46 protein-coding genes, 1 pseudogene and 1 CRISPR repeat array (1 of these 48 running past the window's edge) are annotated in these 57,671 nt (G+C 61.7%); of the genes and pseudogenes, 24 read left to right on the top strand and 23 right to left on the bottom strand.

What is annotated here, in order from left to right; all coding sequences use genetic code 11:
* On the bottom strand, positions 1–198 hold the start of the coding sequence (locus B7L68_RS01485) for an MFS transporter (protein ID WP_081245923.1). The gene continues 963 nt to the left of window position 1, outside the view; 198 of the gene's 1,161 nt are visible here — the first part of the coding sequence; it begins with the start codon at positions 196–198; the stop codon falls past the left edge of the window.
* Positions 199–665: 467 nt separating this feature from the next.
* Here B7L68_RS01485 and B7L68_RS01480 point away from each other — a divergent pair, with 467 nt between their 5' ends.
* Genes B7L68_RS01480 through B7L68_RS01435 form a run of 10 tightly spaced genes read left to right on the top strand, consistent with a single transcriptional unit; the run spans position 666 to position 9,845 of the window.
* The gene (locus tag B7L68_RS01480; RefSeq protein ID WP_081245922.1) at positions 666–2,228 is read left to right on the top strand and encodes a glycogen/starch synthase; all 1,563 of its coding nucleotides are present in this window, start codon (positions 666–668) and stop codon (positions 2,226–2,228) included.
* A gap of 27 nt (positions 2,229–2,255) precedes the next feature.
* Positions 2,256–3,479, top strand: coding sequence for a sugar phosphate nucleotidyltransferase (locus B7L68_RS01475; RefSeq protein WP_081245921.1), 1,224 nt, complete (start codon positions 2,256–2,258; stop codon positions 3,477–3,479).
* A 35-nt stretch (positions 3,480–3,514) separates the two neighbouring features.
* Positions 3,515–4,240 (top strand): tryptophan synthase subunit alpha, encoded by a 726-nt coding sequence (gene trpA, locus B7L68_RS01470; protein ID WP_081245920.1) that lies wholly within the window; start codon positions 3,515–3,517, stop codon positions 4,238–4,240.
* On the top strand, positions 4,237–5,061 hold the full coding sequence (locus tag B7L68_RS01465; protein ID WP_081245919.1) for a DMT family transporter: 825 nt from the start codon (positions 4,237–4,239) through the stop codon (positions 5,059–5,061). The genes trpA and B7L68_RS01465 overlap by 4 nt, the downstream gene beginning before the upstream one ends.
* Positions 5,062–5,090: 29 nt before the next feature.
* Positions 5,091–6,323 (top strand): TrpB-like pyridoxal phosphate-dependent enzyme, encoded by a 1,233-nt coding sequence (locus B7L68_RS01460; protein WP_081245918.1) that lies wholly within the window; start codon positions 5,091–5,093, stop codon positions 6,321–6,323.
* Entirely contained in the window at positions 6,313–7,305 is a 993-nt protein-coding gene (gene trpD / locus B7L68_RS01455) for an anthranilate phosphoribosyltransferase (protein ID WP_081245917.1), read from the top strand. The genes B7L68_RS01460 and trpD overlap by 11 nt, the downstream gene beginning before the upstream one ends.
* Complete coding sequence (locus B7L68_RS01450) at positions 7,302–7,937, top strand: phosphoribosylanthranilate isomerase (protein ID WP_081245916.1); 636 nt, start codon at positions 7,302–7,304, stop codon at positions 7,935–7,937. Before trpD ends, B7L68_RS01450 begins: the two co-directional genes overlap by 4 nt.
* A 22-nt stretch (positions 7,938–7,959) precedes the next feature.
* On the top strand, positions 7,960–8,445 hold the full coding sequence (locus B7L68_RS01445) for a hypothetical protein (protein ID WP_081245915.1): 486 nt from the start codon (positions 7,960–7,962) through the stop codon (positions 8,443–8,445).
* A gap of 10 nt (positions 8,446–8,455) precedes the next feature.
* Entirely contained in the window at positions 8,456–9,013 is a 558-nt protein-coding gene (locus B7L68_RS01440; RefSeq protein ID WP_081245914.1) for a cysteine hydrolase family protein, read from the top strand.
* Between the two features lie 31 nt (positions 9,014–9,044).
* Entirely contained in the window at positions 9,045–9,845 is an 801-nt protein-coding gene (locus B7L68_RS01435; RefSeq protein ID WP_081245936.1) for a KaiC domain-containing protein, read from the top strand.
* Positions 9,846–9,869: 24 nt separating this feature from the next.
* Here B7L68_RS01435 and B7L68_RS01430 read toward each other — a convergent pair whose 3' ends face one another.
* The 3 genes from B7L68_RS01430 to rnhB form a co-directional block, all read right to left on the bottom strand.
* Positions 9,870–10,421: a 50S ribosomal protein L30 gene (locus B7L68_RS01430; protein WP_081245913.1), complete on the bottom strand. Its 552-nt coding sequence runs from the start codon at positions 10,419–10,421 to the stop codon at positions 9,870–9,872.
* Complete coding sequence (locus B7L68_RS01425; RefSeq protein WP_081245912.1) at positions 10,418–11,026, bottom strand: 30S ribosomal protein S5; 609 nt, start codon at positions 11,024–11,026, stop codon at positions 10,418–10,420. The genes B7L68_RS01430 and B7L68_RS01425 overlap by 4 nt, the downstream gene beginning before the upstream one ends.
* Before the next feature lie 415 nt (positions 11,027–11,441).
* Positions 11,442–12,065 (bottom strand): ribonuclease HII, encoded by a 624-nt coding sequence (rnhB, locus tag B7L68_RS01420; RefSeq protein ID WP_081245935.1) that lies wholly within the window; start codon positions 12,063–12,065, stop codon positions 11,442–11,444.
* 18 nt (positions 12,066–12,083) lie between these two features.
* On the opposite strand from rnhB, the gene B7L68_RS08835 reads away from it, so the two are divergent.
* Positions 12,084–12,257 (top strand): hypothetical protein, encoded by a 174-nt coding sequence (locus B7L68_RS08835; RefSeq protein ID WP_193432451.1) that lies wholly within the window; start codon positions 12,084–12,086, stop codon positions 12,255–12,257.
* A 22-nt stretch (positions 12,258–12,279) separates the two neighbouring features.
* Entirely contained in the window at positions 12,280–12,651 is a 372-nt protein-coding gene (locus B7L68_RS01415; RefSeq protein WP_081245911.1) for a HEPN domain-containing protein, read from the top strand.
* Positions 12,652–12,746: 95 nt separating this feature from the next.
* Here B7L68_RS01415 and B7L68_RS09040 read toward each other — a convergent pair whose 3' ends face one another.
* Positions 12,747–12,956 carry a hypothetical protein gene (locus tag B7L68_RS09040; protein WP_081245910.1) on the bottom strand — a complete coding sequence of 70 codons (210 nt, stop codon included), beginning with the start codon at positions 12,954–12,956 and terminating at the stop codon, positions 12,747–12,749.
* A 340-nt stretch (positions 12,957–13,296) separates the two neighbouring features.
* Here B7L68_RS09040 and B7L68_RS01405 point away from each other — a divergent pair, with 340 nt between their 5' ends.
* The 5 genes from B7L68_RS01405 (at position 13,297) to cc1 (ending at position 16,755) form a co-directional block, all read left to right on the top strand.
* Positions 13,297–13,770 (top strand): uL15 family ribosomal protein, encoded by a 474-nt coding sequence (locus tag B7L68_RS01405; RefSeq protein WP_081245909.1) that lies wholly within the window; start codon positions 13,297–13,299, stop codon positions 13,768–13,770.
* Positions 13,770–15,185: a preprotein translocase subunit SecY gene (gene secY / locus B7L68_RS01400; RefSeq protein ID WP_081245908.1), complete on the top strand. Its 1,416-nt coding sequence runs from the start codon at positions 13,770–13,772 to the stop codon at positions 15,183–15,185. The genes B7L68_RS01405 and secY overlap by 1 nt, the downstream gene beginning before the upstream one ends.
* Position 15,186: 1 nt before the next feature.
* Positions 15,187–15,342: a hypothetical protein gene (locus B7L68_RS08830; RefSeq protein WP_193432450.1), complete on the top strand. Its 156-nt coding sequence runs from the start codon at positions 15,187–15,189 to the stop codon at positions 15,340–15,342.
* Positions 15,343–15,369: 27 nt separating this feature from the next.
* The gene (locus tag B7L68_RS01395) at positions 15,370–16,188 is read left to right on the top strand and encodes a putative RNA uridine N3 methyltransferase (RefSeq protein ID WP_081245907.1); all 819 of its coding nucleotides are present in this window, start codon (positions 15,370–15,372) and stop codon (positions 16,186–16,188) included.
* Positions 16,189–16,587: 399 nt separating this feature from the next.
* On the top strand, positions 16,588–16,755 hold the full coding sequence (cc1, locus tag B7L68_RS08825; protein WP_013680911.1) for a DNA-binding protein CC1: 168 nt from the start codon (positions 16,588–16,590) through the stop codon (positions 16,753–16,755).
* Between the two features lie 122 nt (positions 16,756–16,877).
* Here cc1 and B7L68_RS01390 read toward each other — a convergent pair whose 3' ends face one another.
* The 11 genes from B7L68_RS01390 to B7L68_RS01335 form a co-directional block, all read right to left on the bottom strand.
* Positions 16,878–17,285: a vitamin K epoxide reductase family protein gene (locus B7L68_RS01390; protein WP_369907387.1), complete on the bottom strand. Its 408-nt coding sequence runs from the start codon at positions 17,283–17,285 to the stop codon at positions 16,878–16,880.
* A 79-nt stretch (positions 17,286–17,364) separates the two neighbouring features.
* A complete protein-coding gene (locus tag B7L68_RS01385; RefSeq protein ID WP_081245906.1) occupies positions 17,365–29,343 on the bottom strand; it encodes a hypothetical protein in 11,979 nt (3,992 codons plus the stop codon).
* Positions 29,340–30,125, bottom strand: a complete 786-nt coding sequence (locus tag B7L68_RS01380) for a hypothetical protein (RefSeq protein ID WP_081245905.1) — start codon at positions 30,123–30,125, stop codon at positions 29,340–29,342. Before B7L68_RS01380 ends, B7L68_RS01385 begins: the two co-directional genes overlap by 4 nt.
* 49 nt (positions 30,126–30,174) lie before the next feature.
* Entirely contained in the window at positions 30,175–30,705 is a 531-nt protein-coding gene (locus B7L68_RS01375) for a hypothetical protein (protein ID WP_081245904.1), read from the bottom strand.
* Between the two features lie 316 nt (positions 30,706–31,021).
* Positions 31,022–31,429, bottom strand: coding sequence for a hypothetical protein (locus B7L68_RS01370; protein WP_143615277.1), 408 nt, complete (start codon positions 31,427–31,429; stop codon positions 31,022–31,024).
* Between the two features lie 262 nt (positions 31,430–31,691).
* A complete protein-coding gene (locus B7L68_RS01365) occupies positions 31,692–33,701 on the bottom strand; it encodes a helicase HerA domain-containing protein (protein ID WP_081245902.1) in 2,010 nt (669 codons plus the stop codon).
* On the bottom strand, positions 33,698–34,105 hold the full coding sequence (locus tag B7L68_RS01360; protein WP_081245901.1) for a hypothetical protein: 408 nt from the start codon (positions 34,103–34,105) through the stop codon (positions 33,698–33,700). Before B7L68_RS01360 ends, B7L68_RS01365 begins: the two co-directional genes overlap by 4 nt.
* Positions 34,102–34,698 carry a hypothetical protein gene (locus B7L68_RS01355; protein WP_143615276.1) on the bottom strand — a complete coding sequence of 199 codons (597 nt, stop codon included), beginning with the start codon at positions 34,696–34,698 and terminating at the stop codon, positions 34,102–34,104. Before B7L68_RS01355 ends, B7L68_RS01360 begins: the two co-directional genes overlap by 4 nt.
* Before the next feature lie 489 nt (positions 34,699–35,187).
* Entirely contained in the window at positions 35,188–35,538 is a 351-nt protein-coding gene (locus tag B7L68_RS01345; protein ID WP_081245898.1) for a hypothetical protein, read from the bottom strand.
* On the bottom strand, positions 35,519–36,184 hold the full coding sequence (locus B7L68_RS01340) for a hypothetical protein (protein ID WP_081245897.1): 666 nt from the start codon (positions 36,182–36,184) through the stop codon (positions 35,519–35,521). Before B7L68_RS01340 ends, B7L68_RS01345 begins: the two co-directional genes overlap by 20 nt.
* Before the next feature lie 165 nt (positions 36,185–36,349).
* Positions 36,350–36,991, bottom strand: a complete 642-nt coding sequence (locus B7L68_RS01335) for a hypothetical protein (RefSeq protein ID WP_081245896.1) — start codon at positions 36,989–36,991, stop codon at positions 36,350–36,352.
* 159 nt (positions 36,992–37,150) lie between these two features.
* Between B7L68_RS01335 and B7L68_RS01330 the strand changes: the two genes are divergently transcribed.
* Entirely contained in the window at positions 37,151–37,594 is a 444-nt protein-coding gene (locus B7L68_RS01330) for a hypothetical protein (protein ID WP_081245895.1), read from the top strand.
* Positions 37,595–37,638: 44 nt separating this feature from the next.
* Here B7L68_RS01330 and B7L68_RS01325 read toward each other — a convergent pair whose 3' ends face one another.
* The gene (locus tag B7L68_RS01325; protein ID WP_143615275.1) at positions 37,639–42,093 is read right to left on the bottom strand and encodes a hypothetical protein; all 4,455 of its coding nucleotides are present in this window, start codon (positions 42,091–42,093) and stop codon (positions 37,639–37,641) included.
* Between the two features lie 316 nt (positions 42,094–42,409).
* Between B7L68_RS01325 and B7L68_RS01315 the strand changes: the two genes are divergently transcribed.
* A complete protein-coding gene (locus tag B7L68_RS01315; RefSeq protein ID WP_081245892.1) occupies positions 42,410–43,396 on the top strand; it encodes a hypothetical protein in 987 nt (328 codons plus the stop codon).
* Here the strand turns inward: B7L68_RS01315 and B7L68_RS01310 are convergent.
* From B7L68_RS01310 to B7L68_RS01295, 3 genes are read right to left on the bottom strand one after another with little or no spacing between them, the layout of a single operon-like run.
* Positions 43,393–44,136: a phospholipase D-like domain-containing protein gene (locus B7L68_RS01310; protein WP_162008387.1), complete on the bottom strand. Its 744-nt coding sequence runs from the start codon at positions 44,134–44,136 to the stop codon at positions 43,393–43,395. The genes B7L68_RS01315 and B7L68_RS01310 overlap by 4 nt on opposite strands.
* A 47-nt stretch (positions 44,137–44,183) precedes the next feature.
* On the bottom strand, positions 44,184–46,817 hold the full coding sequence (locus tag B7L68_RS08475) for a hypothetical protein (RefSeq protein WP_143615274.1): 2,634 nt from the start codon (positions 46,815–46,817) through the stop codon (positions 44,184–44,186).
* Positions 46,814–49,741, bottom strand: a complete 2,928-nt coding sequence (locus tag B7L68_RS01295; RefSeq protein ID WP_143615273.1) for a DEAD/DEAH box helicase — start codon at positions 49,739–49,741, stop codon at positions 46,814–46,816. The genes B7L68_RS08475 and B7L68_RS01295 overlap by 4 nt, the downstream gene beginning before the upstream one ends.
* Between B7L68_RS01295 and dpdA the strand changes: the two genes are divergently transcribed.
* From dpdA to B7L68_RS01275, 4 genes are read left to right on the top strand one after another with little or no spacing between them, the layout of a single operon-like run.
* Positions 49,729–51,630 carry a tRNA-guanine transglycosylase DpdA gene (gene dpdA, locus B7L68_RS01290; protein WP_081245887.1) on the top strand — a complete coding sequence of 634 codons (1,902 nt, stop codon included), beginning with the start codon at positions 49,729–49,731 and terminating at the stop codon, positions 51,628–51,630. The genes B7L68_RS01295 and dpdA overlap by 13 nt on opposite strands.
* 20 nt (positions 51,631–51,650) lie before the next feature.
* Positions 51,651–52,289, top strand: a complete 639-nt coding sequence (locus tag B7L68_RS01285; RefSeq protein ID WP_081245886.1) for a hypothetical protein — start codon at positions 51,651–51,653, stop codon at positions 52,287–52,289.
* A complete protein-coding gene (locus tag B7L68_RS01280) occupies positions 52,286–53,236 on the top strand; it encodes a BREX system ATP-binding domain-containing protein (RefSeq protein ID WP_081245885.1) in 951 nt (316 codons plus the stop codon). Before B7L68_RS01285 ends, B7L68_RS01280 begins: the two co-directional genes overlap by 4 nt.
* A complete protein-coding gene (locus tag B7L68_RS01275; RefSeq protein WP_081245884.1) occupies positions 53,236–54,144 on the top strand; it encodes a hypothetical protein in 909 nt (302 codons plus the stop codon). Before B7L68_RS01280 ends, B7L68_RS01275 begins: the two co-directional genes overlap by 1 nt.
* A 122-nt stretch (positions 54,145–54,266) precedes the next feature.
* Here the strand turns inward: B7L68_RS01275 and B7L68_RS01270 are convergent, their stop codons facing one another.
* The 3 genes from B7L68_RS01270 to B7L68_RS01260 all read right to left on the bottom strand — a co-directional run bounded on the left by B7L68_RS01270 (position 54,267) and on the right by B7L68_RS01260 (position 55,947).
* A complete protein-coding gene (locus B7L68_RS01270) occupies positions 54,267–54,848 on the bottom strand; it encodes a hypothetical protein (protein ID WP_081245883.1) in 582 nt (193 codons plus the stop codon).
* Positions 54,849–55,130: 282 nt separating this feature from the next.
* On the bottom strand, positions 55,131–55,331 hold the full coding sequence (locus tag B7L68_RS01265) for a hypothetical protein (RefSeq protein WP_081245882.1): 201 nt from the start codon (positions 55,329–55,331) through the stop codon (positions 55,131–55,133).
* 1 nt (position 55,332) lies between these two features.
* Entirely contained in the window at positions 55,333–55,947 is a 615-nt protein-coding gene (locus tag B7L68_RS01260) for a hypothetical protein (protein ID WP_081245881.1), read from the bottom strand.
* A 423-nt stretch (positions 55,948–56,370) separates the two neighbouring features.
* Positions 56,371–56,865: direct repeats of the CRISPR family, unit length 24 nt; unit sequence GTTTCAATTCTCCATTGGAGATGC.
* 333 nt (positions 56,866–57,198) lie between these two features.
* Between B7L68_RS01260 and B7L68_RS01255 the strand changes: the two are divergent.
* Positions 57,199–57,671: pseudogene (locus B7L68_RS01255) on the top strand (CRISPR-associated endoribonuclease Cas6); the annotation flags it as partial.

Raw genomic sequence — 57,671 nt, 5'->3', positions numbered from 1 at the left:
GATGTTGACCACGGAGCTGCCGATGAGCTGGCCGACGGCGCCTACGGCGGCCAACAAGCCTATCGAGGACGGCGTGAAGCCGAGCTCTCTGGCCAGAGGCGGCACGGTGCTCTGCACCATGTAGTTCACGGACCTAGCCGCGATCGTCAACGTCGCGATCAGCGCGATTAGGCCCAAGATATCCCTGCCGGAGCGCACGTACGCCTGACGACCCCTATAAAAATCAGCCCCGACGAGGGCCTGCCTCGAAAAGGGCTCCTCGATAGACGCCTCGGTTAAGGATTTTTATCCCGATAAACAACATGGCCGGGCGCCGAGGGGACGGGGGCGGCTCGGAGACGGCCGCCCTCTGGAACCTCCCGCACCGCCCGCGGAGGGCGCCGGCGGGCCGCCGAAAGGCGGGGGTAAAAACCAGCCGGCGCCGCGGCCCCCAAGCAGGGCCTGTGAGGCCGCGGCGAGGCCCGGGTAGGGGGTCAGATCGATACCCCGACAGAAGCGGGGGTATGCGGCGCCCCTCAGCATCGCGGATTCTGGACAAGGCGCGGCCGTCGACGCGCCGTCGCTCCACGTCTCCTACGTATCATGCCGAAATCTGCTTGAGCTCGCCGCGATCCGTCGAGGCCCCCGGCGGATCTCAATTTTGATATACGAGAAATATGTGCGCCATGAGAGCTCCCGAGGCGGTGAACAAGGTTTTTCTGCTGACGTTCGAATATGCAGGTTTGGTCAAGGTGGGCGGGCTGGGCGAGGCCGTGAGGCAGTACGCAACGGCTTTAGCCAGGCGGGGCATCGATGTGACCGTCCTAATGCCGTCGCACGGAAGGCATCTGGACCCCAACAGGGGATTTCCCCTATCGCCGCTGGACTTCCGGGTCTGTGGGGATAGGCGCGGCCTCGACGGGAGGCCCTACCCCTATTGCCTCGGGGCTGAGGGGACCGAGGTCGCCGGGGTCAAGGTGGTTATGTTCAAAGGCTTGGATACGGCCACCGGCCTCGTCTTCGACAGGTGGTACCCCTACGAGAACGTCGAGGAGAAGGCGGCCCTATTCGCTAGGGCGGTGGTGTCCTACGCCGAGAGGTACGGGCTCCCGGACCTAATACATGCCAACGACTGGCACTCCGGGCTCGCCGGGATAGCCCTGAGGGACTACGCAGAGAGGAAGGGGCTTGCGATACCTCTCGTATACACGATCCACCTGTCGTCGGGCTACTCCTTCCCGTGGCACTACGCCTCCGCCGAATGGGCGGGTCTGCCGGACAGGCCCCATCTGGTCTGGAGGGTCTGCTGCCACAGGCAGGAGCTGTACTCAGCCGTGTGGGACTCCGTGGGGGGCTCTGTCGAGGGCTTCGCCGCCGTGGAGAGCGATGTGGTGTCCAGCGTGAGCTGGGGATACCTGCGCGAGGCGCTTTCGAAGTACGGCGATTGGCTTAGGGGCAAGTCGTGCGTCCTCTACAACTCCACGGACTGGAGGATCGAGGAGGCCGAGTCCCACTTCCGCAGGCTGGCCCCCGACGGCTCCCCCTGGCGCCTGGTTGAGGCGGTGGAGAGGATGGGAGGGGAGGGGCACCTAGATGGAGGAGGCGCCCTCTTCCTGGCCGTGGGGCGGGCGACCAGCCAGAAGGGGCTCGATCTGGCGATAAGGGCGCTCGACCTCTCCCCCTCGGCGCGCCTTCTGGTGCTCGCCGTATCCGTGGGGGACTTCGGATATGAGGAATACCTAAGGCGCCTCGTCCGCGAGAGGTGGGGGAGGGCCTTCCTCTCCTTCGCTAAGATCCCCAGAGACCTCTACATGGCCCTCAACTACGCCGCGACCGCGCTCGTCATGCCCTCCCGTTGGGAGCCCTTCGGCATCTCGGCCATAGAGGCCATGGCGGTGGGGACGCCCGTCATAGCGTCCGCGACCGGCGGGCTGCCCGAGGTGGTCGCCGACTTCCGGAGCGGCGAGGGGGTAGGCCTCCTCGTGCCGCCGGAGGACGTGGCGGCGCTGGGCGCCGCGATGGAGTCTCTGGCCAATTGGCTGTGGCGGTTCAAGCCCGACTCCATACCCGACGGAAGGCTCAGAGAGATCGCGTCTGCCAGAGGTATAGAATATGTAAAAGGCCTGAGGCGCTACATATCGCGCTACGTCGACGAGAGGTTCAGAGAGAAAAACCTCTACGAACAGCTAAAACATTGTTACGAGAAGGCTAGACAGATGGCCTTCTACAAGGCGGTCACGCCGGCTTAAAATTTATGTTCAGGCGTACCGATATGTATGGGCGTCAGAGTTGCCGTTATTCCCGTCGGCGGCGAGGCGGTGCGCCTCCGGCCTCTCACCGTGGAGACCTCCAAGGCCATGGTCCGCATGCTCAACAGGCCCCTCATAGAGTTCACTCTGGTCAATTTGGCTAGGCAGGGCGTCGAGGAGATCATAATGGGGGTCAGGGGCTATTACAACTACAAGGACATCTACGACTACTTCGGCGAGGGCTACTGGCTCGAGAGGGAATACGGCGTGAGGGTCCGCCTGAGGTACATGCCTAGGGCTGAGACCCGGGGAAACGCGGAGGCTGTGAAGATCTCTCTGGAGTACTACGGCGTGAAGGAGCCGGTGCTGGTGGTGCAGGGCGACAACATATTCGAGATGGATCTGGATTCCTTCTACAAATTCCACGAGGCCAACAAGGCGTTTATGACCATAGCCCTGAAGGAGGAGGAGAACGTAGAGGAGTTCGGCGTCGCCGCCGTGGACGAGAGGATGAGGATCTTAAGGTTCGTGGAGAAGCCCAAGAGGAGGGAGGACGCCCCCAGCAATCTGGTCAACACGGGGCTGTACCTCCTTTCTGAGGACTTCCTAAATTTCCTGGAGGGCGAGGTGGGGTCGAGGCTCTACAGAGAGGGGCTAATGGACTTCGGGTCCAACGTGATACCGGCCGCGATAGATGCGGGCCTGCCCGTCTACGGGTTCGTCACGAAGGGCTTTTGGTTCGACGTGGGTAGCCCCGATAGATACCTCGCGGCGACGCGGTATCTGCTGGACAACCTGGGGCCGTCGGACCTCGCCTCGGAGGAGGTCCTGCCCCGGATCTTCGTGCAGGGGACGAGCCCCGAGTCGTTGGCTCTGAAGAGGGAGCTGAAGGAGCGTATAAGCTCGGGCGACGTAAGGGTGGAGGGCGACGTCCTGATAGGGAGACACGTCAAGATAGGGAGGGGCGTCTACCTGAAGAACTCGGTGATAGACAACTACACCATCTTGGGCGAAGGCGCCGAGGTCGTCGACTCGGTGGTCATGGACAGATCGGTGCTGGGGCCAAGGTCCAGGGTCGAGGGATCCATAGTGGGGAGGCACAGCGCCGTGGGCGAGGGGGCGCTCCTGATAGGCTCGGTGTTGGGCAACGACGTGACGGTCGGCAGAGGCGCCGTGTTGATAAACGCCAAGGTCTGGCCGCATAGATCTGTCGGCGACGGGGTCAAGCTAGAGAACTTCGCGCTGACGTAGGCAAAATTTTTTAGGGGGGCCCAAAACCGCCGTCCATGGCAACGTTGCCTCGGCCGGGCCTCGGCGTGTATGTGACAGCCGGCTGGCCCAACGGCGCCGTCTTCGCGGAGTTTCTAGACGCGGCGGCCGGGATAGCCGACTTCGTGGAGGTCGGGATACCCACGGAGAACCCCAAGTACGACGGCCCTTTCATCAGGTCGAGCCATAGGTCGGCGCCGGTTAAGGGCATCGCCGCGTTGCGGGGGCTGGAGCTCCCCGAGAACGCCATCCTCATGGGCTATGCCGAGGATTTCGCGGGCAGGTTCGACGAGCTGGCCAGAGCGGCGGCCGGGGCGGGCGCGGCCTCGGTCCTCCTGCCCGACCTCCTGATAGACATGCCCGAGATGCTGGACGCCTACGTGGCGTCGATGAGGGCGAACGGGCTGGCCCCCGCGTTCTTCCTCCCCGGCAAATTCCCCTACGCCCTCGCCGAGAGGCTCGCGGGCTACGACCCCCTGTTCATATATATAGGCCTGTACGCGGCGACCGGCATAAAGTTGCCGGTATACGTCGAGAGGAACATCAGGCTTGCCAGGGAGCATATAGGCAAGACCTACCTCGTCGCCGGCTTCGCGATAGATGGGCCCGACAAGGCGAGGGCTCTCGTGGAGGCGGGGGCCGACGGGCTGGTGGTGGGAACCGCGGCCATGAAGCGTCTCGCGGATGGCGGCGTGGAGGCCGCGGTCGAGTTCCTCGCCGAGATAAAGAGGGCTATTAGATGAGGGCGTACGCCTATCCGCTCGCCGTCGCCGCCATCTGGGGGCTCGCCTATCCTCTGACAAAGTATTTGGTCGCCTACTTCTCGCCCGGCTTCATAGCGTTTTTCAGGGCGCTGGTAGGATTTCTATTCCTATCGGCGATATCTAGGCCGGTTAAGATCGACGGAAGGACGGCCATCGCGGGCGTGCTGAACATGGGCGCCACCGTGTTGTTGATAAATCTTTCCGTCATGTTGTCGAACAGCCCTGGGCTCGTCTCGTCTCTCATGTACACCCAGCCTCTATTCCTTATAGTCCTTTCAGCCATGGCCCTGAAGACGCGGGTAAGGCCCAACGAGATCCTCGGCGTGGCCCTCGGAGTACTCGGCGTGGCGATCTCGGCGGTTGGAGGCGGCGTAGGCCTCTACGACCTATTGCCCATACTCGGCGGCTTTATCTGGGCGTTGGGCACGGTAGTCTACAGCAAATGGTTGGCCGGGAGGCCGCCGACGTCCACCACGGCCGCCATGAACGGCGCGGCGGCGGCGTTCCTGTTGCCGTTCGCCGCCCTGGCCTATAGATCGTCCTTTACGGTCAAGGCCGCTCTCTTGTTGACGGCGTTGGCCGTGTTGGCCCAAGGCGCGGCTTGGCTTCTGTGGTTCCGCTCCGTGCGCGAGCTGGGCCCGGTGAAGGTGGGCGAGCTGTCGTTGCTGGTCCCCGTCTTCTCCTACCTCTTCTCCTACTTGGCCTTCGGGGCTGTCCCCGCGGCGGATCAAGTGGTCGGATCGGCGCTCATACTGCTCGGCATATTGGCCGTCTATATAGGGACGGCAAAGCTTAAATAGAGCCGGGTACTCGGCCCCATGTCGTCGGGGTGGATAGGTGGTACAACATAGGCGCGGATCTCCCCGCGCCGCTCCCCCCTCCCAAGGATCCGGACGAGGGGGACAGCAGAATTGCGTTGCTTACGAAAATTCTGCCCTCGGCGCTGATAGACCAAGAATTCACCGCAGAGCGGTGGATCCCGATACCGGAGGAGGTCAGGGAGGCCTACGCGAGGATGGGTAGGCCCACCCCCTTCAGGAGGGCCGAGGGGTTCGAGAGGAGGCTCGGGCTCAAGGTCCATATATACTACAAGTACGAGGGCGCCCTGCCCGTCGGAAGCCATAAGCTGAACACGGCGCTCGCCCAGGCGTACTACGCCAAGCTGGACGGGGCCGATGAGGTCGCGACGGAGACGGGGGCCGGGCAGTGGGGCATGGCGGTGTCGCTGGCGGCCGCCCTCTTCGGCCTCAAGGCCGTTGTGTTCATGACCAGGCCCTCCTACAACAGCAAGAGGCAGCGGGTCGCCTTCATGAAGACGTACGGCGCCACGGTCTACCCCAGCCCCAGCGACGTGACCGAGACCGGGAGGAAGTTCAACAGGCCCGACCACCCGGGCTCCCTGGGCATAGCCATATCCGAGGCGGTTGAGTACACGCTGGCGGGCGAAAGGAGGCGGTATCTGCCGGGTAGCGTGCTGGAGTTCGTCTTGATACACCAATCGGTCATAGGGCTCGAGGCGATTAGGCAGATGCCTGAGGAGCCGGACTACGCCGTGGGCTGCGTGGGGGGAGGCTCCAACTTCGGGGGGTTCGCCTACCCCATGATAGGCATGAAGCTGAGGGGCGAGGGCTTCGGGAGGACGAGGTTCCTGGCCGCCGAATCCGCTGCGGCGCCTAAGCTCACCGCGGGCGAGTACAGATACGACTTCCCGGACGCGGTCGGGGTCTTGCCCATGATAAAGATGTACACGTTGGGGCACGACTTCGTCCCGCCGGCTGTACACGCCGCGGGTCTCCGCTACCACGGAGCCGCCCCCAGCCTCTCGATACTGAAGAGGCTGGGCCTGGTGGAGGCCGTGGCCTATAGGCAGGAGGAGGTGTTCGAGGCGGCTGTCGCGTTCGCGAGGTCGGAGGGCATAATACCGGCTCCGGAGAGCTCCCACGCGATAAGGGCCGTGGCGGACCTAGCCAAGAAGCTTCCGCCGGGTTCCGTCATAGCGTTCAACCTATCGGGGCACGGGCTCCTGGACGTGGACGCATACGAGAAGGCCCATGTCGCTTAGAAAGCTCGGCGAGGGGGGGACCTTGAGCTACGAGGAGAGCTACGCGCTCGCCCTCTCTATGCTGAGAGGGGAGCTGAGCGATGTGGAGATAGCGGCCGTGCTGACGGCCATGAGGGTGAGGGGCGAGACGCCGGAGGAGGTGGCGGGCTTCGCCAGAGCCGCGCGCGATACTTGCGTCAAGGTCGAGGTGGACCTCCCGGCGATAGACACGGCGGGCACAGGCGGCGACGGCCAGAGGACGATAAACCTCTCGACGGCCGCCGCGCTCGTGGCGTCTGCCGCCGGCGCCTACGTGCTCAAACACGGCAACAGGTCCGTGACAAGCCCGACGGGCAGCGCCGACTTCCTCGAGGCCCTCGGCTACAACATAAACCTGAAGCCTGCCGAGGCCGTCGAGGCCCTCAAGAGGTCCAGGTTCGCCTTCCTATTCGCGCCGGCCTACCATCCCACGTTCTCCCGGGTCGCCCCCGTGCGCAAGAAGCTGCCGTACAGAACCATTTTCAACATAGTGGGTCCTCTGGCCAATCCCGGACAGGTGCGGAGACAGATAATAGGGGTGGCGGAGAGGCGGCTCATGCCGGTGGTGGCCGAGGCCGCCGCCAGGCTGGGGCTGGAGCACGTCCTGGTGGTGCACGGCGAGCCGGGGATCGACGAGGCCTCCATAGAGGGCGCCACGGCGGTCGCCGAGATGAAGGGCGGCAGGGTGGAGGAGTACGAGCTCGCCCCCGAGGATCTAGGCGTGCCGCGGGGCAGAACGCCCAGGGCCGACACCAGGGAGGAGTCGGTGGCCAAGACGTTGAGAGGCTTGAGGGGGGAGGACCGCGACGCCAAATACGCCATAGCCGTGAACGCCGCGCTCGCCCTATACGTGGCGGGCCTGGCGGGAGACGTCAGAGACGGCCTCGAGCTGGCCCTACGGACTATAGAGTCCGGCCTGGCTGCGCGGCACGTGGAGACGGTCGTGAGGGCGAGCAGGCCGTGACGCTTCTGAAGATCTGCGGATTGACGAGGCGCTCGGACGTCGAGCTCGTGGATAGGGTGGCCGACTACGCCGGCTTTATAGTGGATCCGGAGACCAAATCGCCGAGGAGGACGACGCCCGACTTGGCGAGGGATCTGGCGTCGGTTCTGGGCAGGGCGAAGCCCGTCGCGGTCTTCGACTCGTACGATCCGGCGCGGGCCGTGGACCTCGCCGCGCGTTACGACTTCCCCGTGGCTCAGATGCCGCAGATATTCGGCGCCGATGTGGAGGACCCGGCGCGGAGGAGAGGCGTGGCCCTGGCCCCCGTGGTGCTCTTCGGCAGGGACGACGTTCTGCGGAGGGCGGCTCAACTGGCCGGCGGCCGCTACGAGTACGTCTTGGTGGACGCGGTGAAGGGATCTGGCGCCGTCTACAGCTACGGCCTACGCCTGCCTCTGGAGTTGATTGAGGCCGTCTCGACGTTGGGCAGAGTCGCAGTTGCCGGCGGGATTACGCCCGACAACGTGGAGCACGTGTTGAAGTTCAAGCCCTATATGGTGGACGTGGCCAGCGGGGTGGAGTCCTCGCCCGGCGTCAAGGACGGCTCGAAGGTGTACGCCCTGGCCGTGAAGGTGAAGGGAGTTGGTATATAACCGGGGGCGTTCCCAAGGGCTTGTGTTGCTGGTGCTGGTGCACTCCACAGACGAGCGCCTAGCCGCGAGGATCCTGAGGGACATCCGCCACGTGGAGGTGGCGCCCGGCGTGGCCATCACCTGGGAGCCGGAGGAGAGGGTCGACAGGGCCCTCGGCGCGGCTAAACGCGAGCTGATAGAGCGCTGGGAGTCCAAGGGCACGGGCCCCCTCCTCGAATACGCGGTGTTGAGGCTCACCGACGATCAGTACAACGCGGTCAGGCATATGGTGAGGAGGGCCGTGGACGCGAGGGCCTCCGCGCTGGCCGGAGGGCTGAGGAGACTGGCCGCGGACATGAGGAGGGGGAGGGGCCGCGTCCAGGAGCTGAAGGCGAGGTTTAGGCGGCTCGCAAGCGCCGTCGCCGAGCTGAACGAGGCGGCGGCCAAACTGGATATATACACCTCGGCGTTGGACGAGCTCCGGGAGGCGTATCGCGAGGCCAACGCCGAATATTTAAAACTGGGCTGAGGTATCCTCAATGCAGAACCCCGAGGAGCTGAAGAGGTTCATCAGGCGGAGTAGCTCGGTGCTGGTGGTCTGGGACGTCCAGGAGGCCCTCGTGAACGCCATATTCAACAAGGAGGAGTTTCTGGCCAAGCTTAAGGAGCTCGTGGACGCCGCCAGGCGGCTGGACGTGCCCGTGGTCTACACCAAGATCACCCCGTTCCCCGAGAGGTTCGCGTCGCCGTTTAGGAGGAGCTGGAACCCCGGCGATATACACAAGGAGGTTTATCCGCGCGATGGAGACGTGGTGCTAAACAAGAACACCACCTCCATATTCGTCGGCACCAACTTCGAGCTGTTGTTGAGGAACGCGGGGATAACCACCATAGTCTTCACCGGCATAGCCACCGACATAGGCGTCGAGACGTCGGCCCGCCACGCGCAGGCGCTGGGATATCTGCCGGTGGTGGCCAGAGAGGCCGTGTCCTCAGCCGACAGGGCCGCCCACGAGAGGTCCCTGTCCAATATGGCGCGCCTCTTCCCGGTGCTGTCGAACGCCGAGATAATAGAGCTCTGGACCAGAAACCAATAAAACCATCACGGACCTTTTATCGGTGTCCGAGATCGAGAGGATATCCACAGGCGTGGAGGAGCTCGACAGGGCCCTAGAGGGAGGCATCCCCAAGGGGAGCTGGGTCGTCGTCACGGGCGAGCCGGGCGTCGGCAAGTCGATACTCTGCATGCACTTCGCCTACGCAGGTCTCAAGGCAGGCGACCCGGTGGTCTACGTGACGACGGAGCAGGAATATAAAGACGTGGTGACCCAGGCGAGGCAGCTGGGCATGGACCTCTCCAGGTACAGGATGTACAACATAGCGTGGAGGAGGGAGCCTGAGGAGTTGCCCGAGATCGTGGTGGTGGACATCTTCGGCCTGCTCAAGGTGGCGCGCCAGATGACCGAGAAGGCGAGGGAGGAGAGCCCCGAGAAGGTGAGGCGCTACGCCGCCCTCTCCATGGATACGCTCATAGAGGCCATAAACGAGGCCTACTCGGTCTTGGAGGTGGCCAAGGAGAGGGGGACGCCGGAGCGCCACGTGAGGCTCGTGATAGACTCCATGTCGGCTTTTTGGGTCGACAGACCGGTGATGGCGCGGAAGTATTCGTATCAGCTGAAAATAGCGACGCATAGGGATAACGTTACGGCGTTGCTCACAAGCCAATACGCGCCCACCACGGGCCAGGCCTACGGATTCGGGCTCGAGCACATAGCCGACGGCATCATCCACATCTGGATGGACGACGTCGAAACGGCCAGGGAGGTCAGAAGGCACCTCATAGTCGTCAAGATGAGGATGACGAACCACAGCCGCAAGGCCTTCGACCTTGAGATCGAGACGGGGAAGGGGCTCGTGTTGAGGCAGTAGGGGTTGCGATAGCGCTGTTTTTAGCTAGACCATTCTGGCTATGAGCTCGTTTATCGCTGGCCCTCTGTAGCCTAGGTCGCCGCCCTCGGCGAAGCTCTTCTTGACGTCCCTGAAGCCCCCCACGGGCGGGTGTAGCCTGAAGAACGGCTTCAGGTAGGGCACGCAGAGCGTTCTGCCGTCCCTCCTAGGCCAGGTGCCCCTCCTGGGGCAAGCCACCCTCTCTATCTCGCCCGAGACGTAGGCGAGGGCCAGCTCCTCGAAGCTCTGCCACCCGTATCTCCTCAGATGTTCCTCGGTCAGAGGCTTATCCCCGACGATCCTTCCCCTTTTCGCCAATACCTGGGCCAACGTGTCTGCATCTATCTCGCCCCAGGTGATCCAGCTCTGGGCCCTCTCCAGCATGCCGTTTATATTCGGCTTGGCTACCACAAGCGACATAACGAACTTCCTCCTGAGCCTGAGGTAGCCCAACGCGGCCTCGACCTCCCTAGGCGTGTTGACTACGCCGCGCAGCCTGATTACGGCGTATCGCGGATATACGGCCCTCTCGGCTTGGCTCTCCGCCACCGCGGTCATGTCTTGAACCTATATGTATTCCTCAAGGCGTTGTACGTAGCCAATGCGAAGTTCAGCGTGGTCCTAGTGTCGCCGGACGTCTTGGTCCATACGTCCTTTATCCCGGCGAGCCTGAGCACGGCCTTCGCCACGTCGCCCGCCACGAGCCCTACGCCCTTGGGGGCCGGTATCAGCTTGACGACGATGCTGCCGGACTTGCCCTCGACGACGAAGGGCACCGAGTGGGGCTCGTCGCAGGAGCACCTCCAGGAGCCGCATCCCCTTCTGACAGGCGTTATGTTGAGCTTCGCCTCTCTGACGGCCTTCTCTATGGCTTGCCTGACCTGGCGCGCCTTGCCTATGCCTATGCCCACGTAGCCGTCCTCGTTGCCCAGAGCGACGACGGCCTGGAACTGGCTCACCTCCCCTGCGTCCGTCTGCCTCTGGACTATATTTATGCTGAGCAGCTCCTGCCTCAAGTTGGGAAGAAGCGCGTCGACGATCTCCGGCTCTTTTATCAACATATTGGTAGCGAACACCTCGTCTACAGACCTTATCTTCCCCTCCTTGACCAGCTGGCCGAGGCGCGTCCTCGGTTCCCACATAGAAAGATCTACGGCGCTCATCGCCGTACCGTGTTCCGGCCAATATTTAAACATTTGCCACGGGCTCCGCCTCGATCCCCGTGCCGGCCTCTCGTATTTGTCTACGCCCAGAGGCCCCGCCTCCCCAGGCCTCGTATGCCACCTACTTCTCGGCGGAATCCGTAGCAACCTCGCTCCATAGGCGGATATTAGCATATTATGAGGGCGGTTGAGTCTTCGGTGGGTCGAGGGGCCGTAGGCCGCGCCGGTCCACGCGGTCTAGAGGATTTCGAGGCGGCTTCGAAAAGTTTCCACGCGGCGAGTATGGACGTGCTGCTCAGCGCGATGGAGGCCGGCTTGCGATGACGTCCGAGCGACGATGCGCGTTCGGGAAGCGGCTTCGCGGAACCCGGCGCCCCTAAAGGCCCGACGGTTGGCGCGGCCTTCGGCCGACATCCTACTTCGACATCCAGCCGTCAAGATCGCCGCCCCGTAGTCTCCTAGACGTGCTCCAGCTGTGCCTAACGCATTCGCGGGCTATCTTGCTGGCGCGCAACGCGGCGATGGTCCTGCCGTCTGAGGGATAGCCGGAGCCGAAATCCCCCATCTCGGCCTTCAGCATATCCACCAAGCGGTCTCTGACGACCTTGGCCACTATGCTGGCGGCCGCCACTTGAGGTATGCGCTCCGCCTTGTTCATGGCGACGATCCTGCGCCCGGCCATCCTCGAGAGGAGTTGCGCGAATCGCTCTGGCTTGGGGTCGGGGCTATCCACGTAGTAGACGTCGGCGTCGCATAGCCGTATGAGCTCCGCCGCCTCCTCGACCTCCAGCAAGTTGAGCTTGTGGGAGGCCGTCCATCTGTCTATCACGTACGGCTCTACAACTACATAGTTTACACACTTCGCGGACTTCAGGATAAGCGGGTAGAGCCTCTCCCGGGCGCTCCGCGACAGAGTCTTGGAGTCCCTGACGCCAAGGGCCTTCAAGGCCTCTCCGTCCCCGGCCACTATGGCGAGGACCATGGGCCCCACGACGGGTCCGCGCCCCGCCTCGTCGACGCCTGCGACAACCACAAATATGGACGTGTCAGGGGTTATATGGACGTGCCCAAGGAGCTGTCTGCCTACCTCCAGATCGTGGAGGAGGGAGGGGTTAGGCACATAGCGTGTAGGAAATGCGGCAAGCGGTTCTTCTCCATAAAGGACGCCGCGAGGCACCTCGCGGCCGTGCACGATGTAAAGTTCGCATCTCAATTCTACGAAAAAGTTTAATTGTAGAAAGCGAACTCTCGACATGATGATGCATCCCAAGTGGTACGAACGACACGTGAGGCATCTCAACGACGCCATCTCAGCCTTTGAGGAGGGCGATCATAGATCTGCCTGCTACAACGCGTACGTGTCCGTGGAGGCGCTGGCGAAGGGGATCCTGGGCTACGACCCGTACGGCCATTTCCAGGTCATAAAGAGGTTGCCCGCGCTCGTCAAGGAGATAGCCGGAGTCGAGCCCCCCGAGGACGTGAGCAAATGCGTCGTCTGCCTGGAAAGCCAGGCCTTCGGCGAAAACGGCGAGAGGTGTATAAAATGCGCCGAGCTGATAAGCAACTACCTCTACGTCTTCCTCAAGGCAAGGGAGAGGCAGAGGCAGATCTGGAAGCCCTACTGACGTCGCGCGTAGGTCCTCGCCGCATCGAGAACTGCCCTCGGTCGAGCCCGCCCACGTTTGCACCGCGAGGTGGAGTCCGTGAGAGTCTACGCGTCCTACCACCCGCCGGCAAAGGCGCCGCAGACGAACTCGGGCGGCTTGGAGCCCAACGCCCTAGATACGGCGAGCCCCGTCGCCCCTCCGAGCGCCACGATGGCCCTTGGTCTCGTGATCTCCAACTCCGCCTTCAGCCAAGGCGGGCGGTTAGCGGCCTCCTCTGCGGCCGTCCCGTCGCCCGGCGGCGCGCGCTCGGCCGCCGAGGTTATGTATACGCGCTAATCTCGGTCTCCGCCGTCCCCTCGAGACGCCGTAGAGATGGCTGGAAAGGCCCCGCCGCGTGTAGGGCCTTGAATAGAAACAGGCTGGGAAATCGACCGCGGACACCCCGCCGGTCCCCGCGCACGGCAAGCGCCAGGCCTACCGCCATCGACCCATCCTCGGATCGCCCAGAGAGGGTCCGGCCGCTCCAGTGGGCCTGTCGGCGGATTTAGGCAACGGGCCCCCTCACCCGTAGGCACGAGCCTCGGGCACCTCATGCGCTGGACGAGCGCCCTCGAGAGCTCTTCCATAGAGTCAAGCTTATATAGGGGCTAATAAAGTTCAGCGATGGTCCGCCGTTTTAAGCCAGCCGTTAAGTACAGAAGAGGCACAAGGACCCACGGATGGGGGAGAGTCGGCCAGCACAGGAAGAGCGGCTCGTCGGGCGGCAAGGGCATGGTGGGCTTCCATAAACACAAGTGGTCCTTCGTGATGGTACACGCCGAGGAGACCTCAGGCTGGCCGTTCTACGGCAAACACGGCTTCAAGCAGCCCAAGGCGATATCGGTCGCGTGGAGGCCCATCAACGTGGGCAGGCTGGAGGAGCTCTTGGAGGAGATGGAGAGCCGCGGCGCCGCCGTCAAGGAGGGCGAGCGGTACGTCGTTGATCTGCCCAAGCTGGGCTACAACAAGCTGTTGGGCGGCGGGAGGGTGTCGAGGCCCTTGATAGTCTACACGCCTGTGGCGACCCGCGACGCCGTCGAGAAGATAGCCAAGGCCGGGGGCGAGGTCCGCATAGTCCACGGAGCCGTCCATAGGTAATGGACTTTCTCGATCCAATATTGGAACGGCTTATAACGGTCCAGAGGCCCAAGAAGGCGTTGCCTCTGTCCACCCGCCTGATGTGGACGGCGCTGGCGGCCCTTGTCTACATAATAATGACGATTACCCCCCTCTGGGGGATACACAGAACTACGCCGACGGGCGCCGCCGCGTCCATCTTCTACAACCCGCTGGTGTCGACGATATTCGGCACCACCTTCGGGACGTGGGCACAGCTGGGCATAGGCCCCATAGTCGTGGCCGGGATAATTATGGAGATCCTCCAGTTCTCCGAGCTCCTGCCCTTCGACCTCGAGGACAAGAAGGACAGGCTGAGGTTCTCGGCCTTCCAGAAGCTCCTGGCCTTGGTCATGGCCGCCGGCGAGACCGCGGCCACGATAGCCACGGGCACATTCGGCCAGCTGACGCCGCTCGAGGCCTTCGCCGTGTTCGTCCAGCTGCTCATAGCCACGCAGATAGTGATCTTGCTGGACGACATGATAGCCAAGGGGTGGGGCTTCGGCGGAAGCGCGATAAATCTGATAATACTCCTCTCGATAACCAGGACGTTCTTCGTGGACCTCTTCTCCTGGAGCATGCCGACGTTCCCCAACGTCAATCCCGCCGACTATCCGGCCATGCAGCTCCCGCTGGGCTTCGTGCCGGCTCTGGCCGTCGCCGTGTACAACACGTTGCACGGGGCCTCCCCGGGCCTCCTCGACCTCTTGTTCAGACAGGTGCCGCCCTCGATATCTCTGCCTGACGTGGTGGGCCTCGCCGCCACGCTGGTCCTCGCATATATATTGGTCTACATAGAGCAGATGCACGTCAACATACCGGCTGCCTACACGCAGTATTGGGGCTTCAGGATAAACATACCTCTGAGGTTCATGTACGTATCCGTCATACCCATAATATTCACCGCCTACTCCCTCATCCTGGCCGAGCAGCTGGTGGCGGGCGTGGCCGCGCTGACCGGCGGCATATCCCCGACGCTCGCCGTGTTGCTCACCGCCATGACTCCCGCCAGAATACTGACCCCCGACTACGTGGTGCTTCACATCCTGCTCTACGTCGCTCTGGCCACCGCGTTCGCGTGGCTGTGGGGGCAGATCGGGGGCATCGGCCCCGACGAGTACGCCAAGAGCTTGACCCAATCGGGCCTCCACGTGCCGGGCTTCAGGCAGAGCGAGAGGATCATGGCGCGGGTCCTCAGAAGGCCCATAAACACTCTTATACTGCTCAGCGGGATGGTAGCGGGCACGTTGGCCGCTATCGGCGACATCTTCGGCGTATGGGGCTCGGGGATAGGCCTCATACTGCTCATCGAGATAGGCCTGGGCTACTACACGCAGATACTGCAGGAGGGATTGATGGAGGCGTATCCGGGCTTGAAGCGCGTGTTAAGCCAGTAGCATGTCGGCCGCCGGCCGGGATAGACTAGCCAGGAGGCTACGGGACGTGGCCGACGAGCTGGAGGCCGCCGTGGAGGAAAAAGACTGCGAGTCGGCTGAGGAGGCCCTCGACGAGTTGAGAAGTATAATAGACGAGCTGGAGGAGCAAGAGGTATAGCTCTTTTTATATCGGGCAGGTCGCCACGTGGATATAGCCATACCTCACGACGTGTTGGCCGAGGCGCCTGACGACGAGAGCAAGGTCAGGAAGCTGGGCTATATAGCCAGAGGCGCCGCCGTGTTTAGAGCCGAGACGATCATCATCTACACCTACGGCGAAGGCGTAGACTGGGAGGAGGTGGAGCTGATGAAGCTACTGCTGGAGTACGCGTCCACGCCCCCCCATCTGAGGAGGCGGCTCTTCAAGCTGGACAGAAGGCTGAAGCTCGCCGGCCTCCTGCCTCCGCTGAGGATACCAAGCCACATGCCTCCTAGAGAGCCCTCCGCGGGAGATGTCGTGGACGGCGTCGTCGAGAGGTGGGACGGATACTACTCCCTCGTGTATATAGGCGGGGGGAAGTACGCCAAGATCCCCAAGCCGTATCCAATAGGCTCCCGCCTCATCGTGAGGATCGAGGCCGAGACCAGCCGGCCCGACACGTATAGAGCCGTGGTCGTCAAGAGGCCGCCGGACTACTGGGGCTACAGGGTAGAGGTGAAGCCCTTCAAGCAGCTGGCGGAGGGCTACGATACCGCCATCTATACGGGCAGAGAGGGCAGATCCGTGTGCGAAGGCCTGCCGAGACCCGTAGGCCGCACCCTGGTGGTGTTCGGCGGCCCTAAGGCCGGCGTAGACGAGATAGCGAGGATCGAGGGGATAGAGCTGAAGGGCCTGTTTCTAAACTTCATACCGAGGCAAGGCACCGAGGCCGTCAGGACAGAGGAGGCCATCTTCGCCGTGTTGGCTCTGCTCAACTACGCAAATATATGTAGCGTAGGGAAGCCAACAAAGGCCGAAAAATAGGTTCGATCCGCCTCCTCACTTCTTCTCCTTCTTGCCCTCGGCCTCGGAGGAGGCCTCTATTCCCAGCTTCCTGGCCTCCTCCTCAGTCGTCATGAACAGGCTAGTCCTCTGCCTTCCGCCCATGCTCCGCAGTAAACTCGCCACTAATAACCTTTTCTGGCCATTGGGCGTCGTGCCCCCTCTTGGGCCGGGGCGCCCATGTTCGCCGTAATCCGCCGTCGGCAGATCCACGGAGGCGGTCGGACCGGCCCCGTGGCCTCCAGCCGGCGGCGAAATCCGCGGGTCGCGGGAGAAGGCTGGACGGCCCTCCTCGACGGCGACCTGCATCGCGCCGTCAACGTCCCGCCTACGGGGCTGTTTTTGTCCGATAGACGTATAAGCAACGCCGTTTGGTTGGGCATGCCGCAGAAGCTGAAGTTCTACGACATCAAGGCCAAGCAGGCGTTCGAGACGGACAAGTACGAGACCGTGGAGAAGAACACCGCCCGCGGCCCCATGATATTCGCGGTGGCCACCTCACCCTACACGGGCATCAAGGTCTGGAGGCTGATAGGCAAGAAGAAATAAGGAAAAACGGACGCCTAAATTCAAACCCTGTTTTTCCCTCACACGTCCCTGCGTCCCAGCGCGGCCGGCCTATCCCCTTAATATATTCACCCTTCTCAAAAATACTGAAATTAGAATGAAATCTATATTATAAATGCGTGCATTATAGTACAATATAGACATAAGGCCTTGAGGACCGCCAGCTCCACGTAGAGGAGATAGGGCAACACCGCGATGCCCACAAGCCTCCAGTAGAAAAGCGCCGTGAGCAAGCCGTCCCTAAACGTGCGGAAGTAGACGGCGGCCAATCCCATGTTCAAGATGAACCACACAGCGGCCAAGCCGTCCAGAGGGATCGGGCCTATATGTGCGTAGGGGCTCGACAGGACCGTCATGCAGTCGACGGTGACGCCGGGGAGCACTGCCTGGGGGAGGTAGCAGCCGGGCGGCAGCCTGCCGACCACGTACCATAGGTAGAGAACCAACGCCGATGCCGCCAGCCCGCCCGCGGAGAAGGCGATCAGGAGGATGAACCAGCCTGTACGCCCCATGCCGAGTGGGCGCAGGGTGGTTTTTACGTTTTTGCCGCCAGCTCCTCCAACGCCTCTAGGTAATCCCTGGACTTCTGGCTTAGGCCGAATCTCGACAGGTCCCTTTCCAGCAGTGCTGGCGGCTCGTCTCCTCCAGCCACCTCTCTATGGCGTCTGCGAGCTCGGCGTAGCGGGCGAAGCCGTCGAGGTGCTCCCTGGTGCACTTTATCACTATCGTGCCGTCCTTCATGCGGCGCACCCTCGGCTCCTTTCCCGTCAGGGCCTTTATGAGGGCTGAGAACCTCTCGGCGTCGGCCTCCCTGCCGCCGGGGGCGTCGGCCCTAGCCACAGCGTAGCCCACGGCCGCGTTGTCTTTCCCATACCTGCCGAAGGTAATCGTGTACTCGCCCCTGACGCCGTCGCCTCTCGCTTCTTTTTCAGCTATGTCGGCGGCTATCGTGATCCTCAGGAGGGTCCTGCCGCTCCCGCTCCTCTCGGTCTGGGCACCTCCGCCGAGGACGTCCACGACGTACCTCTTGCCCCCGACGAAGACCTCAGCCCCCCTAACGTCCGCAAGCTTTAGGGAGCCCACCTCCCTACCCCTATCCACGATCTCCAGGGCCTTCTCGTAGACGGCGCCGCCCTTCTCCTCGGCCCTCTTCAGTATGTAGCTTACGAACTTGGCCGCGAGCCTCTGCCGATCGCCTTCGCCGTGGACTGAAAGCCACGCGGCGCGCTCAAGGCCCTCCCTGAGGACCCTTACATACCCCGCCTTCCCGCCCTTCGGCATCTTGACCGTGAAGTGCCTGCCCTCCACGAGGCCCATCGCCTCAAGCCGCCGTGCCTCCCGCTCTATGTTGCCGGGGTTTGTGGAAGCATATCTGACAACCAGCGCGCCCTCGGTCAGCCCCACTTCGTACTTCGGCCAGTCCTCCCTCAGCGTGAGCCCCCTCTCCAGCTTTTCTAGCCAGCGGTCGGCCGTCTCCCTGTCAACCCCGCCGTTCTCGACGGCCCTCCTAACGACCTCCGCGATGGCGTCCCTGAGCTCCTTGCGGCCGGCCGCAAGCATGTCGGTGGTGGCTTCGACGCGCCACACGCCTCTATCGCCCACCTTCTTCACCTCGGCGTTAACGCCCGCATGCCTGAGGAGGCGGGCCGCGAGCTCCACGCGGTTGCGATCCGTCGAGATGAATTCAAGCACGATCGCGTCTCTGCGCAGATAGACGTTGTACTTCACCTCGACGCCGCCCTCCGATATGGTCAGATCGGCGGCGACGTGGCCTTTTGGAGTCAGCCTCATGCCGCCGAACCGCACCTCCACCCGGGCCTCCCCCACGAACCCCTCGAACTTGTCGCTTAAGTACCCTCCGCCGGCGGAGGGCGCGGAGACGGCGAGGAGGCGCTTAAGCCTCGCCGCATCTCCGCCGATTGCGGCTATGCGGTATATGCCCTCGCCCGCGTACGTCCGCACGCCGAATCTCAGATCCTCGGGCAGGAGCTCGTTGAGCAGATGCAACGCGGTGAGGCGCAGGAGCGTAGCCCCACCGCCAAGCTCACCTCCGACGACCAGCACGACCAGCCCACGCTCCACGGAGCCGTCCCCCGCAATCGCGGTGGCGTACATCTCGCCGAACCGCAGCAGGGCCTCCTCCCTATCGAACCCGCCCCTAAGCGCCTTGTCCAGCATGATGAGCTCAAGGGCGGGGGCGACGAACTTCCTGGCCACCTCATCCCTCGCGCAGTCCCTAGCGAGGCAGCGCATATCGCTTAGGGCGAAGTCCACGACGCCCCAGACCTCTCCCCTAACCCTTTCCACATCCTCCTTGAGGACGCCGGCCAGCTCCCCAGCCAGCTTGTCGATGCGCTTCTCTGCATCTTTCTTATTCCCCTCAGTGTAGCGGATAATCAGCTTGGCCAGTCTCTCGGCGTACTCGCCCCTTATCCTCCCGCCGCTCAGGGCCTCCACAGCCCTCGACAGCCTCACGGCCCTCTCCTTACGCCACTCGCCGTCGTCTAACCCCCTCCTCGCCTCGGCGAAGTGGGCGAAGAGGGCAAGCTCGCCTAACATCTTCCCTACGAGACCCTCCCTCTCCGCCTCGCCCATCTCCTTGGGGCCCATCCAGGGCTTCAGCGCGTCGGCCAGCTCCCCGACCCTCTCAAGGATCCGGCTCCAGTCTATGACGTCCACCAGGTCGCGCCAGCCCTTGACGGGGCGGCCCAGCACCGACTCAAGCCATCTGCTCCCCCTCAGAATCCGGTCCTCCCTCCCGCGGGGCCAGTACATAATGACGTTGAGCCTATGGCCCTCCTTCGTGATGCTGGCCCCGCCCCTGATCGACTCCGGCTCGCCGAGGAGGGCGACGTACCAGGCCGCCTGCCAAGGATGGGCGGTGGCGGCCTCTATCCGCCCTCCGGAGGACGACACGTCCGTGGCACGCCACGCCATGAGTTGCGGCGCCTTGTCCATCCCCGAGAGGTCTGGCGCCTTCCTCTTCGCCTCCTCCACGAAGCGCCTCGACTCCTCCTCGGTAGCCTTGGAGCGCGGCTGTCCCTCCACCACCAGAGCGTCTACACGCGCCTCGACGCCGCCGTAGGCCCTGAGCACCTCGAATCCCTCCCCGACGCGCCTGAACTTGAGGTCGGCCTCATCGGCTCTGCTTAGGAGGTAGCGGAGGAGCGCCGAGGTGGCCCTGTCCTCCCAGCGGCCCGCGGCCCCCTTAGGCGAGCGGGAGGGGTCGACTGCCTCGCCGCGCCCCTTGGCGATCTCCCTGGCCTTCTTGTAGGCGGTCGCGGGCGTCGACAACACTATATCCGCCAGAGCGCCCTCCCCGGCCAGCAACATCGCCGCGTGTCCGTATATCCCGCCTCTGGCTATGGAGAGAAGGGCGGCGTATGCCTTGGTCCCCATGCTGGCGCCTCCGAACTTGGAGAGCTCGCCGCTCCCCGCCTCGGCCAGCCCCTCCGCCATTTTCAGGTCCACCTCCAGGAGGGGCTTGAGCCTCTCGTGGAGGTCGGGCTTCTCCTTATAGAGCGCCAGCACGACGTTCAGCTCCCTCCTCGTTAGCTCAGCCGCCTCCTCAAGCCTCCCATGCGCCTCGCGGAGCCTCTCGATCTCGCCGGCCGCCACCGTGAACTCTTGCTTCTTGACCAGGCCCCTCGCCCAGCGGTACAGCTCGCCCCACTCCCCATAGGCCTCCGCGCCCCTCACAAGCGCCCTGTAGAGGGCCAGCGCCGCGACCACGGCGGCGTCCTTCTCCGCCTCGCCCTCCACCGATCTCAGCGCCTCCCTCAGCTCCGCGAGGGGCCTGGGCAGGCTTTTGGATTCGGCCGGCCTCAGAAGCGCCCTATACGGCCCCTCCCCCCTCAGAGGCGCCTTTAGGACCCCGTCGACGGCCCCCTCGTCGATCCTCCACTTTATGTACCTCTCGGCCAGGGCCCTGAACCTCTCCGCCGCCCTCTCTCCCGCGTCGGCGAGCCCGGCGAAGAGCGGCAGGCCGGCCGCCGCGTAGGCGAGCCTGCCCAGCTCGATGAGGCCCCAGAGGCCCATGGCGGCGGAGGCCGCCACCAGCCCGGCCGCGACGGCCGCGGCCAGGAAGAGGTAGGCCTTGTGCTCGTCTACCCAAGCCAGGACCCTCGCGACGGCCTCGACGAAGAGCTCCGCCGGCCTCTCCGCCGCCACCCTGGCCCTCTCGAAAAGCTCCTTAGCCGACTCGTATAATGCCTTGGCCGCCCTCCGGACGTACTCGGCGGCCTCCCTGAACCGGCCCGCGTCCGCCAGCGCGAACGCGGAAGCTACGGAGGAGACCACGGCGTCCGAGTAGAGGCCTTGGTAGGCCGAGTAGGCGGCCGCCGCGGAGAGACCGGCTAAGGCGGTGGCCCTAAGCGCCCTCTCGACGGCCGATACGCCCTTAAGCGCGTCCCTCCTGTAGCGCTCGCCGGCCCTCGCAAGGACGTCTAGGATCTCCAGGACGAACTGCTTCACGCGGTGCTCGGCGTCGGGGATGCCCGCCTCCTCGGCCTTTCTTACGGCCTCCCTTATAGCGGGCTCTATGCGCGCGTAGAGCCTCTCGCCGTCCCTGGTCCGGTACCCCTCGAAGAGGTAGAGAAGGGCGTCCTGCGCGTGCCTCGCGGCGTCGGGGGACGCCATCAGGAGGCCGAAGTGGCTGAGTACGTCGCCGGCCACCTCGGCCAGTATGTGGGCGAATTCGGGCTCCCTTGCGGCCGCCCTCTCCAGCCTCTCCCTCACCCTCGCCGCGGCGAAGTCGTGGGCGCTGAAGGCCGCCTCCCTGTCGAGGACGGCGCCGAACCTCCCCACGAGGTAGGACGCCTCGTCGGCCGCCCCATCCGGGATCACGTCGGCTATAGGCGCCCTCGGCCTCCCGGGCTCCGCCCGCCCCAAGCCGCGCTCCTCTACGGTTTGTACTGACTGCCTCACCGCCTCGGGTTCCGCGCGCCCAGCCGCCTCGGCCGGCTCGGGTTTAGCCGGCTTCGCCGCCTCGGCCCTAGCCGCCTCGGGCTTGACCGACTCGGCCCTCTGGGGAGGCGGGAACAGCTCCTCGTACTTGAGGCCGGCGCCCATGAAGGCGTTGAAGAGCTCCAGCGTCCTCCTCGCCGCGGCCGGCTTCTTGGGCTGGTACGGCTCGGCCATCCCCTCGAACCACATGTTCACTGCTGTTATCCACGCGGCCCTGAACTCGCCCCACCCCTCCTCGTCCCCCACCAGCCGGTACATGAAGGCCGGCGTAAGCTCGCGGAGGAGCCACGGCGTAGAGATGACGTCCGCCACCTCCTCCTTGGTCCTGAGCTCCCTGCCCGCCCCGCTCCTAAGATACGACTCGAACTCGTCGGCAAGCCTGAAGGCCAGCCAGGTGAGGTAGAGCTCGTCGTGCCTCTCCCAGAGCCTCCCGTAGGGCTCTCCGTACCTCCTGCGCAGATGCTCAAGGGCGTCCCTGGCCCTGGGCCGGTCGAACTCATACACTATCTGCCACGCCGTTCTGTTGAGCCTCGCCTCGTAGAGCTCCCTCACCATCTTCCTCATGCCGTCGCGGTCCCTGGCCCTAAGGGCCTCCCCGAATTTAGACAGGGGCTCCTCGATCGAGAGCCTATCGATGGAGTAGGCGACTATCTGGTCGCCGTCTCTGGCCGGCTGTCTGTCCCTGAGGACGAACCAGATGAACGGCTCCGGCGCTGGCCACTCGGCGGGCCTTATATAGGCGAGGCCCTCGGGCGCGCCGTCAACGAGCTCCGTCACGGCCCTCTCAACCGCCGAGAGGTCTACGCCGCGGGGGGCGACGACGTAGGCGGGGCGCCACTCCTTGGGCACCCCCTCCTCGAAGGAGGCGGGCCTCTTTATCTGGCGGACCTCCCAGCCGGCTTCGCCGGCCCTTCTGGCGAGCTCGGCGTCCTCGGTCCAGTAGGCCACGTAGGGCTCTATCCGCCCCCTCCAGCCGCCCCGTGTATACGCCTCCACGTGCTCCTTAGGCACGGCGGAGAGGGCCAGCAGGAGGGCCCTCTCGGCGGCCTCCCTGCCCATCCTAAGGCCGGAGCCGCGGGCGTAGCGCCGCATGGCCTCGTGCATCTCCCCCACCGCGTCCTCGAGCCTGTCGCTCTCCACGAAGCGCTCCGCCGCCCTAACGCCGTAGGCCGCCAGAAGGCCGTCCACCGCCCTGCCCAGCTCGTCCGTAGACGCCTCCCCCCTCTGAACCCTCCTAGCAACCTCGACCGCCTGCTTTACATACTCCCCGAGGTCGCCCCACTCCCCATTCGCCGTGAAGACCTTGGACAAAGCTCCCTCAAGGGCCGCCAGGTCGGCGGCGGCGTCCCTCTTCACGATAATGCCTGCGCTCCTCAGGGCCTTGCGCAGGACCTCCCCCACCGCCTCGTCCTCCCTCCTGGCGATGATCTCCCTGACTGGCTGGGGTAGGGAGTTCCAGCGCTCCTCAAGCGGCCTGGCCCAATGCCGGGCGTACTCCCTAAGCGCCCTCTCCCTGGCCTCGTACGCCGTAAGGGCCATCCATCTGGATATTGGGTCGGAGCCCGCCTCCCTCGCCATATCGCCCAGGGCGAGGGCCGCCTCGGGCGAGAACTTGGCGATAGCGTCCACCGCCGCCAGGTACTCCCTCCTAGCGTTGAGGTACTCCTCGTAGGCGGGCCTAGCCCTCTCCTCCACGGCCTTCACTATGGCTTGGGGAGCATCGCCCTCGACGTCTATGCCGAGGGCCTTCAGCGCCTTCTTCAGCTCTTCGAGGGCCGCGAGGGCCTCCTCCCTGCTGCCCGCCCTGAGGGCCTTCAGGAGGGCCTGCCTGGCCCTCTCCACCTCCCTCTTGGCGAACCTACCGTCGTTCTTGACCAGGGCGAGGTAGACGGCCGCCCTCTCGGCGGCATCCCTCAACCTACTATAGTAGGTCGCGAAGACGTCCCTGACCGCCCTCGGCACGGCCTCCTCCACGCGGGACCTCTTGGGGGCTTGAGGGACGGCCCCCTCGAAGAACTGCCCTGCCCCCTCCAGGCGATAGCCCGGCTCCATGGGCCTTCCCCGGTCGGCTAGGACCCTCTCGAACTCCGCGTAGACCCTTTCGGCGTCTATGACCCTCACCGCCATACCGCCCAGCTCCCTCGGGAGGCCGAGCCCGTCGATCCAGCTCGCGACCCGCCTCACGTTCACTGCCTTGACCATCCTCTCCGCCACCTCCTGGGGATCGCCTGTAAAGGCCCTCGCCGTCAGGCCGAAGTACCTCGCGGCCACCTCGCGGACGTCATGCTCCTTAACGAAGTCGCGGATCTCGGCCACGTGCGCCCTATAGCGCGCCCTCGCGTCCGCCAGATGCCGCTCGGCCCTCTCCCTAGCCGCCTCGAGCTCCTCCCTGGCCCTTCTAGACAGTTCCTCCCGCGTCCCGGGATCCGCGGCCCTCTCCGCCTCCCGCATAAGCGCCTCGGCCCTCCTCTCGGCGCCCCTCAGATACGTCTGGACAAGGCGGATCTCCTCGTACGCCGCCCTCGCGCGCAGCGCCGAGGCCAGGAGCTTGAGCCCCTCCGCCTCGGCCCTCAGCTTCTCGGCCCTCTCGTCCCCGGCCGCCCCGGCCTCTGAGAGCAGGCGTGCGGCCTTGGCGCCGATCGCCGAAGCCGCCCCCTCGTAGAGCTGGATCTTGGCGCCCCTTATCGTCATCTCAGAGACCTCTCTGAAGGGCCTCCCCTCCCCCCTGTAATAAGCCCTCAGGCCCCTCACCACCGCCTCCTTGCTGAAGTCGCCGAGCCACCTCATCATCTTGCCGGCGTAGCTGAAGCCGCCCGCGATGCCGACGGGGGCGCCGGCCTTGACCGGGCTGGTCCTGGCGTGCTCGAAGGCAGAGGCTATGTACGGGCCGTACTCTACGAACAGCGAATACCACCTGGCGTACGTGGGCCGGAGCAGGTCGTGGCCGAGGCGGTCCACGACGTACGAGTACAGAGGCGCCCTGACGAGGGCCCTGACCCTCTCCTCGTCGATGAGGTGCCTTACTTCATCATATAGAGGAGACTCCCCGAAGGCCCCAGCAACCGAGCGCGCCCCAAGCGCCTCCCGCCTGACGACGCGGCGGCCCTCCAGGAGGTCCCTGACGAAGAAGAAATCCTCCCCGAACCTTCTGAATACGGCCGAGGTCTCCCGTAGGACCTCTTGCCTCAGCCTCTCGGCCTCCGCCGCGAGCCTCTCGACGGCTTGAGGCGCCAGCCTCAGCTCCTCGGCCCTCTCCAGCACGTGCAGGACGCGGCGGTACTCGACGGCCTTGCGCAGAGCGTCCAGCGCCTCCCCCTCGACCCTAAACCCGGCGAGGTATCTGGCGTAGTCCGACAGAAGGACAACGTCCGGCTTAATCTTGACGGCCTCCGCGGCGTTGGCCCTCTGCTCCCTGAGGAGCGACGCCCTATGCGCCACCGCCTCCCACGGCGCCTCCTCCACGCGCCTTACAGCAGTCCTCCCGGCCCACGCCCTCAGCGCCACCTCGCCCTCCTCGGCGCCCCTGGCCCCCAGCGCTATGCCTCTGGCGAGGCCGGCTATCCTCAAGGTCGGAATCCTCTCCTCGATATGCCACCTGACCATCTCCGCCGCTATCTGCCTCGTGTCGTACCTCGTGGGCGCCACGGCGTAGTGCGCCTCCAGGTACCTCTCGGCGCTTCTCAAAGCCCTTACGGCCAGGCCGAGGTCCATAAGCGCCAGGCCCTTGACTATGTCCTCGGCGGAGGCGTCCCTGGGGATCTGCGGCGCCCTCCCCTCGGCTATGTGCCGGAGGGCCTCGTTGAGGGCCGCGACCAGCCTAGCCCTAGGCGACCTGTCGATCACGGCGAAGTGCCTCAGCGCCTCCTCAAGGCGCTCCACCGCCTTCTTGGCCTCCTCGGCGATTTCAGCCCTTCCCTCCGCGGGGAGGTCGCCTGAGAAGTACCTCCTAAGGACCTCGTAACGCCTCCCGAACTCGTCGATAAACCGGCGGAAGTCTTCGTGGCCCTTCTCGGCGGCTTCGAGCATTATCTGCCTCGCCTTTTCGAGCTCCTCTCCGGCCTCTACGTAGTAGCGGGAGGTAGCGTACTCGGCCAGGTGCCTCTTGAACTCGCGGACGTAGGACTGCGCCGCCGCCCTCAGGTTGAGCAGAGCCTCGGCCTCCTCCGGCTTGATCCTGCCCTCCGCCTCGAGCCTGGCGACGACGTGCGGGTCCAGGCGCAGGAGGGACCGCCACGCGAACGGCAGCCTGTCCAGCCTCCACCAGAAGAGGTAGTACGAGAGGGAGTGGCGCGTCATCTCCACCTTCTCCTGTATCTCGGCGTCTATCCTCGGCGAGAGCTCCCTCACGGCCTGGACGATGTTGTCCGCCCTCAGAGCCTCCTTGACGCGTCTAGCCATCTCCAGCGCCCTACGCCTCTCCTCCTCCCTCCTGCGCTCAAGGTTCCTCATCCACTCCACGTCCGCCCTCTCCTCCACGGCCCGCCTTATGCGCTCCAGGGCCTCCCTCCTCCACTTGACGTCGATCTCCTCCCTTATCTGCTCCGCCGGGTCCTTCACGGCTATGTCCCTCCTGCGCTTCACGTACTCGCGGTAGTACTCCCTCAGGTCCGGGCTTCTGATCCGCCTCAGCGCCGGTATTCTCGAGGCGGCGAGGGCGTGCGCCCTTGCGGCGATCCTCACGGAGGCCCTCATGAAGGGCCTCCTCACGGCCCTCCAGACCCCCGCGGGCACCTTGACGCCCACCGTGAGCCTCACCGGCAGCCAGTAGGTCCACTCCTGCACCGCGCCGGTCGCGAAGCGCCAGAGGAAGTAGCTCGGCGAAGGGAACTCGAAGAGGGACGCGAGGAGCTCGAAGGCGGCGACCACCGCGAAGATCGATACGAACAGGGTCTGGAACACGCGGGTTATCAAGCCGGCCGCCGCGGATATGGGGGACAGCATTCTGGAGACGTCCCAAAGCGCGACGCCGACGGCCCTGTCCACGGGCGGCATGGCCATGCCGGGGCCGTAGTAGGGCGCGTAGGGGAGGGCGCGGTTGTCCCAGGGCACGTCCCAGCCGCCCGCATAAGGCGCCAGGGCGGCCGGAGGGGGCGGAGGCGGGCTGTTGAACATGGCCTTGAAGTATTCGGCGAGGCCGCGGTACTGCCCAGCCACTCTGGAGTCCCCCAGGGCGTATCTAGCGACCCACCACTCCGCGGCCGGGGTGAGGGCAAGGGAGCCGTTGACCGCGGCGGAGCCGCGCCAGTCGTACGCGACGCATGCGACGAGGAAGTTCTCCGCCCGGTAGGAGCCCGGCGCCGTGTAGTACATGGGCACCACGGCCGGGGCCCTGTCCAGCGACTCCAGAAGGGCCTGGCCGCTCGCCGCAACGGCCCTGAGGACCGGGTCCCCCTGCGTCGAGGCGAAGGCCGCGAATCCGCTGTAGTTGGCCCACCTGAGGACGGCCCTGGTGAAGTTCCTGAGGACCACCTGGCTGAAGTAGTCGTCCCTAAGGAGCGCCGTGAGGTTCCCCTCGGCCGCCGGCACGGCCCGCCAGTCCGGCGTGGAGGCGGGCGCGGTTAGCGCGGAGCAGTAGAACTGGCCCTCGGCCCCATCCACGTAGGCCGCCGACGTCGAGTTGTCCCAGAGGACGCCGGGGAGGGCGCCGCCGCTGGGCTTCACCGCAACGACGCCGCCCTGCATCCACCAGAACCCATAAAGAATGCGGGTCCTCGGCCTTACGTCGTAGACGTAGATGGTCTTGTAGACGTGCCTATCCTCTATCGTGCACGTGGCGTTGTTCGGCGGCGTCGGCCCGTCCCAAGGCCCGTGCTCGCTCCACACCGAGATGACCCAGCTCCTCTCCACGACGGGTATCTGCGCCGTGTAGTTCTCGGGCTCCCTCACGACCCAGGGCCTTCCGTATATCGTCGTCGATATGTTGTATAGGATCTGCTCGTCCACACTCTGCACGCTGTAGGCGTCCCACCACTGTCTGCTTGAGGTGTATGTATTGTTTCCCTGGGTCCATGTACATACCTCAGTCCATGTATATAGATATATAGTTTTGTTTAGATACAGGGAGGCCTTGGGGAGGGAGAAGTTGAAGTAGTCGGCGACGCCGCCGACGACTGGATCCACGGCGGCCTTGGCCCCTATGCCGCGGAGGTTCCAGAGTGAGAAGTTGTAGAGGCCGGCCTTGAGCGTCGTGTCCAGGAGGGCGCATCCGGACCTATTCCCCAGGGCGTTGATGCACGTCTCGTTGTCGGGCCCGGACAGCCAGCCCCACACCCCGTCCCAGGCCTTGGCGACGCCTCCGCCCACGGGGCCGTGCTCGCCCAGGGCCGTGTACCTGATGTCGACGCTTAGGAGGCGCCAGAAGGGGGGCGGCCTCACGTCGACGAAGTAGCTCCTGTAGCCCAGGGACGCCGCGAATCTGCACGCGCGCTCCGCGGTCTGGTTCAGCCACTCGCCCACGTCGGGCGGAGGCGGGCTGCCGCCTCTGGAGGCCTCCTCAGCCGCCAGCCGGTATATGTCGGGAAGGCCCTCCCTCTCCACGCAGGAGCCGCTCTGCGGCGTCGGCGCCGGGAAGTCGAGCCAGTCCAGGACGGCGTAGGCCCTCCACGTCTTGTTGCCGTACGCCACGGGCGCGACGGAGCCGGTCGTCGCGGCGACCCAGTCCGACCCGTTGAAGACGGCCCTCGCCGACCTGCCCAGACCCAGTATCCCCTCCACCACGTCCTCCGGCGGCGTCGCCGATGCGTTCGCCACCCACCGCATCCCCTGGGCCAGATAGGCCGGGCTCGGCTGGACGAAGGTGTTGTTGTACCTGGCCAGGTAGAGGACGTCGGGGGCACCCTCCACAGCCAGCAGGGGCGGAGGGGAGGAGCCCGCCGCGCTCTGGGCGATCCGCTCGCCCCAGGCCGCGGTGGCGTTGCCCCACTGCGCCGCGTCCACGGCTAGGGGCGACAGGTAGTACCCCGTATACGACAGCAGTACGGCGAGGAGCGCGAAGGCGGCCATGAGGCCTCCCAACGCCCTGGTGCGGCCCGTGGTCAGGGCCAGCGCGGACAGCGAGAGGAGGGGGACGGCGAGGCGCCTCGCGAGATCCGCCATCGCGTCGAAGAGGTGGTACACCATGCCCATGGACGTGGCCGCGTTGTACATAGTGAGGAGGAGGCCCATGACGGGGTCGAACCTGGAGAGGCCCGCGGCCCACTCGGCGATCGCCGCCCCCTGGCCGCCGGGGACGACCGTCAGGAGCACGGACACGATCACGTCCTTGAACGCCGCGGCGTACACCGCGGCGGCCATGGCCCGCTGGAAGGCCTCCACGGCCGTCATGGCGGCGTGGATCGCCGCGTAGTTCCTGTCGAGGGCCTCCTGAAGGGAGGGGGCGGGGGCGACGTACCAGAGGTACTCCCCCCGCCTGGGCTCGAAGACGCCGGCGGGCATCGGGGCGCCGAACCACGCGGCCACGGCCGAGACCGCCGCGGGCACCAGGATCATGGCCGCGACGGCCGCCATCACGGGGTGGGTCCACCTGGGGTCCCCCCTGATGAGCATCAGGGCAGCGGCGAGGACGGCCGAGGCGAGCACCACCGGGTCCGGCGCTATCTCGATCATTCCACCGCGAAGTGCGCCCCCACCTCGTCGAATATGCGGGAGAAGGCGTACGCGAGCGCCGCCGCCGTCAGGCCTATCAGGCCGAGGACCACCATGGCCTTGACGGCGTCCCAGACGGGCCCCACGTCGCCGATCAGGTTCTGCCAGGTCATCTGGACGGGCGGCGCCGTCCTGTAGGCGACCTCGGCCCCCAGCGCCAGGACCACCGGCACGACGGCGCCTATGGCCATGAGCCACGCGCCGAGGTTCCTGGTCCTCTCGTACGTCACGAGGACGGCCCCCACCGGCAGGAAGGCGGTCCACGTCTTGGCCAGGGCGGCGGCTGCGGCGTAGATGGGCGCCGTCACCAGTACGTTGCCCAGCACCGTCGCGGCCACGGACATGACGTTGGCTATGGCCATGCTCCAGCTCTGCGTCCACGGCGTGAGGCCCGTGCCGAAGACGGCCCAGAAGAAGGTCGTGAGGGAGCTCTCCGCGTCGTGGAAATATCTGGCGTATAGGGCCGACGCGTTGTCGAGGGCCGCCTGCATCGCGTCTCCGAACCGCTGGGCGTCGCCCACGGCGCTGAGGAGGGCCCCCGCCTGCGACCCGCCGATGCCGGTCAGGCTCAGATATGCGTCCACGCCCAGCAGGAGGAGGTGGGGGACCGCCATGGCGAGCCCGAAGAGGACGCCCGCGATGACCACCTTCTCGAAGCCCTCGGCCGCCCTGGCCTTGCCCTCCCGCCCCCCTAGGAGCCAATGCCCAGCGTAGTAGAGCGCCTGCGCCGAGAGGACGGCCACGCCTGAGAGGGTTAGGGGATCTAGAAAAACGGGGGGCTGGGGCATCCGGCTAGATGGACTTCATTATGGCGTTGAACATGTCCACGAGGGGCTTCGACACCACCTTCGCGAAGAGGGTCCACGCCGTCCCCGCGTTGAAGCTCCCGCTTATGGATGCCGCGGCCGCCATGATGCCGTAGAAGATGAAGAACAGCACGGCCAGCCCTATCGCTATGTCCTTGGTCCTCTCCACCGCGTCCCACATGGCCCCCAGCCTCTGGAAGCGCGTGGGCGCTATGTAGGCCACGGCGATGTGGAATATGGCTATCCCCACGGCGGCCCAGAACAGTGCCCCGAATATGTCCACCACAAGCCCCAGCCCGCCCACGGTCCAGCTCTCGACCTGGCCGACGACGGCTGCGGCGTTGCCCGCGGTGGCGTTGCCGGTGGCGTTGGAGGTCTGCGCGTGCGCGAGCGCCGCGGCCAGGGCCAGCGCGAGGGCCGCCGCGACGGCGGCCTTCTTAGGCTCCCCGATTGCCTTCTTGGCCTTGGACTCCCCGCCCCCCTTGCCCTTAGCCATCGGCTTGTTCGTGGGCGGCATGCCGTCGAATACTCGGCCGGCCGGAAAAACCCTAAATGCCCCGATCCGGCGGACGCCCCCAGCCGCCGGCGGCTGGAGGCATCCGACGTGGGCCAAGCCCGTCTATCCCTCTGGAGCCCTCGGGATGCCGCCTCTCGGGGGACGTCTCCTCGGCTCTGGAGCCCCGTGGAGCCCCCCTCGCCCGCGTCCCATACCGCCCCCATCGCCTCCTAACGGCCCCGGCAAGCCCGTGCTCCAGCCCTCGAGGCGCCTCCTCGGCCTCGAGTCTGAGGGATCGAGGCGGCGGCCGGGACGGCGCTATGTAGGATATATAGCGCTAGGCGCGGCCTACGGCCTGGCCGTAGACGAGCCTCTCCATGCGGCTGACGGACCTGCGGGGGAGCACCGCCTCGTAGAGCCTGCGCACGACGCCGACCTCGCCCTCCATCTCCGCCTCTATCTTCATCGCGACGCCCCACGGGGCCCTCGCCACCTCCACAAACTCGGCGCGGCAGAGCGGCACGCACCAGTAGAGGGAGCTGTCGAGCTCCTCCAGCGGCCTCCTCCCCGCCAGCACGTCGAGGAATAGGGTGAGGGCGTCGTGTATGCCTATGAGGGGCCCGCCGTAGATGTCGATCTTCGCCCAGTGCCGCCTCCCCAGCTCTGTAACCTCTGTGTAGAGCCGGAGCTCGCCCAAGAGGGACCCGTCCGGCGTAAACAGGTCGAAGCGCTCAGATCTGGCCATACCTAACGAGCCCGCCCCTCCCTGGAGAGGTGGGGCACGCCCGGCTCCTCCGCGCCTCCGGCGAGGCGGAAGCCCTTGGACGCCTCCCGACTCCGTAGACCGCCACGTCCACACCATCTGGCCGGGTTTGGATAAGCCCTAAGCCCGCGTAGCCCTCCAGAACCTTCATGCCGAAAGATCAGCGCGGCTCGCCCCTCGCCGCGCTCGGCATCGCAGAACGTCGACGGGCGGTACAGGCAGTCGCGCCAGTCGGGCCTGCCGCTCATGCCGCCTCCTTCAGGGCGGGCTCCAGGGGTATCTTGACGTGGTACTTTATCTGGCGCGGCGACAGCTCCAGCACGCCCATGGCGTAGGGCTTGCTCCCCGCCGCCGCGGCGCCGCCCACAGTCTCGCGGGGCGTCGTCGCGCTGATCAGATACTGTATGTCGTCCCTGTCCAGCTGGAGCACCTTGGCGCTGCGCTCAAGGGCGCGGAGGGTCCCTCCCAGCTGGAGGACGAAGCCGGCGGACTTGATTATGTCGTCGGGGATGTGGTCGGCCAGCTGGGCGACGATCCACAGGGCGAACCCGTACTTCCTCCCGCCCATGGAGAACTGCCGTATGAGCGAAAGGACGGCGTTGGTGACCACGCCGCCCTCGGCGACCCTGGCCGAGTGCATGAGGAGGGCCGCCTCGTCCACGACGATCACGGTCTCCACCCTCTCGGCGAAGGGCCTCCCGCCCTGCTGCGCCAGATACCAGAGGAGTATCAGCGAGACGAAGAAGGCCTGCGCCGCCGCGTCGTGCCTCAGCGGGCGCAGGTCCCACACCACGTTCTCGGGGGGAGCCGCCTCCTTCACGGCCTTGACCCCGGCGGCCTGCGCCACGGCCTCGGCCGCGGCCCTGGGGTCCACGGAGGCGGATCCGGCCGCGCCGGGAGGCATCAGGCCGAACTCCACGAGGAGCGTGCGGAAGTACCTGTTGTCCCTCAGGGAGCCGAGGGGCGGCACGAGCCGAGGCACCTCGAAGACCTCAGCCCCTATCAGCTTGGCCAGCGCGACGTAGTCCCCGTGGGGGTCGATCACGACCAGCCTTATGTCCTTATGCTTGGCCAGCCGCGCGGCCAGGGTGCCGACCGTCCACGACTTGCCCATGCCCGAAGGGCCCAGGACGACCGCGTGGGCCACAGGCATGGAGTCTATGTCGATCTCCACGGGCCTGCCGAATCTGTCGACGCCCACCAGGAGCTTCCTCCCCGACGACATCAGCTTCCCGCCGTAGAAGATCGGGACGCGCGACAGGTCGTGGCTTAGGGCCTTGGTCATGTAGGCCGGGTTGGGCGTCCAGAACAACACGTTCGCCAGGGGGTCTCTGCGGATCTCCAGCTGGGTGGCCAAGTCCTGCGAGCCGAAGACCTGCATGTAGATGGGCCTCTCGTCGTACTTCAGCATGCGCTCCAATAGCTGGGAGGCCTTGTGGAGCCTCACCACCACGCTCCTCTTCTCGACGGGGCTTTCATACGCCTTGCCGAACTCCCTCTCCACGCTCCTCTCGGGCCTCGGCGCGAAGACGACGGCCCACTTCTCCATCTTGGCGATGGCGGTTGCCTCCGCCGATGCGTAGAGCTCCAGGGTCTGCCTCGACGTCCCTATGTCGCGCTTGGTGGACACGGCCTCGACCGACAGGAACAGCTCCGCCTCTCTGTACCATTTACGTATGTAATGGGCGTGGTACAGCAGTATGAGGGCCACGGCGATGAACGCAGGGTCGAGGGGCGCGAGGGCGAGGGGCACCGCGGCCACGTAGTAAAGCCAGCGCCGCGGCCTGATTCTGCCGGACAGCCAGAGGTCCCTGTGGAGGACGAAATACGTGCGGAGCACCGACTCCACATGCGATATGCGGCTTTCGTCCGGGATCCTCGTGGAGTAGCGTATGAACCTCTCGTCGCCGAGCTGGATGACCGAGATGAACTCGTGGCTCTGGAGGGCGAGGGAGGCGTACATCTCGTGGATCGTCTGGGCCGCTGATATGCCGAACTCGCTTCTAGTGGGCTCGGCCTTCCACAGGACGTGGTACAGCCTGCGGCGGGGGTCGTACGCCGCCGGGTACTGCCCTATCTGGGCCCTCTCGCGGTAGGGCTCAAGGGGCCATCTCCGGCCGTATATCCAGAGCAAAAGCCACCTGCCCCAGAGGTACGCCGCGGCGACCGCGACGAGGGCCGTGGCGGGGTGCCGGTAGAGAGATACGGCGAAGGCGGCGAGGGCGATGTAGATGTAGGCGTGGGGTCTCCTCATCTCCTCATCAGCTTTGCCGCCTCCTCCCTCTTGCCCTGATACAGCAGCGTGACCAGCATCTCCACGTCGGCGTCAATCCTCACGGCCTCCCTCACGAGCTTGAGGTCGTCCTCCCTGCCCTCAAGCTTTAGGTACGCCAGCATGCGGTAGCAGCCGCGGACGTCCGTGCAGTGCTCGGCCATGTGCCAGAGGTCCTTGAACAGAGGCCTCACCTTATACATCCGGAGCACATCCTCAACGCCGAGCTCCACGTAGTCGAGCTCCCACTCCCCGTACAGCTTTTCGGCCCTGACTATGTCGCGGAACCTGCGCGCCGCCTCCCTCGCCCTGCGCCGCTCCCTCAACCTGCGGCGGGCCTCCGCGACTCCTTCCCTTATCCTGTGGCGGATCTCCAGAAGCCTCATCTCCTGACTTGCCTCGCCACCTCGCCCATGAGCCGGAGGAACGCCTTCTTCCAGCGCCCGAGCGACCGCGCCTTGGGATGGTGGGGCAGTATGGCGGGCGTCAGCCTCTGATAGGCCCTGGCCACCGCCGGCGAGTAGGGCAGGACGGCGGCCGAGTTGGCCAGCCCCTTGTATCTGCCCAGGTCGACCCCCTCGGCCATGTTCACGGCGAGGATGCTGTGGGCGGCGTCGGCCTTGAAGTCGCCGACGAACTCGAGGCCGGGCGGGTCTGAGACGATAACCGCCACGTCCAGCCGGGGCGTCTTGGCCATGGGCGGGAGGTCTATCACGGCTATGGACACCTTCATCTTCTCCAGCGCCCTCAACGCCGCGTCCAGCGCCTCCGGCGTGCGCGTCACGGCCACGGGTATGTCCTCCCTTCCCGCATGGACGCCTGGCTGGACCCCCGCGGCCAGGAGGAGGGAGGCCATGGGCACGGGCGAGGCGTCGATGAGGCCGGCGGTCGCCGCGACGGCGTTTAGGTACAGGACCGCGGAGGAGGCGAGCGTGGTCTTGCCGGTCCCGCCCTTGACGAAGCAGAACCCTATCCTCATCATATTCTTGATGGGGTCGGCGCCGCCTCGAGGCGCGGCCCTCCAACGCGCCGGAGCGCCTCCAGCAGCACCCGGTCCATACAGGAGGCCGGCCTCAGCGCCGCGTCGTCGGACGTCGCCGAGAGCAGCATAGAGCGCCTCCTCCGCCCCGCATCGTGCGCCGCCCGCCGAGGCTGAGGCGCAGATGATTTGGACGCGTCCGCGGCCTGGAGCGCGGCCTGAAGGGCCGGCTGATGCGCGGCCTGGGACCGCGCGGCCCGTCCGCCGGACTCGTCGAGGCCGTCTACCCCTCTGCTGGCCGGTATCCGGATCCCTTTCCTGATGTTCGACACACGTGTCCCGCTCGGCCGAGAGGAAAAACCTTGCCCGGCCTCCACTGCCCCTGTCGTCGCAGAGCCCTCCACGGCCCTACATGCGGGTCCTCGGGCGCGGTCCTGCGGATCGAGCGGGGGCCGCGTCCTGGCCGGGGCGGAGGGCCCGCCGGGCGCGTCACCCCCTCTCCAGGTACTTGTAGAAAAGCCTCCTGGCGGCCCTCGCGGCGTCCTCCCGCGAGGCGTACTCGCCGCCCAGCATCGCCCTCAGCTCCCTCAGCACGTTGCTCACCCGGCGCATGACCGACCCGTCCTCCCTGAAGCGCCCGACCTCCCGGACCAGGGCGGGCCTGATCCTCACGAGCCCTCCCCGGCCCCTCGAGAGCGAGGAGTAGAGCATCGCCGAGAAGCAGAGCTCCACGTGTGCCTTGAAGTAGGCCGCGTCCCCGCACAGAGACGCCTCGCAGAGCTCCGGCCGCTCGCCGTAGGAGGCGCCCAGGCACCCGGCCTCAGGCCCGCGCGCCGGCACGGCCCCCCAGGACGCACCTCTCCCACTCCTCGAGCCTCCCGCCGAGGAGCCCGGCCGCCCAGCACCGCACGGCCTCGAAGTCGACCTCCGCGGCCCGGCCGCAGCCGCCCGCCTCGAGGCCGAGCATCCCGAAGAGACAGCGCAGGGCTGCGTCGAGCCCCACCCGCCGAGGCGCCGACCCGGAGGCCGGCCCCTCCTGCGGCGGCGGAGCGGCGGGCCCGGCGGTCGCCCTCCTCAGGGGCCTCTCGGCCCTCCTTCTCTCGCAGTAGTCGGCGAAGTCGGGCCTCCCGCAGAGGCCCACGGCCTCCACCACCGAGACGTCGAACTGGGGCGTGAAGAAGTCGAAGATCCTCTTGCCGTAGTCCACGAGGGCCTCCACGGCCCTCCGGGCGGACGGGAACTCCCGGTAGAAGGTCACGGAGACGCACCGCTCCGCCGGCGCCACCTTGCCCAAGGCGAACCACTGCCCCTCGGCCTTGGCGGCTAGGTAGACCACGGGCTTGGGCTCCCCGCCGCACACGGCGCCGCCGTCCTCCAGCGCGGCCCTCCTCACCACCCACACGGCGTCGGCGGGAGGGAGGCCGCGCGCCATCCTCCAGCCCCCGCCGAGGATCTGGGCCACCCTATCCGGCTCCACCCACGCCATGGCCGGCCAGGGGCCCGGGCGCTGCGGCTACGGGCCGGCGGGCGGCCCGCTTTACGTGCGCACAAAACGGCGGAGTCCCCCCGCCCCTCGTAGCGGGGAGGCGCGGCGGGGCCTCCGCTACGGAGGGCGGCTCCGGGCCGCCGTGTTGTATATACGTAGAGAGGCTCATCCCCCCTTCTGTAGCTCGGCGGCCTCCAGCCTCCCCATCTCGGCGTCTATGTGCGCCATCCTCCTGGTCGCGATCCAGTAGGCGAACTCCGCCAGCGTGAGGTTCCTCCTGCGGCCGCGCCTCGGGTTCCGCGTGTTGGCGAGCCAGAGGAGGCCCCTCGCGCCGAGCAGGTCGAGGACCGCCTGCGGGAACACCCTTCTGAGGTAGGCGTGGGGGTGGCCGACCGAGCGGGGGATGGGCAGATCCGGGGCGTTCTTGCGCCAGGCCTCCCAGGGCCCTCTGCCGTAGGTGCCGAACAGGGACAGGAGGAAGCAGGGGGAGACGAAGACGCGGGCCCCCACCTCCTCGGGGACGTCGAGGAGGGGAGGCCTGAGCCTCGCCCCCATGGGGACCAGGCCGGACTCCACGTAGCGGTTGAGCTCCTCGGCGTGGGGCCCCGCGAATCTGACGGGCCGGGGCTCCGCGAGGGCGGGCCTCACCGCGTGGGGGTTTTGGAAGAAGGCCGAGAGGACGTCCTCGGCGTCCCTCACGCCGAGCCTCCGCTTGAGGAGGGGCACAAGCGGTCCGTACAGCCTCTCGAAGTCCTCCACATCCCAATGCAGGAAGCCGCAGACGTCGCCCACGACCCTCACCTCCACGGCACAAGGTACGCACCCACTAAAAAACGCGCTAGTTATGCCGGAAAAGTGGAGGGAGACACCTCCCAAAAACTTCCCCCACGGCTATAGTTTCAGCGTGGACTCTCCGCTGCGGCCTCGATCACCCGTGGAGATATTAGGCTGGGAGGCGTTCCCCGCGTGTTCGTGCGGCTCGGCGACGTGGTCAGGGCGTTGAGGGCGCTGGAGGCGAGGGGCGGCTTGGCGCGCCTCGCGCTGTTCGAGCGCACGTGGGGCCCCTACGCGCACGCCGCCCTGGGCCTGGCGCTGGAGTGGGGGCTGGCGGAGAGGAGGGGCGACGTCTACAGGCTGTCGTGGAGGGGCAGGAGGCTCCTCCGCGAGCTCGACGGATGCCCCGTCGAGGCGAGGGCAGTGGGGGGAAGGCTGCTGCTGGAGACGCCGTTCGGCGAATACGCCGTGGAGCCCACGGCCGGCGGCCTGCTGTCCGTCGCCTACAAGCTGGCCGAGGCATGCCGCGAGAGGCCGCAGATAATGCATAGGAGAATAGTGGAGGAGGCCGCGAAGGCGGTCGCAAGGGCGCCCGGGCTGGAGAAATGGCTATACCCGCCGCCGGCGACGAGATGAAGCGGTTTGAGGCCCGCGGCCATGCCCGGCCGCGGGAGGCGCCGCTAGAGGTGGTAGTAGTACAGCTTCAGCAGGGCCATCCTGCACCCCTCGCTGTTTAAGTCGTCGCAGTTCTCGTAGACGGCGCGGAATAGCCGCCGAGGTAGGGGTTTCTTAAACCTCGCAGAGCCCCTCAGGCCGTGTAGCTTAACCGCGTCGATCCTCCCCTCTACAGCCGCCAGCAACGTGAAGGCAAACTGTGCCAGAGAGTGTATAGGTGCCAGGACTTCCACTAGAGTCCTCCCATCCGCCTTACCCAGCAAGAGACGCGCCTCAGACACTAGTTCCTCTATATCTGATCTTAAAACTGATCTCAACATCTCGGCGGCTTCTCGATCGCCTGCGGCGGCCGCCACGGCGTTAACGCAGGCTTCGGGCTTGGGTGGTAGGGCGTTGGACAATTTGTCGCATTCTTCAAGAGCTTCGTCTTTCTGCAGAGGGCCAGCCAGCATCAATAAAGCCGGCCGAAACTCCGGTGAAAGCCGCGGCTTAAACACGTCCACAACTTCTTCCTGCCTCGCCCCCTCCCCCACGCCGAGAACCCTAAGCATAAGCCGAGTAACCACGGAGACCTCCCGGTCGTAGTCCAGCAACCACCGCGACTTTTTCAACAACTCCTCTGCCATCTCCTTGTTACCAGAGGCAGCCAGGTAGACTAGACACTCGCCTAGTATGAAAGCCGCTGTCGCTAAATTAATGGCGGTCGGTTCAAGGTGTTCCTCCGCCTCACTCCACAGCTCCCAGAAGCCTTTAGCTCTCTCGAGAAGCTCCTCCAAATTCTTTGCGACGAGTACGCGGGCCTTAAGAGCCAAACCGCAGGCGATGAGGTAGTTTCCCCAGTCCTCCAGCTCTCTGCGCATCTCAGCCACTTTTTTGAACTCTTCTGCCGTCTCTTCCAGCTTTTTCTCGTCTAACTCGCCTTTATCATCAAGGGCATGACTTAGCTTGTAGCGAGTCAGCACATACATGAACCAACTTCTAAAATTCCTGACCATAAACCCGGCGTCGCGTGTGATGTTGCGTACCCTCACCCAATCGGCGAAGTCTTCGTTTTCCATAATTATTTTCAACTCCTCTGGACGGGCCGCCGCTTTGTCCAACACACTCCTCACAGCTTCGACCTCTCTTTCGAAGTCGCTTAAGCCGCAACGGTCCTTCACATGTAGCGCCAAGTCGTAGCTTTCGAGAGCCACAGCCAGCACATAAGCCCTAGCCACAGCGTCGAGCAAGCGTTGCGCCGAGAGGCCGCTGTCCGGCGTCGTTGCGGCGCTACGCCTTCTAACCTCGCCGTACAGCCGGCACATATCAGCCACAGTCTCCTTCCAGCGATCCTTGATGTGTGCCGAGTGATTTCTCAATAGGTTTGAGTAGGCGACAATAGCCTCCACCAGAGGCCAGAAGCGCTTCGTCTTAAGGAGGCGGTCCCTGAATTGCCGCAAGGCGTCGTAGATGTATTGCACGGTTTTTTGACCTAGCGGCCCCGGCTCCGAGGCGGCGGTCAGCGCAACGACGTATCTATGCGGCGCCTTCTCGCCCAGAGGACGCAACGCCGCCAAAACCGACAACACCGCCGCTGAATGAGCCGCCCCTTGTATCGCGAAAGGCGCCACATAGAGCAACAACTTAGCCGTCTTCCCATCTACCTTAGCCTCTGCGGCCAATGCCGCCAGACCCAAGACATAAAAGGCCCCGGCCAAGCGCGATCCCTCCCTTCTCCACCTTGCCAGCAACTCCTCCGCCGTTTTCTTCGCGGTGTTTACGGCCACCGCGTCTGCAAGGGGGGAGAGGACGCTTATCTTTTCCCTTATCTTCCGAATCCGCGAAAGATCTCTGGCGTACAGCACCTCAACGTAATACGGAAACCTAATCATGTATATTGAAAGCGGCGGTATCTTGCCGTCTATCGTCAAGTAGTCATCCACGGCGCAGGACTTCAGGGAGTCGCCCAGGGTCTTTGCAACGCCCTTTGGGAACTGCTTCCTCTTAGGCAACTTGGGATATCCAGCCAGCGCGTGGCCAGCGATGAAGGCCACCCTGCGCCAGCAACGCCTACTCTCGCCGCTCTTGAAAACAGCGGCGAGCCTCCTGGCGACTAAGAGCAGCAGAGCTGTCCCCAATCCCCGTCTCTTCTCTTGGATGCCGAGCTCGGCGAGGACTTTGTCGCCTTCTTTAAGCACCTCGCCGCGGGCCCAGTCCAGTCTCTCGATTAGGTCGCCCAAGTCTTCTCTGTACTGCTCCCTCGCCTCCTCGCCGTTTAGGCCGACGAGGTCTTTCAGCGCCTCCTCCACGAGGTCCTCGTGTCGCTGGGCGAGCCAATTGGCTATGGGCTCCAGCGCGTCTTTTTTCAGCGACTGCAGGTCGTCGCCCTCTAGCCCCTCCGGCGTTGAAAGACGCCACCTGCCCCCCTCATCCGCCGCCTTCGCGACGTACGTCACGCCCACCGGCACCGGGCCGAAGTAGGCGTGGAGGAGGAGCGGCACCGCGGCCTGCATGGCCAAGTCGCCGCTGCCCCGAAGCAGCACGCGCCAGATGTAGTGGGCGAAGAAGAGCTTCGGCTCCTTCCTCGAAGCCTCTACAGTCCTCTCTATATCTCCAACGCTACACCCATTGCTCCTAAGCCACAGGCCGGCGTATCTGGCGGCTAGCGTGTATCCGCCGTCGAATTGTGCCACATCCCCCGCCAGTATTCTTAACTTTTCCCTCGGCGTTTCTCTGCAGCCGGAGTATTCGTATATGACCTCCGTCAGGAACTCCGCATCTCTAAGGTCGATGGGGAGGACGTATCCCTCAGCCCTCCTCTTCACCTCGCCGTCTAATTCTTCGTAGAGGTCGTCGGGGATAACCGCCAGCACCAGGCCCCGTCCCCTGTTCTCCTCAGCAAATTTCAGCAACTCCTCAAGCGTGGCAGGCGCCGCGGCGGCCGCCTCCTGCGTCGCCCCGGCATATGCGCCTGGCTCTATGTAGAACTCAAGAGGAGACGGGTCAAAGACGGCGACCAGCCGCCCCTCCTCAACTGCGTCTAACACATCTCTCAACGCCACCCGCTGACCTCTCTCCATCTTCTGGATCCTCGCCGCGTAGCCGGCAACTCCGCCTCGGAGGGCCAGCCAAGCCGCATAGGCCGCCAAGGTGGATTTCCCAACCCCCTTCGGCCCCCGCAACACCACCACGCCGTATGTGGCGAGCCTCCTCAGCACCTCCTGAACCACTTCCTTAAACCGGCTGGTCTCAACCAGCCGAAACACCCCCTCTGCCACAGAAACCGCCGGCGTGCCGCCCTTCGCCCGGAAGTTGTCGTAGAGCTGGCCAGCCTCCACCTCCTCTACCGAGAGGATGCGGATGGGGAGCCCCTTCCTCTTTAGGCCCTCCTCCACACCATCGAGCCCCCTCCTGACCTCCTCCAGCCTCTTCTCTATCTCGGCTAGTTTGCCCTCCACCAATTGTCTTATGGCCTCTTCGATCTTCTCCAGCTCTCCCCCCTTCACGTGTTGGGCGAGCTCCCGGCTGAGCTCCTCCTTGGTGACCAGTTCGCCTCTGGCTAGGGCGGCTAGGCTTCCGACAAGGGCCTTGAAGGCCGCGACGTCCATGCCCCACTCCAGCGCCACCTGGTCCACGACCGCCTCGTAGCGGTCGTCGTCAACGTAGGGCTCGGCGTCGAGGGCCCTCCTCACGAGCCCGGCGAAGCCCGCAACGACCTTATCCCGCGGCTTCCTCCTCCCGGCGAGGAGCTCCAGGAGGCGGGCGGCGAAGCCCGCCAGCTCCTCCCTACCCACCCCCGCCGCCTTCGCAAGAAACGCTACGAGAGGCGCAGCGGCGCGGGGGTCCGCCGCCTGGAGGACCGCAGAAACCGCAAAGGCCGGGGCGAGGAGCTCCGCCAGAAGGGCCGATGCCATCTTAAAGCGGAGGCTTACCAGAGCCTCCTTCGCCACATCTCTAAACCCCACGGCGCCTGGGCTCAGGGCGAGGAGGGCGTCCCGGCCCCTCCTGAGCTCCTCGGCCTCCCCCGGCCTGAGGAGCTTCGGCGAGATGCCCGCGCCGAGCCCCCTGTGCTCCACCTCAGCCACCTCCAGGAGCTTCTTGTCGACGTCTTTGGCCGCCTCTTTGAAGAGCTTCGGCAGGTAGATCAGCTCGGCCCTCTTCCCCAGCCTCTCCTTCAGCTCCACGGCCTGGATGGAGCTCTCCACAGCCACGACGACGCGCTCTTCGGCGCCTTTCCCGAGCTCCTCGGCGCTGGGCAGGTCCTCCACGGCCAGGCCCCTGGCCCGTAGCTCCCCCGCGAGCCTCGGGTAGGCGTAGGCCCTGATCGCCGCGCCCTCCGCCTCGTCCTCCCTCAAGAGCCTCTCCAGCATGTACCCGCGGGAGGAGCCCGGCGGAGCCAGGAGGAAGACGCCGGGGCGGCCCACGAGCTCCCTCACGCGGGGGTAAGCCGCCTCTACGACACGTTCATAAAGCCCAGACACGGACTAAGTCATGCGGCATATAAATAGGTTGGTGGCGACCTACTTGTTGAGACCGGCAGAACGTTAGGGAACAAAGTCTAAGACGGCCAGTAGTGCAGCTTGAGGAGGGCGAGCATGCGCCCCTCGCCGTCGAGACCGCCACAGCTCCCATGTGCATCGCGGAGAGGTCGCCTAGGTAGTGGCGTCTCGAACGCCGCGGAGCCTGCCGGGACCTGCGGCAGGTGACGTGCCTCCGGGCCCCAGCCCTCCAAGGGCGAGGCGCGCCCATCCTCGACCGGCCGCATTAACAGTTTTTATAGGCCGCGCCGGAGGTGGTATGATCCGCCTGGAGTTCGGGCTCAGCCTCTGCGGGCCGCTGATGAAGTGCCTGGCCGAGATAGGCGCTGAGACCCTCAGCGCCGCCACCAGCTTCGTCGACGCGGAGGCCCTGGAGGAGCTGGCCAAGACTGCGGAGGCGGTGAGGGTCGTCGTGGGAGACTACGCGGTCCCCCGCGAGGTGTACGAGAGGTGGCGCGACGCAGTCCGCATATACCCAGGCCACGCGGGCAACCTCTACATCGGCGCCCGGGGCCTGGCGGCGGGCGGCGCCCCCCTCACCGCCGCCGGGCTCCGCAGCCCCGCCGCCGCGAACTTCGCCGCGCTGGTGCCCCCGGCCGTGCTGAGGGAAGCCGAGGGATACTTCCACGAGCTCTGGAGGAAAGCCCAGCCGCTGGCCGAGGACGCCGCCGTGGACGCCTCAGCAGAGGACCTCCTGAGGGCGCCCCACGCCGGGGAGGCGCGCCGCGCCAACGAGAGGCTGGCGGAGGCCCTGGGCCCCGGCGCGGCCCGCTGCCTCGCCGAGTTCAGGCCCGGAGACTGCGCGAGGCCGGTCGCAGAGGCCCTCCGGGAGAGGTACAGGGGGTGCGGGAGGGTGGAGGAGGCCTGCGCCGCCGCGGACGTCCACAGGGAGGTGAGCCCCCGCAGGCTCCTCGCCGCGCCGGACTCGGCGCATCTGGCGGGGCACCCGGCCTGCTGGCTCAGGGCCTTCGCCGTGAGGCTGGTCGAGGAGAGGAGGGGCTTCAGGAGCGGCATCGAGGCCTACGAGGCCATGCTGAAGGCCGCCGCCGAGGACTGCCCCCGCCGCCTCAGAGCCCCAGCCGAGGAGGAGCTCGCCAGGCTCCAGGACGGGGCCTACCGCAACGAGGCCATGTGGACGATACCCTACCGCCTGCTCCCCCTAGCTCTGACCCTGCCGGCGATAGGGTGCAGAATAGAGGGGCAGACGCGGAAAGACGGCAGAACGATAAGGCAGATATATTGCTAGGCTATTGTTGACGATATTTCTTGATACAACTCTGTTAGGTAACCCTCCAACTCCTCAAGACCGGTCACCGGCTTGTCCAGCAACTCCAACCTATTGACTAGAAACAGAGTTGCCCTCTCACACTCATCAAAGCCTTTACTTACATCAAAGTGGCTACGTGCGGCTTTGAGCGCGTCTTCGTAAAGCTTAGTGTCTTTAGTGAAGTGGAGCAGACATTCCCAGTTACCATCAGTCAATATACCGCTCCTAGTGAAGTTGGCAGAGCCTATAATGGCAGACCTATCGTTGAGATATAGCTTGGTATGAAGCCGTTGGTACCATTCCGAGGCGGGTATGTCAAAACGAAGATTTTCGCCAAGTGTGTCCCTGAGTGCATTGACTATTTTTATAGTCTTAATCAAACTGTCGATGTGGCTAACTATATATTTCAAAGTTTCGCTGGCGATATATTGCCGAGATGCCCCAAACACCTCCTGGAATATTCCACGATTTTTGCGCAATAGACGCAGAAGTCTCAAGAGCTCAATATCAATAGCGTCATCTACGCAACGCATCAATATCCTCACGTCAATGCCGGCAAAAACAAATGCGCGAAAAACATCATCGATTCTTCTGGTCTCTACAAACGGAAGATGGATAAATGACCTTTCAAACTCAAATAGCGTAATCCACGGAGAAATTATATAGAGATACTTACTGTCAAACGTCTCATGAAGAAACCTCCGGATCAAGCTCTCCACACTTAGCGAAGAGGTGGGAGAACTTGCCACCTTACATATTAAGTTCATTAAGTCTCTTTCCTTGGTATTTCTAGGTTCACTTTGGAATAGTGACCCTTTTTCAGCCTAGCCACCACGTCAGGCTCAAAATCCGGACTGTAGAGGTTCTGAATGCCGTTAAACTTAAGTTTCACGAACTCCGACGCGACGATTTTTGCAACTCTTCTGTCAAGAGTCCTCGCTTGGATGAACGGCGCAGAGAACCTGCTACAAGATCTTGTGTTGACATAACAGTGACCACAAGCAGAGTTGCATGTAAGCAAGGCCAATCTCAGCAACATGCCACGCATTATTCTGCCTAAAGCCCTAACTGCATACACCACATCACGGGGATATCTGCCGTTCCGCCTAGATGCACATATGCGGGGAACCGTACCGCGGGCTCCACAGCCAGTTCTTAGGACACTTCTCACATCGTCTAGAAATAGTTCTATGTAGTTATCCTTGTTATTGTAAATCTGCATAAGCTGGCTAGATTTGCCAGATACTTGAAGACTCCGTTCTAGGAGCTCCTCTACTATTGAGCGCAATACCTGTCCTTTTTGCATATTTAATAGAAGATATATAATAAGTTCATCAAGTTCTGGAAAACGATAAATAGTCTTCTCAAGTTGATATCTACCTTCATGGATCTCCTTCAGTAAGGCACAGTCGGGTCGAATGGCGTTGCGTAATTTCTCCTGTGGAAGTAACTCTACAAGTCGTTGCGCCTCCATACGAATAGAATGCCACAGCCTTACCGTTTCGGTAAGCTCTTCAGGTAACAGAAGTAGCTCCATGTGATCCCGTACAAACTCCTCAATAACTCTGGCTAGTTCATGTGGTTTAGCTTCGCAAAGTCTTTTACGGAAGTTGGGATCGGCCAATATAAAATGCAGTACATCCTCAGGCGTTCCTACTAGACATTTTCCAAACGACAGAATAAGATCTCGATACGCCCTATAGGCATCTTTTCCGTATTCATCTATCGCACCTCGTAGGATACCAAGACCTCCTCTTTCACGTTCAATGATGAGTATAGGTTGCTGCTCTCCCTCTACATAACCTTCAATTAATTTAGTAGAGTCCACATTCGCGCTTTGTGAAATTACTTTTACCAAATGATGGCTATATGTATGTCGAATAAAATCTAATAGAACACCACAACGCCAATCACCATTTTTTAATACATTTCCGGGAACTTGTTTCTGCCTTTCTAACAACTTATGTAGCCGCAGATTAATCCCGTTGAAATTGTCCCTATCTATCTTACTCTCCGCTGATTTTTTATCTGTAAAAATTCCCAGCGTATTGTCCCGGGTGGTAAATACTAAATAACGTAATAATTGTACTTTGTCTGTCCGTAAGTTATCTAAGCCATTTTTTAAACTGTCAAGTATTCTCTTAACAACCTCTGGTGAATTAGATAGTGCGACAATGTCGATCATGAGACGGTGTAAGAACAAATCATTTAGTAAGAATATATATTTAATAAATTGGTCGACTCTCACAAATCCCATTTTTGAAAAGTGATATGATATCACCAAATCATAAGAAAGAATATGTTTAATAAAATTAATTATACTCGTATTTACACTTAGTTTCTTATATAACAAACTAAGAGTTATTCTATCTCTTATAGATTGTTCAGAAACTATTTGACAAATTACTGGCAGAATTTCGTTGAATTTATCTTTCATATGAAATTCAAGGAGGAAAGTATTGGTAATACCATAGCCTACCGCGGCAGGTATTACCTTTTTTTGTTCTACTTTATCATCAACAAAAACCTTTACAAACTGTAATTTACGTGTTTTAATTCCTTTAACCTGTCTTCCATTCTGCGCAACACTACGCGGTAATCGAACACAGGAACCCTGACGTAGCGCTTTTGCTGTTTTACATTGCTGAGCATTAGGCGAACAATAATATCCACGTATCTTAGCATCAACATCCACAGCATAGATGAGATGATGTGCAAGAACATCATTGAATATTAGCAACTTGAATATTAGCGACTTAGTAGCTGAATCAGTAATATCAAGTTCACCAACAGGATGATACGAACTTGACTCCAAATAAATAAAGTGCCTACTATATGAGTTACTAGAGGAAAGATAGACGTGGAAATAATCAACACCGCCAAATAAACGGTCTATGGGGATATGTGCCTTTGTATCACTTGGTAGAAAAACACAATTATAGCATTCGGCGGTAGTCATAGGTCTAATCACATTGATAGATTCCGTACTGGAACATAATCTAACTTGTCCAGCTCCAAGTATAGTGGCAACATATATAAGTTCATCGGGAAGTGATATTGTACTAGGCGGCGATTTAAATTTACACTGATAGTAATTATCTATTTTTGTAACAAGATCTTTGTGAATTATATATATATTATCGTTGTTCAGAGGTATCATTACACCATATTTCGTTCTGAAAGTTGGTTTGCCAGGTAAGTAACCAGCCGACGAAAAAGCAAGTGAAACATCCTCTGAGGTAAGATATTTGGCCCCGCTACTAACCTTGCAACCACCTTGTATTGGGCCTAAGAAGATTCTGACTTGGGGAAGATTTGACTCAGCAAATAGCTTATCCGGGACGTAGTACCTCAGTACCTTAAGATTCTTCAAGAGTTCTATATAGACTGATCGTTTCATGGCTGACATTGTAACCTCTCATTTAATTCATTCATAACTTGCTGATATAGATTTTCAAGTTTTTGTTGGTCATATATATCTTTAAATATATATAAAACATAACTTTTAACTTTATCGTAATTTAATCTAAGTAGTTCGCATTCGTCCCATTTTCCAGATAGTATCTTTTTGCGATTTTCTCTATTGAGAACATAATATTCGAGGAGTAGCTCCACAAGTAGTTGCTTATGCACCTCTTCCGATTTTTCGGTTGGTAAAAATATCATGTCGTTACTTAGCAGATCTCTGAGTTTTCCCTGCGCCGTGGTGAATAACTCAAAAAGATGGGCTTGATGAGGCACATCCGGCGAGAGCTGTATGCCTACAATGATCCGCATTAGGGGATTTTCGTAAACGCGACGGCCTGCCCTGCCAGCCCTTTGAATTAAAGCGGATAGCGTCCTTGGTGCGCCGTGCTGGTAGATCAACACCACATCCGAGTAGTCAACTCCTACTTCTAAGCTACTCGTTGAAACAACCACATATGCTTCGTTGATATTGTCGCGATGACGGCTGGAAAACTCGATTACTTTATTAAAGATTGTGGTACTTTCACTTTTGTTTATAAAACTATCAAGCATATAACCCCACCACAGCTCTCCATATTTCCAACTATTTGTCATAGTAACGCTAGAAATATAACCTTTACTAATTGCATCTATAACCTTCGCATCATCACGGAGCTCTCTCACAGTAGTATTAAATAAGTTAGGGAAATATGGATTGCGGAGGTCTTGTAGGCCGACATATTTACCATTATAGAGTCGTTTGAGAGCACCTTCCCGAAAGTATGGGGGGTCGTATAGCTCGTTTTTTAGTCTATATAACACATTTAGTTCATCAACGAAGATAAGAGCTTTTTTTGTATATATAGCATTTTTAGGAAGTGAGGGGGTATTGTAGAAAGTCGTCATTAGTGTCTGTATGCTAACAGAAAGAGCGTCTACGGGGGCTCTCCGCGTGGGAACTACGATGAAGAAGTACTCGGTACCTAGCGGTATCTTTTCGTCTTCTTCTACTTCAATCAAGTAGTCTTTTACAGTTTTTTCATTTATTCGCTTGTCTATAAACAATGCACTGAGAAATTCGTGAGGCCTTGGAATTGTAGCGCTCATTCCCATTACCAATGCTCCGAAGCCCGCTTCTGTGTTTTTAAGCGCCCTCTGTCTTTGCCAGCGTATCTTGTTTAGAACTCTTCTGATCATAAAGGCGTATCTCACGCCTGGTATATCCGTATATGTGTGGATTTCATCTAACGCGATGACAATAGGATGGTCGAAGATATTGCCTCTCTTTACGCCAAAGAGGGTTCGGAATCCGCTCAACAGGTGCCCCCTAAGTGTTTCGAATAGCGTGATGTGAACATCGCCATACGTCGACTTGCGTGTCAACGTGATGAAATCTAATTTTGTGTTTCCACAGAGTACTATCTCGTCAATTTGATTGTTATCAAGGACACGGAGTCTCGGAAACGATGTACCATCGGGACATGTTATGAAACGTAACTCAACGAAGGCGTGATTACCTTCTTGGACTAGATACGCTTTGACTCCGTGGGGTAGCACTATTTCAACTTCGTTAGCAGTTGCATTTTTTAGCTCTTCGAAGGCTTGGGGTAGTCGGCTCTCTATATCCTCCTTTGGCCGAATTTCGGTGTATTTTATGGTTACTGTTATTGGCGGCAATTGTCGATTTTTTAGATGTTGATTAATGACTTGGAGGTATTTGACTAACCGGCTCATTTGATCATTTGCTAACGCACGCCTGGGGTAGATTATGAGCGCAACCGGTGTATTAGCCTTAGACTCTCCCAGCCCATGTTTATGAAAGATCATCTTTCTAGCTAAGGCCGCAAGAATGATTGTGTAGAGCATAATCTCTGTCTTTCCGCTACCTGTGGGCGCTTGAATTACCAAGTAGTCGGGCTCTTTTTTGCTGAGAGTTTTTCTCAGTTTCTCTAGTGCCCGTCTTATTCCGTTTTTCTGAAAGCTGTAATAAAGCTCTATGCCCACGCTGTTTATGAAGCGGCAAAAGATATCCCAGTAGTCCCTGAATTCTTCTTCGACTTTGTCGCAGGGTATGCCTAGGTATTGATGATACGCGACAAAGAATTGTCGTGCCATGTTTTCTAATTCTTTGCAGAGCTCCCCAGGGGGGTGCCGGCCTATAGGGAGTTCGCGGGGATGCGCGTATGCAAATACTCTGTCTATAAGTAGATAGGATTCAAAGATTGATCTATCGGGGAATCTTTGCTTGACTAGGTATAGATCCTTCGCTATTTCGATAAATCTTGTTCTTACATCAAAGCCGTTATTTAAAGCGTCTTGAAGGACTTTTATACAGTCGGGAAATACTTTCTGCGCTTCATTGCAGGCATAGTTTTGGTCGTACTTGTTGTGATAAAATGAGTAATCCGGTACTTGCCCATTGTCGGTCCTGATAAGGATATATCTGCTTATGCAGTCGTTGTAGATGCCGAAGAGGTAGAGATAACAGATGGATTTCTCTACGACGTCACTGCCGCTAACGAGTTTCCTGAGGTCCTCCTCTACGTCCCCTGCTGTTTGTGGATTGCAGGCATATATTAGTTTAGCTAAATTTTTTACAATGTGCTCCTTTATCTTCTCGGCATTTTCTTTGCGTATTCTTATCCACTCGTCATATCGCATACCTAGAATGAGATCTTGTTCCTTCTCTTCAAGATAGGACAATACGCTGTTAAGCACATATTTTTCAAAAAAGTTCGGTTTTGCATAATATGGGCAAGTTTGTTGAAGTAGTTTATAGGCTTGTGAAAGGGCGTGATCATTCGAAACCAGTGATACCGGTAACATGTCAGTTGCTTTTAAAGTAGTTATTTTTAACAGTTTTTGTGTCCTCTTCAAAGAGGAATGGTTCTTTGAAGTTTATCATACCCGATTGGGATGATGTTGTCGATCCGAAGTTTGACTTCGTCGGTGAGAGGGAGTCTGAGGGGTATAGGCGTGATCGGTTTACGTACGGTGCGAGGCTTTGGGAGCTCGTTGGCCACGTAGTCGATGGCGTGTTGGTGTCTATCTCCACGCTTTCTGAGTCTAAGCTGGCGCAGATTAAGAGGGCGGGCGGGGTTAGGGGGTTCATGAGGCTCCCAGATGGCATGCAGATCATCGGGGACTGCGGAGCTTGGCAGTACCGCGATAGGGAGTTGCCGCCGTATACCGTGCAGGAGGTGTTGGAGTACTATCGAGTTCTTGGGGTCGACTTTGGAGTTACTCTTGACCACATCCCGTTTTTTGGGGATCCCGAGAGGCGTATCGGGTTCACGAGGAGAGCGGCTAAGGAGATGTTCGACTTGTGGAGGAGGGAGGGCTACGGGTTTGAGCTTTTGGGGTCTATACAGGGGGTGTCGATTGAGGATTATGTGGAAAGCTTGAGGGAGCTACATGGCTACGGCTTCAGGAGCTTCGCAGTGGGGGGTCTCGCTAAGCGGGATACAGAGTTTTTGAAACGGCTTGTTGAGGTGCTTACCGCAGAGGTGAGGAGCTTGGGCGACATCAAGAAGGTGCATTTCCTTGGAGTTACGCGTCTGGGGGTCTTGCCTTTGTTGAGCAAGTTGAGCGATTATATAGCGGAGGTGTCCTTCGACAGCTCTTCCGTCCTTAGGCTGGCGTGGACGCGTGAACACGGAAACTACCTTACGGCGGATGGAAAGGCGTATACAGCTATCCGCGTGGTGGATAAGGGACCTGAGGTGGAGAAGGCAGCGCGCCTGCTTTTGAAGAAGCTGCGGGAGTACGATAGGGGGGTTGTCTCTTTTGATGACGTATGGGGGGCTGTTAGGGATTACGTTAAGCTCGTGGGGCATGAGAGATATCTGCCGTACTACGTAGCGACCTTGAGAGACATGCCGTGGAAGCGCTGTGATTGCGCCGTCTGTAGGTCTGCAGGTGTGGATGTGGTGATTTTTAGGGGCAATAATAGAAACAGGAGGAGGGGGTTCCACAATGTTTACGTGTTCAGCAAACTGTTGAGATCGGGAAGATTCGAGGCGAGATTTGCCGTGCCGAGAGACGGCGGCGTAAAGATAGATGAGGCCTCAGGCGATAAGAAGCTGGAGTCTCTTCTGAAGAGTGCACGCACGGTACTCATAGTGACGTACTGCACAGAGGAGAAGAGAGTGCCTTGGGGAGAGGTGGTGTCGGTTCTAAGAGAAAGGGGCCTAACCGTGCCGTCTCACGACATAGAGAAGGAGGCTCTCTACAGAGAGGTGCTGCGAAATTACATAAAGCCTGCGAGGGAGATGTATGGAGGTTCCTTCGCGGTGGTTAGAAGTCTCGCTGACGTTCTTAGGCGTGTAGACAAGGAGGTGGATGTGTATATTATTAGCGCACGTTACGGCTTGATCGGCGAAAATGAGCCTATTGTGCCCTACGAGGCGACTCTCAAGGGGAAGCTCAAAGGATGGATTAGGCAGTGGTCTGCGAGGCTTGGCGTGGAGAATAAGTTGTTGAAGGTGTTGAGTTCGAAGAAGTACGACTTGGTGATCGTGGCGCTTCCCAGGGAATACGCCTACGCTGTGGAGGGAGTGCTACGAAGGCTTTTGAGGATGGAGAATGCCATTCTCATTCTCCCGAAGAGAGCAATAACCGCAGATGGCGTCAGAGCTAGGTACATCTTGGCAGGTAATCTGAAATCTAGAATTAGGCAGATAGCCCTATTACGTGAAATAGCTATAAAGACATATACAGGTTTGGAAAGTTGGTTAGAAGTTTCAGATGGTACAAAAGATATTTAAAGCACCTGCTGGCCTTCTCCATGCGACCGTTTACTCTGAAGAGCTTATACGAATTTTTGCGTTATATAGGTGGAGGCGGCTCTGTAGGCGAGGATAAAAGGCTTAGGGAGCTGTGGAGAGCCGCCTTAAATCTTGGGTTTATACGTGAAGATGGCAGCGTTACTGAGAGAGGGCTCAGGTTTGTCTCTGCCTATGAGAGGGGCGATGGGGGCTCTATCCACGAGCTATTTATGGAGGCGCTCGAGCCCTACCGGGTTGTCTATGGGCTTATCTCCAGAGGGGTTACGCAACCTAGCGAGTTGGTGGCTTTGTCGGGATTCAACGCGGTGGTGGTAGATGTTGTGTTGAGATTGACTAGGGAGGTTGAGAGGCTTGGGATGCCCATGCGCGGTGAGCTCTGGGGGATGTTTGAAAAGGTTCTTTTTGATAAATATAGAGAGTTGGCTAGGCGGAGGTGGAGTAAGTATGTCACTATTTTAGATCTTTTGGAGGAAGTTAAGAGGGAATTGCGCTTCCCGCGGCGCGTGGTGGAGGAGATGTTTAGGGAATTTGTGGCGCGTAGGAAGGGCGACATTGTGTTGACCGGGTCTCCTGCCGGCGAGGTTGCAGGTTTTGAAATTGGGGGTAGGCGATATGTCTACATCATGTTGAAGACATGAGGACCAGAACGCTTCTTCCGGTTCCTGTAGAGGATGAGGTTGAGAGCTTCTTCGACGCCTATGGAGTTCTCCAGGAGTTGGCTAATGTGGTGAGGTTTGTGGCAACGGGCTCCTCTGGCGCTGGGGTAGTGATCGGCAACTATGGGTTCGGCAAGACTCACGTCCTCCTCCGCCTATCGTCTCACGTCAGGAAGAGGTACGTGAAGAGCTTTTCTATTTATGTAGACACGCCGAGCGTCAGCATCTTGAATTTCTATAACGCCGTAATGGGGGCTCTGCTTGAGGATAGGGAGCTGGTCGAGCTGGTCGCATCTCGTGTGGAGGAGCCCCTTGGAGGGCTCCTGAGGATCGCCGGGAGCGATGCAGAGGACTCTAAGTATATCAAGCTTTGGCTTTTGGGCGACGCCGTTCCGCAGAACATAAAGAGCAGGCTTGGGCTTATCTCCACGAGAATAAACGACGAGTTGGCGGTTAAGTACCTGGTTAAAATAGTGTGGGGGCTCGCTAGGGCTGGCCGCGTGCCGCTTATCTTTCTTTTTGACGAGTTGGAAGACATAATCGCAATTCCGCAACCTAAGCGCTTGCATTACCTGAGGCACCTCAGGATGTTCATTGATAGTCTGCCCGGCGGCGCGTTCTTCCTAGCGTCGACGACTCCCGCCGGATGGGACGGCATTTTGAACACCTATCCTCCTCTGGCGCGTCGCCTTTCTTCGTTTATGGTTCATCTAAGGCCTTTCACGCTGGAGGAGACAGAGAAGTTCGTGGGGTTTCTACTTGAGAGGAGGGGGGTTAGGGCTTCGGTGGATAGAGAGGTCGTTAAGGCTATTTACGACATTTCTGAGGGGAATCCAGGCGAGGTTGTTAAGCTGTTGAACATATTGGTTCTCAACGGCGCCTTGGACTCTGCGAAGAAGGCGAAGGATGTGTTGTCGAAGTACGTATAATGCCGAGGCTTTTCATCACGTGGTATGCCGAGCCGGAAGATCCTCATTACTGGAGGTTTTTCCCCGTGGATGGAATAGTCGTCTCTCTGAAGTCAGTGCTTTCAATGCCTAGATGGAAGCTATCTAGAGTCCTCCTGGACGGGTTTAAGCGGTATTTTGGCTTTGGAGGGACGCTCATAGTGGATTCCTTTACGACTTGGCTTCACGCTCGCGCCGGCTTCTTGGCCGATTTGCCGCAGTACCACGTGCTCTATCTGCAACATCTTCTTGGCTCTGACGTGTTGGTTCAGAAGGACTACCCCTTCATCGAGGATATGGATAGGGAGGGCAGGGAGAGGATGTTTAAGAGGAATCTCGTCAATGCCGAGGCTGCGCTGAAGATTGGGGAGCGGCTGGGGCGGGAGGTCATGCTCGTGGTCCAGGGCTGGGACGTAAAGTCGTACGCGAAGTGTGCCAAGTTCTACCGAAGGCTTGGGGCCAAATATGTGGGGATCGGATCTCTCGTGCCTAGAAGCAACGACGTCGAGTTCGTCGAGAGGGTGGTGAAGGAAGTACGCGCCGTGTTGGGCAGATCGGTGCGGCTGCACCTTTTCGGCGTGGCCAATATCGATATATTGAGGCGCGTTGCTAAATACGTAGATAGCGTCGACGTGAGCACCCCCACATTAGCCGCGGCAAAGAAGGAAATGATGGTTTGGGAAGGCGGGAGATTCGCCCGGCTAAAGACGACGTCGCTGACGAGCGTCTCATCCCTTGGACAGCTAGTAGAGGGGACAGCTGACGCCTTCGAGAGGGAACTGCTGACGAAGATCCTCGACGCAAAAACCATGAGCGATAAGAACAGACTTCTTATGATTTACAATACATATATATTCCAGAAATATGTAAATATGTTATTTATGAAATAATGAGTATAAAGTTATATATAGACCCTATTGTTTGGCGTCTTCGTTCTTCGTCTCTTCCCTGCCAGATGAGGGTTTGAGCGCCTCGAGCGCCTTCTCCACCGTCTCTTCGCCGCATGTCTCGGCTAGCTGCCAGAGGGCGCGTATCGGCTGTATCCTCTTCTTGGCGCGCTGTACTCCTGGAAGGCCTCGGGCTCCAGCGGGCCCATGACCACCTCGCCGTCCTGCCACCGGATGTAGAGGCCGTCCGCCTCGGCCGCGAGGGGCGAGACGTAGGGGTTCACGGCCGCTATGGCGTCTATGAGGAAGAGGGCTAGGAGGCCCATGTCCCAGGTAGCCTCAGGCCCGTAGCCGAGGAGGCTCAGCAGCAGGACCCCGCCGGTGTCGCGGCCTATGCCGACCGCGGCGCATCCGTCCTCCGTCCGGCCGTCCAGAATCCCGTCGCTGTAGCGGAAGATGTAGGGGTTCCCGTCGCCGTCCACCGCGGCCACTATTAGGGACGCCTCGGGCTCGTACCCCAGCGACCTCAGCTCCCGGTAGCGCGCCGGCAGCCTGCGCTGTATGTCCTCGGCCACCTTGTGCACCTCCCCGCCCTTCGGGTGCCTGCCGGCCGCGTAGTGGAACTCCTTAAACGCGGCCTCGGCGTCGCGGAAGGACTGCTTCACGACCGCGCCGTCCCCGGCGCCGCCCACCACGGCGAGGTCCACCTCCCCCTCGCCGTCCGAGATATATATCGGCTTGAGCCTCCTCCTCAGCCGAGGCCCCGCTCACCGCCCGGCTGTCGGAAGCCAGAACCACGCCGCGGCCGTACTGAAACGCCGCCACGAAGGTCATAGGGGAGAATCCCATCAGGAAATCAATAGTTTGAAGATCGGCGGCTTCACAGAGCGGCATCGGCCGCGATGTTATCCCCGCTCTCGATAGATGGAGGCCGCTAGAGAGCCTGTAACCTAATGGAGCGCAGAGCTTGGTTTCGATGCGTTGAGCCGTCACGCCGCGGCCTTTTCGACTACGGCGAAGAAGAGGTCGCGGCTTCTGCAGGCGCCGCTCCTTCCCATCTCCTCTACTATCGCGGATACATCCGCCTTCTTCCTCGCGAGCCTCTGCGCCAGCCTGTAGAGGCGGCTGTAGTCCGATGGCTCGACCCACCGGTGCTCCACGTCGTCGGGCGGCCACTCACGGACGTGCACCTCAGAGAAATGGCTTGACCCACCGGTGCTCCTCGCCGCAGAGGGTCAACAGCCCTCTCAGCGGATTGTAATACTGGTACACGCCGAGAGGCTCGACGCCCTTTGAGGCGTCCTCCTCGGCGATTAGGGTCACGCAGCGCCGCAGCACGTCCCTGTGGTCGTTGTAGATGTCGTATAGCGGCTTGGTTAGCATCTCGGCGGCTTCCCTCGCCGCGGCTCTGTCCGCAGGCAGGACGTACATATCCACGTCTCTCAGCCTGTCGGCCACCTCCGAGAGGCACCGCGCCAGGGCCCTCTCGACGTCGAAGGCGTTGCCGGCAAGGGCCGTGCCGTACCTCCCGACCTTGCCGTCCACGCAGTCGAGGAGGTGGTGGAGGGCCGCCGCCCGTAGATGCACGCCGTCGAGCCTGCCCTGCATCGCCAGGCAACCCACCAGGACCTCGGCGCCGCTCACCGCAGGCGTCTGGACTCCGCCGAGATCCACAGCCGGATGCCTGACGCCCACATCGTGGGCCTCGCACCTCCCCAGATCGATAAGCCTATCGACGAAGTTAGCCACGTCGCCGGATATCCCAATCAGCTCTGCGCACGTCCTGTGCACCCTATGGGAAGGCATAGCCCCCGCGCAGAGCCAAGACGCAAGCGGCAGACCGCAGCGCAGACGCGACCACGAGCCTCCGAGGGCCTCACATCTATGAACTTGCCGCCGAAGACGGGCGCCCCAGCGTCGGAGTAGGGCGCTGCGAAAATGCGCAGAGCCAACGGATCCTGGGGAGACAGGGCCCACGCGGAAGACGCCTGCGGCGTCTGTGCCCAGCGAGAGGCGTCAGACGGTTGCGGGGCTGGAGGAGGCCTTGGACTGTGGACGAGGCGCCGGAGCCGGCGGGCCTCCAGCCGGAGCTCTGGGGCGATTCCCACACGCACTGCCGTCTTCCGCGGGGAGGACGGCGAGGAGTACGAAGAGGATGCCGCCTCCGAGGCCGTGCTCAAGCCGGCGCAGGACGCGACGCCGCGGCCGCCGCAGAACCCAACATAGGCAATTTCAATTCTCCATTGGAGATGCACGTGCTCTACTACTATGCGGGCGGCTCCGAGCGCATTATTGGTTTCAATTCTCCATTGGAGATGCCTGGAATATATTCGCCTGTATTTAGGCCCTTTCAACCCCCTCAGTTTCAATTATCCATTGGAGATGCTGTTCTTGGTTTTGAGCTTGGGCTTGGTTTTGGGTTTGTTTCAATTCTCCATTGGAGATGCGGTATCGGCATGCTCTTCGATATCTCCTTCAGCACGCTGAATGTTTCAATTCTCCATTGGAGATGCCGATCAGGTACACGAGCTCGTATACGTGGGTGTGGTTGAGTATGAAGTTTCGATTCTCCATTGGAGATGCGTGTATAAAGCTTGGCCAGGATAACGGCCTAGACCGCGCTGATATGTTTCAATTCTCCATTGGAGATGCTGGAGGCATATTTACGAGCCGTGGTATAAGCTGGACACATTGAGTCCAGTTTCAATTCTCCATTGGAGATGCCGGGTTTCTTGGACCATGAATGTATAGGCATTTAAGCTTTTCTATCCGTCTTTCGGCGTGATGTAGGTCTAACTGCGCTGCACGGGTCGCCGCGTCTTGTTTCTACGTAAAGTGCGCCGGGCGTGCAGATGCGCGCATCTGCGTGCTTTTACGTCTCGGCGTCGGCCCGCGCCGGGAAGCTGCCGTTTTATAAACGGGATCCCCGCTTTACGTACGCAGCTCGCCGAAGCAGTGGACAGCTTCGATGGATGTAAAGCGCAATCTGCACGACGTTTTATAAACGCCGTCCGACGGCGCGTCGAATCCTTTATATCGCGGCGCCTCGGGACGGCCATGTCTGTGGTGGCCTTCAGGGGCAACCTGGAGAGGGGGGTGGCGATCAACCTCTTCTCGGGCTACCTGGCGCACTCCGTGGTGCACCGCCTCCTGCCGGGGCTCCCGGAGAGGGGGCCGAAGCCCTTCACAGTCTGGCCGCTTCTGATCGACGGAAGGCCTGCGGTCGGGCCGGCGGCCGCCGCGGCGGGGGCCGAGGTGGAGCTCCGCGCCGCCTTCTTCGACGAGGAGCTGGGGCGGAGGTTCATAGAGGCGGTGGAGGGCGGCTTCGACCTCTTCGGCGCCCGCGTCGCCCCGGCGGAGCTGGAGTTCTGGAGGCCGCCGCGGCCCGCCGCGCGGCAGACGCCGGCGTTCAGGGTGGAGTTCCTCTCGCCGACCCGGTTCGAGACGCCTCCCTACGTGAGGCGGCCGAGGCCGGTGTACGACCTCACCCCCGCCCCGCGGAACGTGTTCAAGTCGGCCCTCAAGACGGC

The sequence above is a fragment of the Thermoproteus sp. CP80 genome, from assembly GCF_002077075.2.
Taxonomy (GTDB): Archaea; Thermoproteota; Thermoprotei; order Thermoproteales; family Thermoproteaceae; genus Thermoproteus.
The sequence above is the reverse complement of the archived record's forward strand: the minus strand, read 5'-3'. Positions and strand labels throughout refer to the sequence as shown.

Bases quoted from the DNA above. Each gene is read 5' to 3' on its own strand.
- B7L68_RS01315 (WP_081245892.1), top strand. From the start codon at position 42,410: ATGATCCGCCTGGAGTTCGGGCTCAGCCTCTGCGGGCCGCTGATGAAG.
- B7L68_RS01405 (WP_081245909.1), top strand. From the start codon at position 13,297: ATGGTCCGCCGTTTTAAGCCAGCCGTTAAGTACAGAAGAGGCACAAGG.
- B7L68_RS01375 (WP_081245904.1), bottom strand. From the start codon at position 30,705: ATGCCGCCCACGAACAAGCCGATGGCTAAGGGCAAGGGGGGCGGGGAG.
- B7L68_RS01275 (WP_081245884.1), top strand. From the start codon at position 53,236: ATGCCGAGGCTTTTCATCACGTGGTATGCCGAGCCGGAAGATCCTCAT.
- trpA (WP_081245920.1), top strand. From the start codon at position 3,515: ATGGCAACGTTGCCTCGGCCGGGCCTCGGCGTGTATGTGACAGCCGGC.
- B7L68_RS01370 (WP_143615277.1), bottom strand. From the start codon at position 31,429: ATGGCCAGATCTGAGCGCTTCGACCTGTTTACGCCGGACGGGTCCCTC.
- B7L68_RS01440 (WP_081245914.1), top strand. From the start codon at position 8,456: ATGCAGAACCCCGAGGAGCTGAAGAGGTTCATCAGGCGGAGTAGCTCG.
- B7L68_RS01355 (WP_143615276.1), bottom strand. From the start codon at position 34,698: ATGAGGATAGGGTTCTGCTTCGTCAAGGGCGGGACCGGCAAGACCACG.
- B7L68_RS01415 (WP_081245911.1), top strand. From the start codon at position 12,280: ATGATGATGCATCCCAAGTGGTACGAACGACACGTGAGGCATCTCAAC.
- B7L68_RS01390 (WP_369907387.1), bottom strand. From the start codon at position 17,285: ATGGGGCGTACAGGCTGGTTCATCCTCCTGATCGCCTTCTCCGCGGGC.
- B7L68_RS01340 (WP_081245897.1), bottom strand. From the start codon at position 36,184: ATGGCGTGGGTGGAGCCGGATAGGGTGGCCCAGATCCTCGGCGGGGGC.
- B7L68_RS01360 (WP_081245901.1), bottom strand. From the start codon at position 34,105: ATGAGGCTTCTGGAGATCCGCCACAGGATAAGGGAAGGAGTCGCGGAG.
- B7L68_RS01475 (WP_081245921.1), top strand. From the start codon at position 2,256: ATGGGCGTCAGAGTTGCCGTTATTCCCGTCGGCGGCGAGGCGGTGCGC.
- B7L68_RS01430 (WP_081245913.1), bottom strand. From the start codon at position 10,421: ATGACCGCGGTGGCGGAGAGCCAAGCCGAGAGGGCCGTATATCCGCGA.
- B7L68_RS01365 (WP_081245902.1), bottom strand. From the start codon at position 33,701: ATGAGGAGACCCCACGCCTACATCTACATCGCCCTCGCCGCCTTCGCC.
- secY (WP_081245908.1), top strand. From the start codon at position 13,770: ATGGACTTTCTCGATCCAATATTGGAACGGCTTATAACGGTCCAGAGG.
- B7L68_RS01260 (WP_081245881.1), bottom strand. From the start codon at position 55,947: ATGCCTTCCCATAGGGTGCACAGGACGTGCGCAGAGCTGATTGGGATA.
- trpD (WP_081245917.1), top strand. From the start codon at position 6,313: ATGTCGCTTAGAAAGCTCGGCGAGGGGGGGACCTTGAGCTACGAGGAG.
- B7L68_RS01465 (WP_081245919.1), top strand. From the start codon at position 4,237: ATGAGGGCGTACGCCTATCCGCTCGCCGTCGCCGCCATCTGGGGGCTC.
- B7L68_RS01385 (WP_081245906.1), bottom strand. From the start codon at position 29,343: ATGATCGAGATAGCGCCGGACCCGGTGGTGCTCGCCTCGGCCGTCCTC.
- B7L68_RS01480 (WP_081245922.1), top strand. From the start codon at position 666: ATGAGAGCTCCCGAGGCGGTGAACAAGGTTTTTCTGCTGACGTTCGAA.
- B7L68_RS01280 (WP_081245885.1), top strand. From the start codon at position 52,286: ATGAGGACCAGAACGCTTCTTCCGGTTCCTGTAGAGGATGAGGTTGAG.
- B7L68_RS01285 (WP_081245886.1), top strand. From the start codon at position 51,651: ATGCGACCGTTTACTCTGAAGAGCTTATACGAATTTTTGCGTTATATA.
- B7L68_RS08835 (WP_193432451.1), top strand. From the start codon at position 12,084: ATGGACGTGCCCAAGGAGCTGTCTGCCTACCTCCAGATCGTGGAGGAG.
- B7L68_RS01425 (WP_081245912.1), bottom strand. From the start codon at position 11,026: ATGAGCGCCGTAGATCTTTCTATGTGGGAACCGAGGACGCGCCTCGGC.
- B7L68_RS08830 (WP_193432450.1), top strand. From the start codon at position 15,187: ATGTCGGCCGCCGGCCGGGATAGACTAGCCAGGAGGCTACGGGACGTG.
- cc1 (WP_013680911.1), top strand. From the start codon at position 16,588: ATGCCGCAGAAGCTGAAGTTCTACGACATCAAGGCCAAGCAGGCGTTC.
- B7L68_RS08475 (WP_143615274.1), bottom strand. From the start codon at position 46,817: ATGAAACGATCAGTCTATATAGAACTCTTGAAGAATCTTAAGGTACTG.